This is a genomic window from Shewanella sp. 5_MG-2023, from assembly GCF_030547465.1.
Lineage (GTDB): Bacteria > Pseudomonadota > Gammaproteobacteria > Enterobacterales > Shewanellaceae > Shewanella.
Window position 1 is genome coordinate 1 of the sequence record NZ_JAUORC010000032.1, and the last position, 56,574, is coordinate 56,574.

At 39.3% G+C, this 56,574-nt stretch carries 35 protein-coding genes; 9 read left to right on the top strand and 26 right to left on the bottom strand.

Going from position 1 to position 56,574, the window contains the following annotated elements:
* Nucleotides 1-266: 266 nt before the first annotated feature.
* The 4 genes from Q4557_RS16950 to Q4557_RS16965 form a co-directional block, all read right to left on the bottom strand.
* A complete protein-coding gene (locus Q4557_RS16950; RefSeq protein ID WP_303414152.1) occupies nucleotides 267-1,034 on the bottom strand; it encodes a ThuA domain-containing protein in 768 nt (255 codons plus the stop codon).
* 47 nt (nucleotides 1,035-1,081) lie between these two features.
* Nucleotides 1,082-2,794: a GMC oxidoreductase gene (locus Q4557_RS16955; protein ID WP_303414154.1), complete on the bottom strand. Its 1,713-nt coding sequence runs from the start codon at nucleotides 2,792-2,794 to the stop codon at nucleotides 1,082-1,084.
* A 25-nt stretch (nucleotides 2,795-2,819) separates the two neighbouring features.
* Entirely contained in the window at nucleotides 2,820-3,353 is a 534-nt protein-coding gene (locus Q4557_RS16960; RefSeq protein WP_303414157.1) for a gluconate 2-dehydrogenase subunit 3 family protein, read from the bottom strand.
* Nucleotides 3,354-3,497: 144 nt separating this feature from the next.
* Entirely contained in the window at nucleotides 3,498-4,268 is a 771-nt protein-coding gene (locus Q4557_RS16965) for an IclR family transcriptional regulator (RefSeq protein WP_303414159.1), read from the bottom strand.
* Nucleotides 4,269-4,483: 215 nt separating this feature from the next.
* On the opposite strand from Q4557_RS16965, the gene Q4557_RS16970 reads away from it, so the two are divergent.
* On the top strand, nucleotides 4,484-5,239 hold the full coding sequence (locus Q4557_RS16970; protein ID WP_102519611.1) for a phytanoyl-CoA dioxygenase family protein: 756 nt from the start codon (nucleotides 4,484-4,486) through the stop codon (nucleotides 5,237-5,239).
* Nucleotides 5,240-5,711: 472 nt separating this feature from the next.
* On the opposite strand, the gene Q4557_RS16975 is transcribed toward Q4557_RS16970, so the two are convergent.
* Both Q4557_RS16975 and Q4557_RS16980 read right to left on the bottom strand, forming a co-directional pair.
* Complete coding sequence (locus Q4557_RS16975; protein WP_303414163.1) at nucleotides 5,712-6,521, bottom strand: alpha/beta hydrolase family protein; 810 nt, start codon at nucleotides 6,519-6,521, stop codon at nucleotides 5,712-5,714.
* A 48-nt stretch (nucleotides 6,522-6,569) separates the two neighbouring features.
* Complete coding sequence (locus Q4557_RS16980; RefSeq protein WP_303414164.1) at nucleotides 6,570-7,679, bottom strand: alcohol dehydrogenase catalytic domain-containing protein; 1,110 nt, start codon at nucleotides 7,677-7,679, stop codon at nucleotides 6,570-6,572.
* Between the two features lie 35 nt (nucleotides 7,680-7,714).
* Here Q4557_RS16980 and Q4557_RS16985 point away from each other — a divergent pair, with 35 nt between their 5' ends.
* The gene (locus tag Q4557_RS16985; RefSeq protein ID WP_303414166.1) at nucleotides 7,715-8,566 is read left to right on the top strand and encodes an AraC family transcriptional regulator; all 852 of its coding nucleotides are present in this window, start codon (nucleotides 7,715-7,717) and stop codon (nucleotides 8,564-8,566) included.
* Nucleotides 8,567-8,601: 35 nt separating this feature from the next.
* Here the strand turns inward: Q4557_RS16985 and Q4557_RS16990 are convergent, their stop codons facing one another.
* From Q4557_RS16990 to Q4557_RS17030, 9 genes are all read right to left on the bottom strand, one after another.
* Nucleotides 8,602-9,930: an NAD(P)/FAD-dependent oxidoreductase gene (locus tag Q4557_RS16990; protein WP_303414168.1), complete on the bottom strand. Its 1,329-nt coding sequence runs from the start codon at nucleotides 9,928-9,930 to the stop codon at nucleotides 8,602-8,604.
* A gap of 20 nt (nucleotides 9,931-9,950) precedes the next feature.
* Complete coding sequence (locus Q4557_RS16995; protein WP_102519607.1) at nucleotides 9,951-10,259, bottom strand: 2Fe-2S iron-sulfur cluster-binding protein; 309 nt, start codon at nucleotides 10,257-10,259, stop codon at nucleotides 9,951-9,953.
* Between the two features lie 245 nt (nucleotides 10,260-10,504).
* The gene (locus Q4557_RS17000; protein ID WP_303414170.1) at nucleotides 10,505-11,695 is read right to left on the bottom strand and encodes a cytochrome P450; all 1,191 of its coding nucleotides are present in this window, start codon (nucleotides 11,693-11,695) and stop codon (nucleotides 10,505-10,507) included.
* A gap of 198 nt (nucleotides 11,696-11,893) precedes the next feature.
* Nucleotides 11,894-14,245: a beta-galactosidase gene (locus Q4557_RS17005; RefSeq protein WP_303414172.1), complete on the bottom strand. Its 2,352-nt coding sequence runs from the start codon at nucleotides 14,243-14,245 to the stop codon at nucleotides 11,894-11,896.
* A gap of 103 nt (nucleotides 14,246-14,348) precedes the next feature.
* On the bottom strand, nucleotides 14,349-17,810 hold the full coding sequence (locus tag Q4557_RS17010; protein WP_303414174.1) for a TonB-dependent receptor: 3,462 nt from the start codon (nucleotides 17,808-17,810) through the stop codon (nucleotides 14,349-14,351).
* 521 nt (nucleotides 17,811-18,331) lie between these two features.
* On the bottom strand, nucleotides 18,332-20,701 hold the full coding sequence (locus tag Q4557_RS17015; RefSeq protein ID WP_303414176.1) for a hypothetical protein: 2,370 nt from the start codon (nucleotides 20,699-20,701) through the stop codon (nucleotides 18,332-18,334).
* A 117-nt stretch (nucleotides 20,702-20,818) separates the two neighbouring features.
* Nucleotides 20,819-21,931 carry a glycosyl hydrolase gene (locus Q4557_RS17020; protein WP_303414178.1) on the bottom strand — a complete coding sequence of 371 codons (1,113 nt, stop codon included), beginning with the start codon at nucleotides 21,929-21,931 and terminating at the stop codon, nucleotides 20,819-20,821.
* Between the two features lie 16 nt (nucleotides 21,932-21,947).
* Complete coding sequence (locus tag Q4557_RS17025) at nucleotides 21,948-22,907, bottom strand: sugar kinase (protein ID WP_303414180.1); 960 nt, start codon at nucleotides 22,905-22,907, stop codon at nucleotides 21,948-21,950.
* A complete protein-coding gene (locus Q4557_RS17030; protein ID WP_303414181.1) occupies nucleotides 22,904-24,514 on the bottom strand; it encodes an MFS transporter in 1,611 nt (536 codons plus the stop codon). The genes Q4557_RS17025 and Q4557_RS17030 overlap by 4 nt, the downstream gene beginning before the upstream one ends.
* A 660-nt stretch (nucleotides 24,515-25,174) precedes the next feature.
* Here Q4557_RS17030 and Q4557_RS17035 point away from each other — a divergent pair.
* The 4 genes from Q4557_RS17035 to Q4557_RS17050 all read left to right on the top strand — a co-directional run bounded on the left by Q4557_RS17035 (nucleotide 25,175) and on the right by Q4557_RS17050 (nucleotide 33,020).
* Nucleotides 25,175-27,532, top strand: a complete 2,358-nt coding sequence (locus Q4557_RS17035) for a beta-galactosidase (RefSeq protein ID WP_303414216.1) — start codon at nucleotides 25,175-25,177, stop codon at nucleotides 27,530-27,532.
* Between the two features lie 334 nt (nucleotides 27,533-27,866).
* A complete protein-coding gene (locus Q4557_RS17040) occupies nucleotides 27,867-28,484 on the top strand; it encodes a GntR family transcriptional regulator (protein ID WP_303414183.1) in 618 nt (205 codons plus the stop codon).
* Nucleotides 28,485-29,046: 562 nt separating this feature from the next.
* The gene (locus Q4557_RS17045) at nucleotides 29,047-31,476 is read left to right on the top strand and encodes an agarase (protein ID WP_303414185.1); all 2,430 of its coding nucleotides are present in this window, start codon (nucleotides 29,047-29,049) and stop codon (nucleotides 31,474-31,476) included.
* Between the two features lie 173 nt (nucleotides 31,477-31,649).
* Nucleotides 31,650-33,020, top strand: coding sequence for an RICIN domain-containing protein (locus Q4557_RS17050; protein WP_303414187.1), 1,371 nt, complete (start codon nucleotides 31,650-31,652; stop codon nucleotides 33,018-33,020).
* Between the two features lie 183 nt (nucleotides 33,021-33,203).
* On the opposite strand, the gene Q4557_RS17055 is transcribed toward Q4557_RS17050, so the two are convergent.
* From Q4557_RS17055 to Q4557_RS17090, 8 genes are all read right to left on the bottom strand, one after another.
* A complete protein-coding gene (locus Q4557_RS17055; RefSeq protein ID WP_303414189.1) occupies nucleotides 33,204-33,998 on the bottom strand; it encodes a SapC family protein in 795 nt (264 codons plus the stop codon).
* An 11-nt stretch (nucleotides 33,999-34,009) separates the two neighbouring features.
* Nucleotides 34,010-35,650 carry a tryptophan halogenase family protein gene (locus tag Q4557_RS17060; protein ID WP_303414191.1) on the bottom strand — a complete coding sequence of 547 codons (1,641 nt, stop codon included), beginning with the start codon at nucleotides 35,648-35,650 and terminating at the stop codon, nucleotides 34,010-34,012.
* Between the two features lie 105 nt (nucleotides 35,651-35,755).
* Complete coding sequence (locus Q4557_RS17065; protein ID WP_102519593.1) at nucleotides 35,756-38,539, bottom strand: TonB-dependent receptor; 2,784 nt, start codon at nucleotides 38,537-38,539, stop codon at nucleotides 35,756-35,758.
* A 301-nt stretch (nucleotides 38,540-38,840) separates the two neighbouring features.
* Complete coding sequence (locus tag Q4557_RS17070; RefSeq protein WP_303414193.1) at nucleotides 38,841-41,261, bottom strand: agarase; 2,421 nt, start codon at nucleotides 41,259-41,261, stop codon at nucleotides 38,841-38,843.
* Nucleotides 41,262-41,484: 223 nt separating this feature from the next.
* Nucleotides 41,485-42,936 (bottom strand): aldehyde dehydrogenase, encoded by a 1,452-nt coding sequence (aldA, locus tag Q4557_RS17075; protein WP_303414195.1) that lies wholly within the window; start codon nucleotides 42,934-42,936, stop codon nucleotides 41,485-41,487.
* 2 nt (nucleotides 42,937-42,938) lie between these two features.
* Nucleotides 42,939-43,703 carry an SDR family oxidoreductase gene (locus Q4557_RS17080; protein WP_303414197.1) on the bottom strand — a complete coding sequence of 255 codons (765 nt, stop codon included), beginning with the start codon at nucleotides 43,701-43,703 and terminating at the stop codon, nucleotides 42,939-42,941.
* Between the two features lie 27 nt (nucleotides 43,704-43,730).
* A complete protein-coding gene (locus tag Q4557_RS17085) occupies nucleotides 43,731-44,753 on the bottom strand; it encodes a zinc-binding dehydrogenase (protein ID WP_303414199.1) in 1,023 nt (340 codons plus the stop codon).
* A gap of 11 nt (nucleotides 44,754-44,764) precedes the next feature.
* Nucleotides 44,765-45,862: a mandelate racemase/muconate lactonizing enzyme family protein gene (locus Q4557_RS17090; protein ID WP_303414202.1), complete on the bottom strand. Its 1,098-nt coding sequence runs from the start codon at nucleotides 45,860-45,862 to the stop codon at nucleotides 44,765-44,767.
* A 233-nt stretch (nucleotides 45,863-46,095) separates the two neighbouring features.
* Here Q4557_RS17090 and Q4557_RS17095 point away from each other — a divergent pair, with 233 nt between their 5' ends.
* Nucleotides 46,096-48,093 carry a CRTAC1 family protein gene (locus Q4557_RS17095; protein ID WP_303414204.1) on the top strand — a complete coding sequence of 666 codons (1,998 nt, stop codon included), beginning with the start codon at nucleotides 46,096-46,098 and terminating at the stop codon, nucleotides 48,091-48,093.
* Between the two features lie 102 nt (nucleotides 48,094-48,195).
* Here the strand turns inward: Q4557_RS17095 and galK are convergent, their stop codons facing one another.
* Complete coding sequence (gene galK / locus Q4557_RS17100) at nucleotides 48,196-49,347, bottom strand: galactokinase (RefSeq protein ID WP_303414206.1); 1,152 nt, start codon at nucleotides 49,345-49,347, stop codon at nucleotides 48,196-48,198.
* 20 nt (nucleotides 49,348-49,367) lie between these two features.
* Entirely contained in the window at nucleotides 49,368-50,417 is a 1,050-nt protein-coding gene (locus Q4557_RS17105) for a UDP-glucose--hexose-1-phosphate uridylyltransferase (protein ID WP_303414208.1), read from the bottom strand.
* A gap of 297 nt (nucleotides 50,418-50,714) precedes the next feature.
* On the opposite strand from Q4557_RS17105, the gene Q4557_RS17110 reads away from it, so the two are divergent.
* A complete protein-coding gene (locus tag Q4557_RS17110; protein ID WP_303414210.1) occupies nucleotides 50,715-51,752 on the top strand; it encodes an SMP-30/gluconolactonase/LRE family protein in 1,038 nt (345 codons plus the stop codon).
* A gap of 1,229 nt (nucleotides 51,753-52,981) precedes the next feature.
* Entirely contained in the window at nucleotides 52,982-53,728 is a 747-nt protein-coding gene (locus tag Q4557_RS17115; protein ID WP_303414212.1) for a hypothetical protein, read from the top strand.
* A gap of 2,178 nt (nucleotides 53,729-55,906) precedes the next feature.
* On the opposite strand, the gene Q4557_RS17120 is transcribed toward Q4557_RS17115, so the two are convergent.
* Nucleotides 55,907-56,425, bottom strand: coding sequence for a GNAT family N-acetyltransferase (locus Q4557_RS17120; RefSeq protein WP_303414214.1), 519 nt, complete (start codon nucleotides 56,423-56,425; stop codon nucleotides 55,907-55,909).
* Nucleotides 56,426-56,574: the final 149 nt, after the last annotated feature.

Consider the following 56,574-nt stretch of genomic DNA (forward strand, 5'->3'; position numbering starts at 1 on the left):
GTATGCTTCCTAACGGATTGATTGATACTCTAAAGTCACAAATGAAACTGGTAAAAAAGCTCCACGAGACGGATTTGGTAGCCAAGCCAATAATCGATTCTAATATAAAGACCACATTTGCACATAAAAAGTGGAATGCCACATGAAAAAATATGTACATACTATTAGTCAATTATAGCGAAAGGTGGCTTGTGCAAGTAATAAACTACAAGTTGAAGATGACATATACTAACAATATTAAACATATAAAATACCAACAGGCTTCTTTAAAAACCTTTGCCAGTGGCAGCCCAATAAATACCACCATAAAGATGATTCAAGAAAATTGCGTCTTGGTAAGTCGCAGGTAAATGCCCTAATGCGGTATAAAATGAACGTCCACCATCAAACTCTTGATACCAAGACACCGGGTGAAAATCGCCCATACCACTGACCTTTACATTTCCCCATTGAGCCGCAGGCTCGTAAGTTGACTCATCAACGGTTAAAATATATTGCAAGTTTCTGGTGTAAGGCTCGCTAAAATGATAATACTCATCTGTCCATAAAAAGGAATTGGGTAAGAGAGAGCTTCCTGGAAAATCGGTTTTAACAACATCCACCTTACCGGTTTGAATGGCAGGATGGATAACAAACATTCTCCCCACTAGTTGTTTGTACCACAGCCATTGATATTCAGTGTCAGAAGCTGAATGTACCCCGACAAAACCTTTATCAGATTGAATAAACTGCTCCATCGCCTTTTGCTGCTCATCATTAAGTACATCACCCGTAGTATTTAAGAAAACAATTGCGTCAAAACGTTCTAAATTTTTAGGGTTAAATTGATTAGCATCTTCATGCCATTCATAATCAAAGTGATGCTTTTCAGCCAACACCTTCATGGCATTCACTCCCTCTAAAATACTTTGGTGATGCCACCCGGCTGTTTTAGTAAATAACAAGACGTTAAATTGCTTGGCTGATAATGTATGGTTATTCAAAAGCATCAAGCTAAAGCCAATAATTAACAAAAAATAACGAGATAAAACCATACTACTTCCCACCCTAAATAATTCTATTAACCTCTTGTTTTAATAGCTTAAAGCAACCCAGCCTTTAACTGTTTATCTGCATAATCAACAGCTCTAGCAGTCATCGCCATAAAAGTAATAGAAGGATTAACACAAGACGTTGATGAAAATGCAGCGCCATCGGTCACAAACAAATTGGCCACTTCATGACATTGATTCCATTTATTAAGATAAGAGGTTTTAGCCTCTACCCCCATACAACATCCGCCCATTTCATGAATTGCACCACCTGGCGGTGCATATCCTTCAAATCCTTTAATATCTTCAAGACCCGCCGCGGTTAAAATTTCAACTGCCGTAGCGGTCATATCATCTACCATGTTTATTTCATTTTGCTGGTAAGTCACGTCTGTTACCAATAAAGGCAAGCCCCACAGGTCAGTTTTAGTCGGATGCAAAGTCACGCGATTCTCATAGCGTGGCAAGACTTCACCAAAGCCCCACATACTGAAATACCAATTACCCGGCTGGCTGACTTTCGCTTTAAAGTCAGCACCGATCCCTTGACCATTCTTAGCCCATTGCCAACCACTGCGACTGGCACCGCCTTGAAAACCATAACCACGTAAAAAACCGTTTTTAGTCTGGTTATTGGTAGATTTAGTAATTGATAACGTATTTTCAAGGTTTCTAAACCGCGGTATATATACCCCTCCTGGACGGCGACCTTTATAATAATCGTCTAAATAACCAGGTATTTTGCCGCTGGCGCCACCGCCGCCACAATGATCCATAATGTAACGTCCCAGAATGTCATATCGATTACCAATACCATTGGGAAATGTAGTCGATTTAGAATTGAGTAGGATTTGAATTGAGCCTAAGGTAGAAGCACACATAAATACGACTTTCGCATTGATACTGTGCGATTTTCCTGTTTTATTATCAACATAACGAATCCCTGTTGCTCTACGGTCAACGTCATCATAGAGCACCTCTTGCACTTGAGCATTGGCGATAAGCGTTAGGTTTCCAGTCCGTTTTGCCGCAGGTAAGGCCGCCGAGTTAGAAGAGTAATAACCCCCAAAAGAACACCCTCTAGGGCACTCACTTCTGGCTTGGCACTGCCCTCTCCCTAAGTCGGTATGAATCTTACTTGCTTGGGTTAAATTAGCCATTCGTGCAGGAATAAATTTCCGTTCAGGAAAGGCTTCCTCAACCTTGGCTTTCATATCTCGTTCAACCACATTTAAAGGCTGAGGCGGTAAAAATTTACCATCTGGTAGTTGAGGCAAATTTTCATAGCTACCTGAGATACCAACAAAAGGCTCTATATAGTCATACCAAGGGGCGATATCACGGTATCGTATAGGCCAATCTACACCATAACCATCTTGCTTATTTGCTTTAAAGTCCTGTTCGCACCAACGGTAACTCTGTCTACCCCAAATTAATGATTTACCTCCGACAGTGGCACTTCGATACCAAATAAATGGTTGTTTTTGGATATAAGGATTTTCAAGATCATTAATTAAATGGTGCTTGGTAAAGTCACTATAGATGTATATATTTTTCTGTATGTGCTGCTGTAATTTAAACTCTTGCAACACTTCCCCCCGAAAAGGCATTTGCCAAGGTACTAACCCTTCCGTTTTATATTGACCATGTTCAATAGGTTCCCCCCGATCCAATACCAAAGTTTTATATCCTTTCTCACAAAACTCTTTTGCCGCAATTCCCCCAGACATTCCTGAGCCGACAACAATGACATCATAATTCATTAATTTTTCCTGATTTTGTCAGCAGTTAAAACCAAACGCCGCCAACTTGATTTAACTTAATTTCTTGATATGGCCCGGGAATGGGATCGAAGTTTAACGCCTGAGTAGCACCGATTTTTGAAGTGTAATAACCAATTACAATCAGTTGTTTAAGCTTACGATAGAATGTACTTTGCTCAGAACCTTGGTACATATCACCATCAATTGTTTCTATTAAGTTAACCTGTTGATTGGCTGACAGATCTAAGAAACTTGGATTAGCATTAAATAAATTATCAAACTGGCCAACAAATTTATTTTGTTCATCAGGGGTCATAAAATGATGAACGTAATAGTCAACATACAAGTGCGCATCGGCTTCGCTAGCGCTGGGTGTATCCGTATGAGGAATAATGATATCGCTTATTAACTTAATACATTCCAATTGCTTTTCAGTAAAACCTGCCTTCATTGTTTCACGATCAAACGCAGATGTAGCCGCAACAACCATTTTCTCGATTGAAACAACACTACAACCTAAAGCAACAGAAAGGTTGATTAAAAATTGTCGCCTATTCATACCAATACCATCCATGAAACACAGATAAGAATTCAGAAAGCGTTATCAGCTATCTAACAGCAACTCTTATAACCTAGTAAAATAATAATGTGATAATACCATAACGTTTAAATTGTTTATTGTCTACAATGTCGCAAGCGTGTTTTATTCCGCAATCAACCTAGTAATTTGACTGGCCGTTTTAAATAGTGATTCAAGCAGGTCATGCGAACGATTAACTTCATCAGTTTGCATTTCAAAAGTGGACATACTTAAAGCCGCAATGACTTTTGCATTTGGTTGGCCAATAAGTACGGAATAATCTTTTACTCCTGTCAGTAAACTGTTTGGCTGCACAATAAATCCAGATTGTCTTAAAGCTGCTAACTCTGTCGTTAAATAACTTCGTTCAGACGGGCCCCAGTGGCAAAATGTCGGATCATGCTCAATTAACATCGTCTGTACTTCTTCATTACTATTGGCTAGTAGTAATTTTCCCGCTGTTGATTGGCTAAGGCGAAACATTGCACCTTCTGCAATGCTTAAGTGAATAGCACTGGTGCTTCTAGCATAAACAATTACCATCGCTTGGCTTTGATACAGCATACTTAAATAACAAGACTGACCAGAACTTACAGCTAGATCTTCCATATAAGGTAACGCTGATTGTCGAACTCTATCCATAGGCGAAATGTTTCTAGAGAGATGATACAACTTTAGCGATAATTCATATCGACCTGTTGTGGGGTGGCGTTGAACGTAACCACGCTTTTCCAATCTAACAAGTACTCTATAAATCTCATTTGGGCCACGCCCAACACCCGCCGCTATCTCACTTTGGTTGCAAGGCATAGCATGACTAACCAAAAACTCAAGTATATCCAACCCTTTATCTAATGCCGGTACTGCATATTTTTGGCTTGTTTTATCTTTCACTTTGGCTCCTTTAATCACATATTCTAATATGAACAAAAAAATATTTTCAGCACTAAGAAATAACAATAAACAAATAAAACAGTGACTTAATAGAACCATAAATATTCATATATAAATGTCATATTTTTATATAAATTCTAGTTGAAATCTTCAACATCATCCATGATTATTGTTAACAATAATCATTAACCACAATCAGTTATGGACAATAGTATATGACAATCACCGCCGAACAAATTACGCAATTTAATCAAAATGGATATTTGATTATGAAAGGCTACTATTCGCAGGAAGAAATTTCTCGATTACAACAAGCCGCATTTAACGATGAGTCATTGTATAAGCGAGCATGGGATAAAAAAGATGCACAAGGCGCTATCAGTAAAGTGTGTTTATGGCAAAAAACCGGCGACGATTTTTACAGCATGTTTTCTCGCGGCCGACGCTTAGTGGATGTATGTCAAACGTTAATAGGTGAAGAGGTTTACCACACTAGTACAAAAATTATGATGAAGGAGCCCTTTGTGGGCGGCGCATGGGAATGGCATCAAGACTTTGGTTACTGGCACCGCGACAACTTCATGCTTTATCCCAAAGCGATCAGTTGCATGATTGCTATTAATAAGGCAACCCAAGAAAATGGTTGCTTACAGGTACTAAAAGGCTCACATCACTTAGGTCGTTTAGATCACAACAAAACCGGTGACCAAAAAGGCGCGGCAATGGAATTCGTAGAAGAAGCGATGAAATATCATCCTCTTGTCAATGTCGAACTTGAACCTGGAGATGTATTATTCTTCCACTGTAATTTATTACATAAATCCAACCAAAACCGTTCAGCACAACCTCGCTGGAGCATGATTAGCGCTTACAATGCTATCAGTAATCAATCGTTTATTGAAAACGAAGCAGTCTACTACCCATTAAACCGAGTAGAAGATGATGCCATTTTGAATTGGCAAGCCAGTTAATCCATTTGTAGCCTTTCAGATAAATTAATCCAAACCGCTTAAAACATTATTTGAGCGGTTTTAGCATAAGAAAAAACCAAGACTGCAAACCAGACGCTTACTCAACATGCCATTCCCATTAATGAACTGGCCCCTCACGGCAAAATTATTGGTCACGGAGAGTTTACATTCTAGGTGGATGCACATTGGGGCAAGCTTAACCCAGCCCAATACCCAGTCTAAAATGTCATGGATTTGCTATGGATGCCAAGGAGCGCCGCTTCATGTTGTTTCATAACAACATCAATAATATCTGGGTATATAGTCCGCAAGGTGAATTACTCAATACATAATTGAGTATTACTATCAGTTCAGGGTCCATCAATATGATGTAGGCTAACATCCAGCCCCTTGATTAAAGATCTCAAGGGTGACTGTTAGGTAAACTCGAGGGTAGCGGGTATGGAAACCTTAAGGGTGCCTGATATGAATTTCAAGCATTATTGCTTTTCTCTATATGGGCAAAAAATTCAAACGTCTTTACCACATGCTGATGCCAATACTCCCAACTATGTCCGCCATCAAATATTTCGAATGTATGGTCAATATTGGCCATAATAAGTTGCCTTACTAATCGGCTATTAGCAGTAAAAAGCGGGTCTTCTTTACCGCAATCTAACCTCAAAGGTGCTAATGTCGAGTGATTTTCATTTAATGTGGTGAATACATCTCCGCCATATATATCCGTGGTTTGTTGCAATGAATTTAATGTCTCACGGTCAACAAACTCAGTAAAATCTTCAATATTGGTAATTGATGAATGAGCCGATATACCACTAAACACTTTAGGATACTTCGCTCCTAGACGTAATGCGCCATACCCGCCCATTGATAAGCCACAAATATAAATTTTTGATTTATCAGAACACATAGGCAGAGTGTCAATAACAGCTGAAATGACATCTTCAACAATCCAAGCCTCATAATCCGCATGATTAAATGGTAAGTAACCACTGCCTTCATAGTGACCTCCGTCTGATGGCATCACCAGCACAAACTCACTCAAGCCTTTCTGCCCTAGGTTTGTATAGACCTGCTCTACTCCACCTAGCTGGCTCCACACCCAATGACTTCCATACACCCCATGTAACAGTATGATAATAGGGACATTGGTACTCTTTGTTGTTTGGCGATAAACACTAATATCACCTCGGCCATTCAGGTGGCTGCTATAAGCCGTAATCGTGACAAAATTATCACCGTAGAAATTAATGGGTGACACTTCTAAACGCTTGACAGTCATTAATCATTCCCTACATAAATAAATAATCCATTAACTAGATTGGCTAAGTTAATCATCAAACACGATAACGCCTTTGGCAATCCGTCCTGCCAACATGTCATCGAAACCTTGTTGTAATTCGGCTAATGAATAGGTTTTAGTGACCAACTCATCTAGCTTCATTTTACCTGCATCATACAATTGAATAATTTGACCAAAATCTAGCTTGGGATTGCACTGACCATACAGCGGATTAATGTAAATTTTGTCCCATTCAAACAACTCACAATCAAAATCAATTTTTTGCTCAATACCACTGACCTGTACAGCTACACCGGCACTTCTTATTAATGCTAATGGCGCTGAACCTAAAGCTGGAACAGCGGTACATTCAAAGCCATAATCTGCACCACGACCTTGTGTTAAGGCTTTAACTTGAGCAACCATTTCAGTCAAGTTAGGGTCATCTTTACTGGCCACTATAATATCAGTTGCACCAAATTGCTTGGCTTGTTGCAAGCGAGACTCTATTAAATCAATGGCGATGATTTTAGCCGCCCCCGCAATAGCAGCAGCTTGAATAACATTTAAACCCACTCCGCCACAGCCTAATACCGCAACAGTGGAACCCACTTTTACTTTTGCAGCATTAACCACTGAGCCATATCCGGTCATCACACCACAGCCAACAATACTGGCACTTGGAAACGGTATATTACTGTCAATTTTTATCACTGCGGCTGATTTGACTATGGTGTACTCACTCATGGTGCCTAAATGAAATGAGCGACTTAAACTATTACCATTATGTTGGCAACCTTGCTCATGGGCATGTCCGCATAAGCCATCACCCGTTACAGGACTATTAACCTCACAAATATGTAAGTTACCTTCTTGGCACTGAAAACATTCACCACATGGAATTGCCCAATTTAAAATTACCTTATCGCCAATAGCTAAGCCAGTTACATTGTCACCAAGCTCAACTACGGTGCCCGCACCCTCGTGGCCAATGATGAACTTTTTATTCCAAGTTTTAATAGAGTCCAAATCGGTATGGCAAATACCGGAGGCCTGTATTTTGATTTTTACTTCACCTGCCTTTGGCTTACCTAAGGTTACGGTGTCAAAAAAGAACCCCCCTTTACCGTCTGCAATTGCAGCCTTTGCCTTGTACATGTAAACTCCTAATTGTTAACAATAAGTATAAAGATATGAAAAAACCTACTATTTACTGCGAACCTTATTCCATAAAAGACGGTTACGACTTTGAAATTCATTACGTCAGTTATCTGCAACACGATAGCTACTCATGCTTTTTGCACTTTCATCAAGTGCATGAGTTCATTTTTTTTGAACAAATTGATGGCAGTTATTTCTATCATCAGGGAGAAAGCCTACTTGCTGATTTTGAAGCGGTGTTCACGCCATCCATGGAAAGCCATAACTTTGTACTAAACCCACGTCCTAAATCTTGGTATATAGTCCAATTTATGCCTGAGCTCCTCAATCACCCATCCATAAGTCAGTTTACTGAGATATTAAAAACCGGTTTGCATTTGCGTTTCTCCACAGAGGTACAACAGAAAATTCATCAATTACTAGGCTGGTTATTGACTGAGTTTAATGAAAATCCCCAAAGTCATACCTGCAAACAGTTGTTCAATAGCCTTGTGACCATAGTGTGCGAATATGGCAAAAGTAGCTTAACCAGTAAGCAAACTCCGCTAAATGTGTCGAACAGTTACCAAAAACTCGCTCCATTAATGGCTAAATTAACTCAACCCACGGGGGTAAATTTGTCATTAGAAGACGCAGCCAAACTATGTCACCTATCGCCGTCTTATTTTTCTAGAGTGTTTAAAAATCACTTTAGAGTGCCCTATTCCGACTATATGATCCGTCATAAACTGTATACTGCAGCACGTTTGTTAAGCCAAACGACCACATCAGTAACAGACATTTCTTATGAATTAGGCTTTTCAAGCTCGTCGTATTTCATCAAGCAATTCAAACATCATTTTAAAATCACCCCACATCAATACCGCAAACAATTAACCAGCTAATCGATTGCTCTATCGACTAATCAGCAGAGTAAATGTTAGTTAGAAACTGCTAAAAACAGGGTTTCTTTGGATAACGCATCCCGACTTTGCAATGCCGTCTTATCAACTAATAGATTTTGCTTTATCGCCTGCGTGCCTAACACATAAGCTTTGGCATAATTTACGGCCTCAACACACAGCAACTTATCTGCTTTAAAATACCAAACCGAAAACTGATCGACTGATTCTTGCTTCACAAGGAGCTCATCATAGCCGTCAGACAAGCCTACAATTTGCAATTTACAGTTATATTGATCTGACCAGAACCAAGGAACGGTTTGCTGAACAGGCTCATCTTGGGATAATTTCCCCGTTAAAAACTGCGCGGCAATTTTGGCCTGATCAACGGCATTTTGAACTGACTCAAGCCGAATCCATCTTTGATAAAGTGAGCTAAATTGCTGAGTGCAATCACCAATGGCAAAAATGTCTTCATTAGATGTTTGGCAAGCCTCATTCACTTTAATGCCCTGCTCAACCTCAACACCTGCATCAAGCGCTAATTGCGAATTTAGCCTAACGCCGACACCAACAATAATAAAATCGGCACAATATTCACTGCCGTCACCGCACACCACCACTTGTTTATGTTGGTACTGGTGAGAGGGCTGGTGAGGATATTGGTGACTGAGTTGCTTAACTTCAATAACGTCTTTACCTGTCAGTATTTCAGCACCTTTACTGAGATGTAATTCAGTTAAAAAGTCTGACATCACGGCTGACGTCACTCGCGATAATATCTTCGGCTGCTTTTCAATCACAGTCACTTTGGCACCCATTGCAATCAAGGATGCGGCGCTTTCAAGGCCAATATAACCACCGCCAATAATAACCACCTGCTTATCGCTGCTGTTATTTAGTGCCGCCTTAATGGCTGTCGTATCAGCAAAAGTGCGCATAGTAAAAATAGACCGATTAGTATTTGAAGTCTCAGCCACGTCCATCCCTGAAATAGGCGGAATAAAGGCCCGACAGCCGGTCGCAATGATTAATTTGTCATAATGAATATATTGACCATCATTGAGAGTCAGCTGCTTGGCTGAATGATTAACAACGGTCACCTCATAACCAAGCTTTAATTCAATATTGTTATCTTTGTAGGCTTTTTCAGCCTTCAATGGTGTCGACTTCAACTCTGCTGATTGCAATGTTTTTTTAGATAACGGTGGCCTGTGATACGGCAACTCGGGATCACGTTCTATTAAAGTTATGCAGCCAGTCCACCCTTGTTGACGTAGGTTAAATGCAAAATTAACCCCTGCATGACTGGCACCAATAATCACGACAGCGCCATTGTTAGAACGAAATTCTTCAGCTGATTGCATGTTTAACCCTTAAAGTGATCTTAGTTGGCGACAACAAAAGTCATTCCATCAATTTGTTCAGATACTTCAATTTGGCAACACAAACGACTATATTCAGTCACCTTGCCATCCAATTCCAACATATCAGCTTCCACTTCTTCTGCCGCCCCAACTCTGTCAAAGTCGGCTGGGTCTACATAAATATGGCATGTGGCACATGAACACACTCCGCCACAGTCACCATCAATACCTGCAACACCATTTGCCACCGCTAACTCCATTAAGGAGCCACTGTCGCCTTCCACTTCCACCGAGCCGTTGTTTTGAGTAACAAAGATGACTTTAGCCATTGTATAATTCCTTTATTGTTGGTTTTCGTTTTATTAAGTTATTAATTAACCTGAGCTGCGCATAACAACTTACTTTCTAGAGGCTGTTTTTACTGATAATGGCGTTACATTTGCTTGCAATAGACTAGCTATTGACGCACAAATTTGTCTTGCTCTAAGCAAAAATATCTCTAGAAATGTATTTTAAAATCAATCTAAAAATAAATAAGTGCGTTAGCTAATCTCCTATCCGTCGCACAGATTAGTTATTTCGCAGTCAGGCTGACCACTAGGTGGTTAAAGCCCACTTTGCGTGAAAACTCGCCTAACTGTTCAATGTTTTCATCAGCGCTAACAACGTTAATGTCAGCCACTGTATTTGCCAGTGTCAGCACCAGTTGCCTTAAAATTTGCCTTGCATGAGTCGCCCCTAAACAATTGTGGTGACTAAAACCGAAACTCACATGTGGATTCACTTTGCGGTCAAAGTCGACTGAGTTAGGGTTACTGAATACTGTTTCATCACGATTTGCAGAAGCCCAACACAATGAAACTCGGCTATCGGCTTTAATGGCATGCTCACAAACAGTAGTATCTTCAGTTGCTACACGACCCATTTGGGTTAACGGAGAAAAATAACGCAATAACTCTTCAACCGCTCGGTTAACAATGTCTGGTTCGCTAGCAATTCGCTGTAAGTCATTGATGTTTTCACTAAAGTAAGCAATGGTGTTAGTAATGGCATTAATCACCGTATCTCGACCACCAGCAAAGGTTAAAATCATCACACCTTTCACTTGTTCCTTAGTCAGTTTTTTACCGTCAACTTCCGCATTAAGCAGTACCGAATAAAGGTCTTCTGTGGCGGAATCATCGGGTCTTGGCTTAGCCATTGTTTTATCAATTTCAGCATCTATGTAGTCATATAAAACATTGGCTTTATCTGCATCTAAGTTACTGGATTCACTTCTAAATACATGTGTTCCCCAATCAATCCAAGTTTGCGCTTTATTCATTGAAGTATTTAGCAATAAAGTCAGTGCTTTAGATTGAAGCGGTAAGGCGAATTCAGCCACAATATCAACTGAAGCTTTTTCTAAAGCATGTGCAATAGTTTGATCTATTATTTGCTGTAATTTGGCTTGATAAACGGCAGCTAATGGACGTTTAAACCAAGGGTTAAGTAATTCACGAAAACCACTGTGCTCAGGAGGGTCAAGCTCAAATGGAATTTGACGAGTTTGTCTAATGGCAACTTCTGAAGGAATAACAATACGCCCGGGGGTTGCGCCAGACTGAAAAATAGTACTATCATGCGCCGCTTTTCGTAGTGCTTTTAAGCCTAAAATCATCTTTACCGGGTCATTTTGATCGTCCATCTGCCCCAAACCCGATGTTGATCGCTTGTCGGAAAACGCATCGTTAAACTGGCTAATACCTTTGATTTTGGCTGTCATTGCACACCTTTTTATGGCTAGATATAAAAATGTTAATACGAAGTAACATCCTAGCGTGGCAATGAGTAGTAAAATACACATATTAGGTGCAGAAATATCACTTTAATGCCATTTGGATACTTTAAGTGGCATTTGTCAGCCACAAAAAAAGGGCTAATGCTACCAAGCCATTAGCCCTATCACTTCAATCAGTAAAGGTTATTTAGTGTCTAGCCTCTGCTGATACATGGTTGAAGTCACCTCTTTAACCGCCTCAATTAATTGCGGATAAGGCGTATCTGTCACCGTCACAAACCCAATATTGGCATTCTCGCCGTCAAAGGCTCGCCCAGTTAGCGGTTCATCAACATATTGAAACCAATGTGCGCCAACCATATATGGTTTTTCTAACACGCTTTGCATGTAGTTTTTATACTTATTGGCTCTATCCTGTTGACCACTAGCATGCACAATACCTGGGTTAAACAGGCCTGAACCTTCAGTGCTGCCAATATGGAATTCACCAATAACCACCGGCAAATCAACCTGCTCTAAAAACTGCCAAAAGTGAGGTTGCATTCCTTCTTCATAAATATTGAAACTCAGTACATCAGAATATTTCAGTGAGGCCTTAATAATTTCATCTGGCATGCCCCAATTCGCCATTCTGGCCCCCATGTATAAATGATTAGGCATTTTCTCCGCTAGGGTGTTATGCACCACCTTAAAGTATTGCTCACCTAATAACTCCAGTAAACGCGATAAATCAGCTACTTGTGGTTCACTGTATTGGTTAAAGGTAACGCCTTGGTTGAGTGTGTCCCAATCGTTAAAGTTAGTTTGCCATGCGGTATTTAACTGCTCAACTTGGGCATACTTTTGCTGTAAAAATTCACTAAAGGCTTTTTTAGCAGGGCTTTCAGTTATGTTTTTAGACAAGGCATCTAAAATGACTCCATAGCGCGATTCAATTGAGCCTTCTCGCTCACCCCAGCTTTTTTCATTATCAATGAAAATGCCAGCACACCAAGGCGAGTCTTTTACAGAGTCTGAAATCTCATCAATGGTTATCTTAGCTCGACGGGCAAACTCCGGGTCAAAGGGATCTGGCATTAAGCCCCAATGATTTACTGAGCCAGATAGGGTTTTAAAATCACCAATAATCCAACCATTGGCAAAATATGGCGCTTGTTTAGCGCTATAGAAAGCTGGGTCTACCCAGTTACCAAATGAAGTAAAGCCCCAGTCTTTCATTCGAGATAATGTTACTTCATGCCATTTGGTTAAGTATGCACCATCAGGTTGATTACCGTATTTACGCTGTAAATTCGCCTGATAAAAACTAAAGGTTTCTCCATAAGGCATTGCGCCTTTGTGGGTTGAACGGCGGTAGCTGTAATGCTTAGCGAGGGGATCTGAATATTCCGGCAACCACTCAAACATATTGTGCCGTAAAGATGACGCCACATATCGACTGTCTTTTATGGCTTGTGGGATTTGCACCGTTCCCATTGAGTCTTCAGGGGTGGTTTCATTCGGGTCACGATAACGCACAGCATCATCTTTATAATCAATTCCCGTTAATGTCGACATATTGGCCATTCTCACATTAGCAGGGCCATGTGAAAAAAACACATGACCTTGTGGGTCAACCATCCACCACTTACCATCAACTTTTTCAGTTCTAAAAAAACCTGTGGCTTTTAACTTAGGCCCTTTAGTGTATCCACCATATATCGAGCGATTAGGCATACCTGATGATGCGTTAAGTTGAGCCAACTCCTCGGCGGTTTGCAGTGCTAATTGCTCATCGGAGGTAATTTTTAGCGGGTAATCAATAAGGGCATTTTGACCATATTGATCCACAATCTTATTAAGCCATTGCGGATCGGGCTCTGGATTCGCCCTTATGCGAATATCTTTAATTTCAATTGAGCGGTTTTCTAACAGGCCAATAGTAAAAAAATTCAATGCAGCAATTTGAGTTAAATCTACGTTATCGGCACGCCATGAACGCCAAACCATTAATGAATCGTCGGTTTTCCAAGGCATAGCATCGCCCCAAAAACCAGCTTCAGTAACAGCTTCTCTACCATCTAGCGGGAAAAATACCGTGCCTTTATAATGAGGTGCAATACTGATTGAGCGGCTTTGGTACTCACCTTGCTGATTTTCAACGGATAAATAAAAATGCACTGATTTATCTTGAGGGTTAGCCACATCAAATGCCAAGTTATATCGACTTAGTGACGATAAGTCCCATGGCTGTTCAGGTTTGATGCTGACGGTTGAAATATTATGTTGAGCTAAAAAACCAATTTGTAGTTGGTTTTTTAGCAACTGAAATTTTGCAGAACGGCTTTGTAGCCAAGTTTGCTGATCAGCAGAAGCGAAATCGACTAAAGTCATTAAACTTGTGGTCTGTTCGCGCACTAAACTAGTGGATTCGATTGATGGTGCAGAATTATCGGTTGAGTTTTTTTGTGATTCAGGTGAAGCGACAGGCTGACAACCCGCCAGTGTTAATACACTTAGCAATAAGGCATTAGGATAAACGCAAGTCAGTTTCATATTACACTCCTTGTCATGGATTAATGACACAGTAAATATGGGCAATTGATGTTAATTTAATTAAAAAAGGGCCACTGTTGTGACCCTATTAAAGACGATTAGATTAGAAGTTCATTCGCGCATTTAAACGGAATGTTCGACCCGTTTGATATTGATAGACCGTACGAGAATCGGTAGCATTACCATCTATTGGGCTGCCTTCATCCAGTACTTCTCCATTCACATTTAAGAAACGGCTAGTATAATATTGACGAATACCTTCATCCGTTAAGTTAACTGCCTGGAATGAGAAAGTAACATAATCATTCAGTTTATAACTTGCTGAGAAATCAAGTGTTTGCCGACCTTCTTCCCACAAAGAACCCGACTCCCAAGAACGTTTAGCTAGCTGATCTGTATTACCTCGGTAGGATAAACGCAACTGATGACCATTTTTCTCCCAAAATGCAGTTAAGTTATAACTATGCTCAGGTGTATAGGCAACTTGTAACTCAGGTAGTTGAACAGTGTCATCTATTGACGATACTTCTTGGTCATATTTACTGTCTTGATAGGTATAATTAGTTTGAATACCTAAACCTGAAAGCCAACCGGGTAGCATGTCAAAAGTTTGAATATACTGCAGTTCAACCCCTTTAATGTTCGCACCTTTACCATTTTTGATACGAGTTGTTTTGAACTGAGCACACATTTGCTCCAAGTCACCTGAATACATCCAATCTTCATGGAATTCATCATTACCCTGGAAGCGTTTAGGCATACATTGTTCAAGACTGTCTTGGCCTGCTACCAATACTAAATCATCAGGATTATAACCTTCGCCTTCTGTTAAGCCGACATCTCGTAGGTCATCCATATAAGTCACAACAGTTTCAGATTCTTCGAAATTAGTCATGTCTTTATAGAATAGGCCTGCAGACAACATACCTGCTTCGTTAAAGTACCATTCGTACGATAAATCTAAGTTAATTGATTCTAATGGGTCTAATTTAGGTGTTGTGAGGGTAATGGTGTTATTACGATTGTAACCGCCCCACTGGGTTTCACGCACTTTAAAACCAGGACGTAATGAATCAATTTGTGGGCGTGCCATCGTCTTAGATGCTGCAAAACGTAGTACCGAATCGTCAGTAAGCAGATAATTCAAGTTTAGACTGGGTAAGAAAACGTCATAATCATGAGTACCAGTTACAGCAAAGCTACGCTTACTTCTATCTTCAGTTGCAACAAGCTGACCATTTTCGTCAAGTTGTCTATCACCATAACCATAGAATTTTTCAGTAGATATATCACTGTGACGCCATAACCACCAACCACTTTCGTTTGGATTACCACGTACAGCATTAGCATCAAAACAAGCACCTTCATCTGGTCGAGCAATATCATCAGTTAAATCGTTAGTACCATTAGTATCGTAACCATTGCCATCAACACGAGCCCAACGAGTTTCTGCGTTCCAATCAGTACCGTAAAATGGAATACCACTACATTCAGGCAGACTTGAATCACGTAATTCAGCCAATTTGAAAGGGTCCATTAACCGGCCAACGTTACCAGGATCATAAGCAAATTGAACACCTGAGTAACCTGATGTTTCTACTTCTGTTTTAACATAACGAACACCAAGATCACCGGTTAACCGGCCGTCGACTAAATCAAAATTTGCTTTTAGATATGTAGCAAAGTTATCAAGTTCAGCTGAACGAGTATTTGAATTATCAGGCTCGAAACCAACAGAAGGAGAACCTAAAGCAACATCAAATGCTTTAAATGCTGAAAAGGTTGTCCAACCATCCGTAATCGCATCGCGCCCATAGCCATTACTGTCCATGAAGTCATCTACAGGAAAGCTTTCTCCAGTAGCAAAAAGATCACCACTTAACGAATTCAAACCATCATTTAAAACCGTAGGAGCTCCTGTATAAGGGTTATTAATAACTACACCTTCGCCGACACTATTAAATGCATTTTGCTGGTTATCTACGTATTTTTCACGGTTAGAGTACTTAGCACCAAACTCAATACTTGATAATGGTCCAGCGTCGACTATCCAGTCAAAATCGACGAAAGCTGATTTTTGTTCATCTTCAACGGCAACAACTGAGCGATTTAAAAAAGTTAAATGCTGGGCATTGAGCTCATCAACGTTAAAGCCTGTTGTGCCGTAGTTATCCCAAACATTTAATGGATCGCCAAATTCGTTATTCTCGCCATAATCAATCAGACCAGCCCCCCCCACTAAAGTACATGGGCCATTAGTACAGTCATAACCGACTGGCTCAATATCAGTTTCTGGAACATTTTTTAATAACCAGCGGTTAATATTGCTAAAGTTTTGCATCGCAATATAAACTTGGTTTTCAGGAATACGTTCAGACTTTGAGTAACCTAGACCGGCATTTAAAATAAGATTGTCAGTAATATCATGTCTAACATCGAATGAGATAACGGTGTTTTCTTCATCATATTTGTTTTCAGACTGGCTTAAACCACCATCACCAAATCGGTTTAAGTATTTAGTAAATGTATTGGTTTTTAAATCAATGGTATGCCAATCTTGCTGTGGATCCGTCCACTGTGATGGGCCGCCACCTAAACCAGGGTCAATCCCTTCAATCATATTACCTTGTTGACCACTACGAACTTGAACGCCATGCATTGAACTTTCAAAAGACTGTTTGGTGTAATTGGTATTGAGATTAAACTCTGTTGAATCAGTTGGTGTCCACTGTAATCCCAAATTAAAGTTCATACGGTCTACATCATTATTATACAACTCATACCGTGAATTCTTATTCGTGATGCCCCACACATCTTCAACAAGATTCCCTTCTGTATCAGAAGCTAAATGAGAAAATTCAGATACCCAATTATCAGCACTATATTGATCTTTACGGTAAGAGTTAGTTTCTTTTACAGCGGTAAAAATCACCCCAAAAGTATCATCAAACATTTTTTCGGATATCGTACCTGAAACCTTATAGTTTTCGTCATCTAATAAATCGTTATAGCGGCCTTCAACCGTTACCGTTCTAATTTGATAATTTAAATCTAATGGTTTGTTAGTTATCAGGTTAATGTTTGCACCTAATGCACCTTCTTCATGATCAGCACTGGGTGTTTTAACCACTTCAATTTTAGATAAAATATCAGATGAGTACTGCGATAAATTAACACTTTGACTGAAATCAGTCGAACCGAGTTGGACGCCATTCATACTGACATTATTTTGTTGTGAATTAGCACCACGTACCGTAATACGAGAACCTTCTCCATCAACTGACTGAACAGTAACACCAGTAACTCGTGATAAAGCATCTGCAATGTTTTGATCGGTTGATTTACCAATATCTTCAGAGTTAATAGAATCCGTTAAGTTTTCTGAAAAACGTTTGTCATTAATCGATTTTTTTAAACTGCTTTTTAGACCTTTAACCTGAATCACTTCAATTTCATCAGTATTTGGTTTTTGATCATTTTCTTCTGCGATAACTTGCATAGACATTGCTGTTAGCAAGGCAAGATACACAGTACTGTATTTATATTTGGTCGATTTAATTGGCATGTTACTCCCCCAAGAGCGTTTATGTTTCTGCCGAAGCAAGCTGTACAAGTTAAATTTATGTTACAGCCCAGTTTCAAACACTACTAACTCACCGAACTAATGTCAACATGATTTTGTTAACAATATTCAATTTATTTTTTATTATTTTTTAAAATTTCCGCTTAAGCCAACCACTTTTAAATTAAATTAAAATTGGGTTTACCCAAACTTAAGATTATGATTTATATCGATACTTATTGTAGTTGGCAGAATTTTAACAGATGAACCACTGTTGCGATATTGTTAATTGACTTGCGAGTGAAAATATAATTTTCGTTAACCTTCATGAGTTAATAATAGAAAAACAATCCCCCAACTTATTATCTGAGTGGCGTAATTGTTAAGAATTAAATTAACTAAAATCAAAGGAAAATCCTCGATGTAAATATCGAGGATGACAGGGTTGTTATGATTCCGACAATGCTAAACATTCAGACGATGTATTAATATTGTCCGGCAAGCTTTTGATATGAAATCTGCTTTTAGGCATGTTCAAATTTATGAATATAAGGCCAACCTGGGAATTGCTTACCTTTGCTTGGGTTTGTATTCCACTCCCAACATTCAAACTCAAATTGTTGAGCGTTATGGTCAACCTTTACAATACCGTAGCCTTCGCTTTTCAATGAGCGGTCTGCCAAAAAGTTACTCCATGAGTTATTGGTTTGTTGCTTAAAATCATCATAAGTCACTTTCGGGTTAACTACAGCCAACACGCGCATTTTATTACCAAAGATGTCAGTAAAATTGCCGGTATTAGGGTCATTATTAAATTGGTTTTCCAGCTTACCCAAGCCTTCAAACCAACGCTGCCAGAATGCGGCGGCGGCTGGGCCAGCAAAAAACAGCGGTCCATCATCAAAGGTTTCAAGTCCTTGTTTGGCCATCATTGGTAAATGTTGGTCGCCACAAATCACTACTGCACCGGCATCTTTAATCAGCTTAACTGCACGGGTTCTGCCATCTGGTGGATAGCCGTTTGAGTCATAATCTAATAGCGGCTCTAAGTTACTCTTGGTTTGAGGCGATCCCCAAATAGAAGAGGCAATACAAACCTTAGGCAAACCTTTGTCCATATCGGCCCATGCGCGTAAGAACTGCTCTTGACGATGACCTAACAACTCTCCCTGTGCGTGTAATGGATTGATCTTAATATTACGTCTTGATTTGAACTTTCTATCTTCTACCAACGCAAAGCTCACGCCACCATAAACAAAGGCACCATAAGTAACCGGAATATCATGATCTATTGGTGTAGGGTCATACGCATCTGGATTATGGCCATGCTGCATACGGTAAACCATTTTAACTAGCGCTTTGGTTTCCATATAGCCGCCGTCTTCTTCAGTGCGTTTATCACCCTCTAGTACCACAGGATCTCTACCGCCAACTCCCCACAAATTGCCTTGTAATACATCGTGGTCATCGGCTAGCAATATTGACGGTTTATTACGAATTGAATCTCTAAAGGTCCAGTACCATAAGTACCAGCGATACAACATATCTAAATGAGAGTCGGGTCTGCCTCGCCATACTTGAGTGGGCGTTGCTTCATAATATTGGTCACCACAAAAAACATACATATCGGGTTCATGACTATCACAATTATCGACTAACTCCGTATGCGGGAATAAAATGTTTTCACGACTAAAACGACCTAATAGCTTTTCTTGCTTTAAGCGCGTTTTGTAGTGTTCAATATCTAATGACAAGTTGGTTGCCACTAAACAAGAATATAATGCAATCGACAGCGGCTTAGACTGACCCGGGTCTTTCAATATTTGACCTTGGTATAGCACTGCTGCCTTGCCGTTTTCATGGCTAACTACACGGTAATCATATTGTTGTGTGTTATCCCAATTTTCTACTCTAAATTGAATCACATAACCCGGTTCAATTTGTGAATAACTAGATAGCCAATCGCTAGTTGATGATTGTCGATATTCTAGTGTAACGTTGCGATATTCATTATCAGCAACAGGCATAAATTGGGCGCTTAGCTTTAATACCGATTTATTCAGGCTATGCATACACCCAATAACCGGCCCTAATCCTCTATCATCAAATTGAGACAGTTTTTCACCACCAGACTGAATATCTTCAAACGACCATCTTGCGCCGCTTTGTTTAGATGGCATTGATGACAACAACATGACTCCGCCAAGTAACTCAGAACTAGGCACTCCAGTACGAACAATAAAGCCTAATTCTTTGTTGGTTTTACTGTCTATGGCTACCAGACGTACATCAAAGTTATTATTTGAGACTGGATCGATATGGCAATCTAGAATAATTTCACAATCATGAAGTAGACCGATGTTAACGGTATTGGTTCTAACCACTTTTTCGAATGCCAGTGGTTTATTGGTGTCAGAAAAGTCTCTAAAACTTAACTCACCTTTATCATTAATGACCGCCATAAAGCCGCCATTTTTTCCAGAAGCGCGTTGAATTAGCGCACTAGCACGGTAATCAAGCTGGTCTGCACCTGCCCCTATTAAAAAGCCACAAAAACCCGCTTTTGTTGGGGTTAAATTACTGACTTTGGCTTTAATACGTGCAGGCTTTGGCGCGTCATTGAGTTGCCGAGTTAAAATAGACACCGTACGCATTTCAAAACCACGTTCACCACGAATACATTCAATTTTTCCTGCATTCAAACGCCAATCTTGTAAACGGTTACCCCAAAAAGCTTTCCCAAGCCAAGGGCGTTGAACATTGCTTGGCAATAATTCAATGGGCGCAGTTTGCGTTAATGAGGGTCTATTAGCAGCCGCTCTTGCAGCTTGTGTAGGAAACAGCATGCTTCCTGCTGCTAGCGCTGACAGTTTTATAAAACTTCGTCTATCCATAACAACCTCATTTTTATCGTTTTTATCGTTTTTATCGTTTTTATCGTTTTTATTTAGAAATTTACATAACTTGCATCGTTAGGCAAGCATCCATAAGTCCGAGTAACTAAATAGCGTTTAATTACTATTTTGAAATGTGCCAGCATCCAAGATTTGTCTTTTAATCTGAAAACGGCAAATATAATTCCAGTTCCAACTGGCATCGTATTTATGACACAGTCCCCAAGATAGCCCTGGCTTTTTAGCATTTGGACCATTGAGGTCTAGTTGTGGGTTAATGAGTGCAGGATCTCTGAATAGACCGATGGCTTCAGGTGCACCTTTAATATGTGCTTTAATATCAAAATTAATGCCATCTGGCGCAAACTGAATAGTATTTTTTTCTGGGCCATCTGTTGTTAATAATGATGCGATACCGCCTTCAAAATTCCACACCACCACTTCATGACCACTATTTGAGATAGGATTGTATTCAGATTTGCGATAAGGTCCTTCAATTGTGTCTGCTACGGCAACACCATGTTTGATTTCTCGGCCACCAAAGTTCATTCCCTCGCCCATGGTTTCCCCCTTGTAATACAGGTAAAACTTTTCATCAAAAAACACTAAACAAGGGTCATGCACTTTGTGACTGTCAAAACTGCCCTTTGACTTCACTTGAAAACGGTTATCTTCATCACCAAGCCATTCACCATCTTTACTTGGGCTTAAAATAGCTTGAGGTGATTTAGCCCAAGGGCCGTATGGTGAATCGGCACTGGCCAATGCAATTTCTTCATATTGGCGGTTGGTATAAGGAGTTTGTACCGTTTGATAAACTAAATAGTAACGGCCTTGATGGCTGAAGACTTCTGGAGTGAATACAGCTCGGTCATCATAAGCACCTGGTTCACCACATTGAATTGCAGGTCCTTGCTCTTGCCAAGTTTCACCATCTTCTGATGTTGCATGCCATACTTCGGTTAAGTCCCATGGAAATACTTTATCTTCAAGATTGTCAGAGCCAAAACCTACGGTTTCACCTTCTCCTTTGGTGTACCAACAATGATATAAGCCATCGACCAGTAACACTGAAGATGGATCACGGCGGATCACTCCTTCTTCAAAGGCAAAATCCCCTTTCAATGGCGACACATCAAACTCAACCATCCAATCTGAGTTTTTATTATCATATCCACGTTCAATTGCACGGCGACTCGCTAAACTAAGTTTTGGTTGCTTATCATTCATAACGTTTCCAAAATGTTTATTGTTTAATTAAAGCGTTGTAATGTGTTTTGGGTAAAATAGCACCTTTAAATTGCACAACTTCACTCGCAATAAAACAAGCCTTGATAATGGCTTGCTCAATATCAAAGCCAACGGCTCTTGCCGCTAAATAAGTGCCTGCAAATGAATCTCCAGCGGCTGTTGAATCAACTTGTACTGGTGCTGCTTTAAATGGAATATGAGTCACCATTTCACCAGCTGAATATCCATAGGTCCCCTGTTTTCCAGCTTTTACTATGACTTCTTGCACCCCGAGACCAGTACAAAATTGACTAATTTGTTCTGCTGAATCTTGCTGAAATAAATGACTATGTTCTTCAATACCCGGGAGCGCAATATCACATCCACGATAAGCTTCTGTTAACCAATGGGTCGCATGGTCAACATCACACCACATGGCTTGGCGATAATTAGGGTCAAATGCTACTTTAACGCCCTGCTGACGTAATGTTGCCAAACTCGTCATCAGCTTAGCTTTATCTACATCAGATAAAATGGCTAATGAAATGCCACTGTAAAAAATTAACTCTGCACTGCTTAAATGGTTAACAATTTCATCCACGCTCTTTTCATGCAGCATTTGTGTGGCAGCAGAGTGTTTACGCCAATAACTGAAACTTCGTTCACCATTTTCATCAACATTAATACTGTAAACACCAATAGTGGCACCGTTAAGTTGAAAAGCTTTGCTGCTATCAACCCCCTCTGAATGCCACTTAGTCATCATATCTTGACTCATTGGGTCATGACCAATAGCGGTAAAAAATTCGCATGTTAACTGAGGGGCAAAGCGTTTTGCGTAAACCAGTGCATTGTAGGTATCTCCTGCGTATCCTCTAATAAACTGATTATCTCCATGAGGGATCAATTCCATCATACATTCGCCAATGGCAACAATACTCTTCAACGCTACTCCATTTTTGCTTGAACTACTCATAACTCAATAGCCGCCTTTTTCGGGATAGCTTTTTTAAAACTTTTACTGCTTAAATAGGCCTCTATTTCTTCAATGGTTTTATTTTTAGTTTCAGGCATGATTTTGTACAACATGACAAAGCCAATCACCCCAAAACAGGCATACATTAAGAAAGTAAGATCTGCACCAAAATTGTTTAACTGCCAAGGAAAGAATTGTTGAACAAAATAACTGACGATACTGGCAATAAACGCAAATACTGGAATAGCAATCCCGCGAATATGGGTTGGAAATATTTCAGAAAATAACACCCACATGATAGGTCCAATTGAGAAATGAAAAGCTGCAATAAAGCCAATAATGCCGCTGATGATCAAAGTTGCATCGATAGTTACCGCACTTTGCAACAATATACTTTCATGCACTTTTGCTTCAGATAAACCTATTAAACCTTCTAGTGCATCTTTAAAGTCAACGTCGTTGTCAAAACTGACATTAGCCAAACTACTAATATCAGCAATATTTAGACTTTGATGTAGTTGTTGAATCACTTCAGGAGAAAGCAAATATACCGCGTTAGCAAACCCTAAGTAACAAGCGAATAAACTAACAGTGGCTAATCCAAGTCCATAAATCACTAACGGCCTGCGGCCGACTTTATCAATTAATAAAATGGCAATGACTGTAAAAACAATACTGACTAACCCTAAAATCGTGGCTTGAAAAAAGGCTGCATCTGTACCAATGCCTAACTGTTCAAACACGGTTGGAGCATAAAACATAATGGCATTAATGCCGGTGGTTTGCTGCACGACTGCGATAGTGAACGCAATTAGCATTGCCATGCGAATATTCGGTTCAAATAACCCTTTCATCGAGGCAATAAACGACTCATTCTTTACATGGCTGGCCAAACTTTTGCGAATATCATTTAACTCTGCCTCACACTCAGTCGTTTTATTAAAACCATTTAAAATAACTGCAGCTTTATCAACTTTATCTTTCATCATTAACCATCGCGGGCTATGCGGAATACCTGTTAACAATAAAAACCACACAACAGCGGGAATAATTTCTACTCCTAACATCCACCGCCAAATATTTTTATCGTTGATCCCCATCAATTGACTAAGCTCTGAATCTGAGCCTAAAAGCGCCAATAAGCCGTAATTTGCAAAATAAGCTAAAGAAAGTCCAACAACGATATTAATTTGAATCATGGAAACTAACTTTCCACGTAATCTAGAAGGGGCAATTTCACCAATATACATTGCTGCAACCGATAAAGAAGTAAATGCCAATCCTCCAATAAATCTGGCAAATACAAGCGCTTCAAAACTAGTAGCCATTACTGATGCAATAGCCGAAAAGATATAAGTAAAAGAAATCAGTAATAAAGTTAACCTTCGACCAAATCGATCACACAAGTGCCCAGTAATCATTAACGCGAACAACACCCCAAAACCAGGTGCGCTTACAACCGTTCCTACTTCAAGTTCAGATAAGCCAAATTCTGTGGTCACAAATTTAATTGTGCCAGAGATCAGAGCAGCGTCTAGACCAAAAATAAATCCACCTAGCGCCACGACTAAGGCACAATAAAGTACATTGTATTTTCTTCGACTCATGTGATTACTTCCATATTATTGTTTTTATCAGCTTTAAACTGACTAATGTGAGTTAACAGCGTTAACAATCAAGAATCTGATAGCAAATTGGTTAATTAAAGTGTATTTAGCTTTATGACTCTGCATTTACTCTGACACCTGTACAGGGCAGCTCATATAACTTGACTTAAGAGCGCAAGCAACAACCTAATCACAAAGTGCCAACAACACATTATCATCAAGCACAACACACACGCAAGCATTGTTAACAATTTACTATATTTAATTTATCACTTTCTCACTCGCAACAAAAAATACCATCAAAAAAATGCAATAAAAACAGATCAATATAGAATGCACATTGATAATTCCATGCTTAAAATAGTGCTAATCATTTCAATCTTTGATAGTAAATTTGATTATTAAATGATTGCAATAGCAAAAAATAGGATGTAGATTGTTAACAAAATTGCAGCGTGAGAATAACATTTATCTGGTTCTGTACAAGATTGTGGTGGATATACAGCAAATAGACAGATAGCGTAATTGACTTAGCCGAATGCACATAAAAAACAGTTCATATAACAGAACCAAGAGATTATAACGATGGTAAATACAGGCAATATAAGTGGTACACATTTGATGATAAATGGCCAACAACAATCGAGAAATAAACCGCCAATGAACACCAAAAGTAAGCTTTTATTAGTATCAGCAATATTAAGCTGTCTATATGGTTGTCAAAATGAACTAGATAATAGCGGTACGGAAAAAAGCACTAGAGAACAAGTTAATTCCACTAGTAATAAAGAAGATGCATTATTACAAACACTCTATAGCTTCAGCCATAATTCTGACTTAACAGAAGTGAAACTCAACAATGCACAATCAAGTTTGAATGCTGATGGTCTTAATATCGAATTTAAATCTGCAGAAACAGGCAACGCAAGCGTGGTTTTTGAACCCAAAGAACCGTGGGATTGGAGTAATCTAGAAGACTTTAATATTGCATTTTCCATGGCAAATAAGGGCAAGCACAGTGTCCAAATTTATTTAGATATGACCGATATTGATGGTGCAACTTATACCCGCAGTTTAAGTGTACCTATTAGTTCAACACCTGAAACCTACTACGCAAAAATGTCAGGCCACGATTTAGGGACTCCTGAAGGAGATGAAAAAGTAGAACTAAACTTTCATTCTGGTCTACGTTCAAACCCCGATACCTGGGAAAGTAACGAACATCAATTCACTTCTTTATGGGGTAAAAAGAACTTAAACCTTAAAGGTATCGCGAAAATAAGCTTATCTGTAAAAGGTGTTATTTTTGACAAAAGCCTAATAATTCAAAATATAAAAGTTCGCCAGAACCCTGATTTTAATCAACTATTCTTGACAGATATAGTTGATAAATATGGACAAAACGCCAAGATAGATTTTGCAGGTAAAGTCCATAACGACCAAGAGTTGATTAGTCAACGTGATGCCGAACTCGCCGGTTTAAGCGGTCAACTTCAACCCGAACGCAGTAAATTTAACGGGTGGCTTAATGGCCCTAAACTGGAAGCGACAGGTTTTTTTAGAGCAGAAAAAGTTAATGATAAATGGTCTTTGGTTGATCCAGAAGGCTACCTATATTTCGCCACTGGCATAGATATCATTCGATTATCAAATTCATCAACCATGACAGGTTATGACTTCGAACAACAATATATTGTTCAACGCGCTAAAGATGATGTCACCCCTGAAGATTCACAAAAACTTAATCGAGTTTCAGACAAAGCCATTGCTAGCCGTTTTAAAGCATCTGATGTTCGAGCTGGCATGTTTACTTGGTTACCTGATTACGATGAACCACTAGGCAAACACTTTGGTTATCGTAGAAGCGCCCATTCAGGGCCATTAAAACACGGTGAAACCTATAGCTTTTATGCCGCAAACCTTGAGCGTAAGTATGGTCAGCAAGGGCAAGACTATATGCAATCATGGCGTGATGTAACGGTAAACCGTATGCTTGATTGGGGATTCACCTCTTTAGGTAATTGGACTGATCCAAGTTATTACGATAACAACAAAATGCCTTATTTTGCGAATGGGTGGATTATTGGTGACTACAAAACGGTATCCAGTGGCAATGACTTCTGGGCACCTTTACCCGATGTTTTTGACCCTAAATTCAAACAACGCGCCTTTGCCACTGCACAAGTGGTTGCTGAAGAAGTTCGTAATAACCCCTGGTGTGTTGGGGTATTTATTGACAATGAAATGAGCTTTGGTCGCTCAGAAACCACTGAAAGTCGTTACGGTATTGTGATACATACCTTAAAACGTGACGCAGGAGAAGTGCCTACCAAAGCTGAGTTCAGCCGTCTGATGAAACTAAAATATGGTAACATAGATGCATTAAATAAGGCTTGGGAGAAACAAATACCTAGTTGGAAAGCATTTGATGAAGGCATTGACTCATCAATCAATAACAAGCAGCAACAGGCTGATTACGCAGACTTATTGAGCGCTTATGCAGAAAAATACTTCAGTTCTGTAAATGATGCCTTAGCTAAGCACATGCCAAACCACATGTACTTAGGTTCCCGATTCCCTGATTGGGGGATGCCAATAGAAGTGGTTAAAGCGTCAGCTAAATTTGTCGACGTTATTAGCTTTAACTCTTATAAAGAAGGTTTAAACCCTAAATTCTGGTCATTTTTATATGAAATCGACATGCCAAGCATTGTGGGAGAGTTCCACATTGGCGCTAAAGATTCAGGCCTGTATCACCCAGGGTTAATTCACGCAGCAAACCAACAAGATCGTGCAAAAATGTATCAAGATTATATGAAATCAGTCATTGAAAACCCTTACTTTATTGGCGCACATTGGTTTCAATATATCGACTCGCCTATTACAGGCCGCGCCTATGACGGTGAGAATTATAACGTTGGCTTCGTCACAGTGACCGATACTCCTTATCCCTATATGGTTGAAGCAGCTAAACAATTACACAGTGAAATGTATCAACAACGATTTGGTAAACAGTAGCTTTTTATTGAGGCAGACTTTTCCCCAGAGTACGTCTCAATTTTTATCCAACCATAAATTGGTTGATTAATATCTGGTTAGGTCTCCAGATTAGCCCTAAGCACAAAATTGCGACATAAACAGTAGGTTGTTCAGTCACTGTCTATTGTCAACAATTTTACGTGTTTAGGGTGTTTTTTTATAAAAACGAGTACACTCGAAATTTTTTAACCATATAAATTAATGCCTTAAGCAAAAAACTACTGTATATTTTTAACAATATTACATTTGACAATTGTATTACATAATCTAAATGTCTAGAATGTATACATATTATGAACACATTGGGACTCTTATGGCGACGTCAAAACCAACAAAAATCCTTTCGGTAAAAGATCAAATAGCAGACCAACTTCGCTCAGATATTATATCTGGGGATTTAGCTCCCAATACTAAATTAAACGAACAAGAGTTGGCTAAACGCTTTGGGTTGTCACGTGGACCCATTCGAGATGTTATTTTACAGCTTTCTAAAGAAGGCTTGTTGATTTCTAAAAACAACTGCGGTGCGTCGGTAAATAGTGTTTTAGAACCAAAATTACAAAAGTTAATGATTAACTTACGCCGAAACATAGAGGTTTATGCAATAGAAAGTCTGAAAAATAACCCTCTGACAGAAGAAGACTTTAACCAACTTGAGTCTATTTTGAATGATTTACAAAGTGCCTTTGATTGTGAAGATTTCACCGAAGTCACTAAAACTGATATTTCATTTCACAACTATTTGATCCATAAAGCCGGTGGTGAAGATTTGGTCAATATTTGGTACCCATATGTTATGCGCATGCGACTGAACTATAAGCGCATCACAACAGGTTCTGAATGTGTAAATGAACACAGAGGCATTTTACAGGCATTACGCGATGACGACATCAGCAGCGCAGTTAAGGCGATCAAAGCGAATATCAAGTAACTCGCTCACCCATTTCTATCTAACAAAAGGACAGTTTGCCACTGTCCTTTTTTAATACGCTGAATTCAGTCGGTTCACAGGCTAGCATTCATTTCATAAATTAAATTATTAAGGGTTTAACTTGCTCGCGACCACTATTATGTTTTAACACTATTCATTTACAGTGTGACCTTCCTCGCTTTCAATCGACTAAAATGTTTGCTCACCGGATTCACTATTAACTTCAATGATCGTTGCAATATATAGATCCAAATAAGTACTTTAATTACAAACCAACAAATATAACTCACATGAATTATATTCAACACCTATAAATAAAATATAATTTAAAGTTATTTTACAACAGCTTACATATGCTATGAATTACTTTAAAGTTTACCCGCCGACAAAATAGAGGGTATTGTTAACAATTCACCAAAAACAATGTAATGTATCTGTGTAATCTTTGGGATATTCATGTTTGTATCTAGTTCACAATCTATGATTTACATAATTAAGAATTAGATGGTTGTCTGCGTAGTCGTTAATCCCTTATTTTTTAATAACAATTGAAGTGAGCACTATGAGACAAGACAATAAGCATTACTCCAACTATTCATTTATATATAAATCCTTCGCTATATTGGTATTAAGTTCAAGTTTAATGGCCTGTACTGGCTCCTCAGACGAGCCTGCAAGCCCACCAACATCCACACCACCGGCAGCTACACCACCGGTAACCCCAGACATAACACCAGTTGAATTTAGCTTTATCAACCAAACAGATGTAGCACTTAACAGCCTCATCACGTCTAATACTGTTTCCATAACAGGTATTGATACTGACGTCGATATTACTATTAGCAAAGGAAAATATTCCATTAATGGTGCTCAATTCACTGACGCACAAGGCAAAGTAAAAGCCAATGACACAGTGACAATAGAGCTATTATCTGCAGAAACATCTAGCACAGATGTGCTCACAGAACTGACCGTGGGTACATTTACCACTTCGTTTATTGTAACCACCACAGGCGAAATAGAGCCTGAAAATGTAAAACTTTTCTTCAACCTCGATACTACGCATTCCGTTAACGGTGTTAATCAATTTTCGCGAGAAAAGTTTATCACCATTCATGCCTCACATACTGAAAACGATTGGTATAACGTAGGTACCAATGAATCTGCCGATCTTATTACTGAATTTGTTGAAGACTACGATGTGTATTTTGGCCGTGATACTGGTGGTATGCGTTATCAACTCAGTCTATTGGCAGAATCAACAACCAACAGCGGCTTTGTTGACCCGCAAATGGCCACCAACAATGGCGGAAATAGGAGATGGAATTATAGTACGGCAACCGATGTAAGATCTGAAACCCAACGCAAACATGAACACCGTAATAAAAATATGGTCGTTGCTGCGCAACAACACCCTTATTGGCCTGATGGCAAAGACACAGGGCAAGGTTGGTCATTTTCACAAAAGGACAGCGCCACAGAGCCCTTTGGCACCGCTACCGGTGATTATATGGGGCAATTTGTAGCCAAATACTTTAACAAAAATGATGGCATTGATGTCTACGGACAACCTAAGCCCAAATACATTGAAGTGATGAATGAGCCACTATACGACTTAGTTGATTATGCAGAAGAGCCAACCACAGTCACTAAAGTATTTGAATTTCACAGTAACGTCGCAAAAGCCATTAAAGCTGTAAAAGTCGATGACGTATTCGCTAACGATAATGTGCTGATTGGCGGTTATACCGTTGCGTTTCCTGATTTTGATAAACAAAATTTTGAGCGTTGGGAATTAAGGGATAAAGCCTTTATTGATATTGCTGGCGCAGAAATGGATTTTATTTCACTACACCTATATGACTTCCCTGCTTTTCAAAACAGAGAAGAGTTAAGAACGGGCAGTAATATTGAAGCAACTTTCGATATGCTTGAGCAATATATGGCGATGTCTTTAGGACAAGTTAAACCTTTTATCATTTCTGAGTATGGCGCACAAATGCATTCACTGTTTAACCAACCTTGGTTACCACAGCGTGACTGGAATCATTTAAAAGCGATTAATGGGCAATTGATGTCGTTTTTAGAGCGTCCAAACCAAATTGAAATGGCGATTCCGTTTATCCCAGTTAAAGCTGAATGGGGACGCTTAAGTGAAACGGTCCCCTATTACACTCGGTTAATGCGTCAAAAGAAAGAGGCGTCAGGTCAAACTGGTGATGAATACGTTTATACCGAAATGGTGAAGTTTTACCAATTATGGTCAGAAGTTAACGGAACTCGAGTTGATAGCTTTGCTACTGATGCTGATTTTCAGTTAGATGCATACATTAATACCAATGATGCGGGCAATAGCGATGCTTACCTTATTATCAATAGTTTGGAACAAACATCACAGCTAGTTGATTTATCACTACTGGGTTTTGATGAAACATCCATCAGCGCAATTAGTATTAAACAGCTATCTCATGACAATCAAACCCCTGTGTTAACTGAAACTGAACCGCAGTTACTCGCCGATATTGCATCACTCACTATCGGCGCAGAAGCCACAGCAATTATTAAACTCTCATTTAATAAGCTCATCACTCAAGGGCATAATCAAAATGAAACCAAATACTACGCAGATACTTATAAGCAAAGTATTGTTGCCGATAATCCGCTAACTTTTAACCTTAATAATGTTGTTATTGCCGACAATGGTGAAGCGACATTACGTATAGGATTAGGACGCGAACACGGTAAATCACTACAACCGATAGTTAGCGTCAATGGCAATCCCGTTGCAATTAAAACCGATTACCGTGGCTACGATCAATATGCTAATGGTTCTGGTCGTCTGCAATTTTTCGGATTAATCGAAATTCCTATTAACAACAGCTATGTAAGCCAAAACAATCAAGTAGAGATTACTTTTGATGACGATGGCGGCTTTGTTACCTCTGTTTCAATGCAATATTTTGAGCAATCAAAAAAACTCATTCGCGAATAAAACACAACAAACTAAACGCTATTTTAGGTGCAGTGAAAACTGCACCTAAACTCATCTTACGATGGTGATATTACCTCGTTACCGCAGAGGTGAGATCTATTCCTGTTGGGACAGGAATAATCTTAAGAACCAAACTTTACCCATATTAATGATTCACTAAGGAAAGGAAATTTATGAAACATTATTTAAATTTTATATGCGCAACAGCGTTAATAAGCACGAGTGTTTTATCCAGTTCAATTTATGCAGCTGATTGGGATGAAATTCCACTGCCCACTGTAGCTGGCAATGGTCTCGTTTGGCAATTGAATGAGCAGTACTCCGATTCCTTTAACTATAACGGTAAAACATCGACATTTTACAGTAAATGGAATGACACGTACTTCAATGCATGGGAAGGACCAGGACTAACACGTTGGAACAGCGCAGAGTCTTGGGTAGCTGATGGTAATTTGATTATTAGCGCATCGCGCAGAGCCCCTGACTTGGTGAATGCAGGTGTTATTAGCTCAAAAACTAAAGTTAAGTACCCTATTTTCTTAGAAGCCAATATTAAGGTGAGTAACCTGGAGTTATCATCAAACTTTTGGCTACTGAGTGACAATGATGAGCGTGAAATTGATATTCTAGAAGTATATGGCGGAGCACGTGAAACCTGGTTTGCACAAAATATGTCGACAAACTTCCATGTCTTTTTACGCAATAGTGATAACAGCATACGTAGTGACTTCAACGACCAAACCCATAATACACCAACTTGGGGAAACTATTGGCGTGAAGGATTTCATCGCTTTGGCGCTTATTGGAAAAGCCCAACTGACGTCACCTTTTATATCGATGGTCAAGAAACCCCACAAGGTTCATGGGACGAAGTTGTCATGAAAGATAAAGACTACACTGGCGCGATTATGGATAAAAACCAGTATACAATGGACGAGGAGATGTTCATTATTCTCGATACTGAAGATCATTCATGGCGCAGTGAAGCTGGCAATATTGCAACTGATGCAGATTTAGCTGACGCCAATAAAAACAAAATGTATGTAGATTGGATCCGCGTCTATCAGCCTGTTAGTGATGGTACATCAGGTAATAATCCTGGCGGTGACATCAATCCTAATACTCAATATCAAGTCGTCGCAAAACATAGTAATAAATGTATCGATGTTGTGGATAGTAAAAAATCAAACGGCAGTACTTACCAACAAACAGCTTGTAATAACAACAATAGTGACCAACAATTTAGTTTTACTGAATTATCCAATGGTTTCTATTCTATTAAGGCTAAAGTGAGTAACCTTTGTTTAGATTTATCAGCGGGTTCAACCGCTAATGGCGCCAAAATACAGCAATGGGTTTGTAACAGTAGTAATCAAAACCAAATGTGGGATCTCATCGACAAAGGCAATGGCCAATATGAAATCCGCAATAAGGTCAGTAATAAATGTTTGGATATAGCGGGTAAACTAACATCTGATGGTGCAAGCCTTACCCAATGGTATTGTTATGATGGCGATAACCAACGCTTTTCATTAAAACAATAGTTTCTAAAGTAACCTATCCTAAAAAATGTGCACCCAATGTTTACTATAAAAATGCAGTTTGGGTGTTTATTACATTAAACCATCAACTCTAAGGACTTGTTGTGGAGCATCAAGCATAAAAATACCCCGATAAAATCGAGGTACTCCGATTTAAGCGCTTAAAACGTAAATTTACCTTAAAAATTATGCATGATTTGCGCTATTCCGTAATGTGATTAAATGTTGAATTTGTCCCATTGATGCCATCATTAAATGACAAGCCTGCAGATAACCATTTTGATGAAATTGCTCTAATAAGGCATCACTAAGGCAAGCAAGTTTTTTTTCATTGATTACATACAAACCGTCAAAGTTAACCTTTTGGGTAGCTAAAGTTGAGTCCACTCCTTGCTGTGAAGCCGATGGACTAGCTGCTGTTAATTTTGTATTGATAGTTACCCCCAATTGAATAGCTTCAATTAAATCGTTATCTGCAAGTGTTTGAATAAATTTCTCAGTGCGTAATATACCTTGAGAAAGGCCAAAGACCATCTTACTCATTGCCGTTAAATAGTCTGTTGGTTGTTGGTTTTCATCAAATAATGCGTGGGCATTATCTGCGGTATCGCCTTCAATAACCCTCTTACTATTCATATCAATAGTTAATACCGTATTATCAGCACTAGCAGGCAATGAGCTTTCGCCAATGAGTCCGACCATAAAAGGCTGTCGACGAATATGAAGGGGGATATAGTGACTGCTCCAGCCATCTGCTGTTAAAAATAGGTTCTCTCCGGGTTCAAAGCCCAATAATGCATGCAAGCCAAATTGACCCGTTTGATTATCCTTTAGTAAACAGCAAGGGTATTCCAAAATCAGGCTACGTAACTCATCTGCTATGACAGGCACAAAGTGAATATTTTCGCCAAATTGATTACCATGGCCACTGCACACTTTAGTATTTTTATGGATGTTACTATCAACAATGATATTGTTCACGGTTGCTCCTTTTATACTCGTTGTAAACCGTATTGATTGATTAACTTTAATAGTTCTCGATTTGACATTAAATGAGCGCTTAATTGTGAGGTGTCAGATGCGACTTTTTGAAACAATAATGCAGCATCTTTTTGTGCTGTATCAGCTAAACCCCGATGCGACGCTTTAGTTTTAAACCCCATCCCATAAAGAACATATTGATAACTGGCAGCAGGAAAGACTTCTGTAGCATGGATAAAGTCATTATCACTTGGAATATGGTACTTCCATAAGCTCAGCAATGTTTTAAGGCTTTGTGGAATAGTGTCTGGGTGGCGATTATCTATCCAGAATTGGCTATCATCACGCTGAGTCAACATATAATGCAGCTTTAGAAAATCTATGATCCTCTCCCAGCGGTATGTAAAGGTTTGATTAAATCGCTTCGCTACAATATCCATACATGCACGATTAGCAGGTAACTGCTGGGCTATCATGTTGGCAGAGATCTCTACTAACAACAGTGCTGATGCTTCTAATGGTTCTAAAAACCCTGCAGATAACCCCACCGCGACACAATTGCGATGCCAAAATTGCTCTCGATAGCCTGGATTAATCGGTATTTTACGAAATGTTAATTCATCAATATTGCTTACTGAAGGCGCAAGATATTGTTTAAGCTCAGCAATTGCCGTTTGCTCTGAAATATACTTACTGGAATAAACATGGCCTACCCCTCGGCGACTTGATAAACCTATGTCCCAAATCCAGCCTGCGGTTTGCGCTGTTGAAATGGTTTGTGAGGCAATGGGGCTTTGCTCGTTTTCATAGGGCACTTGAACGGCAATAGCATTATCAACGAATAATATGTCTTTACAGCTTTTAAATGGTACTTGGTAATGCTCCCCAAGCAGCAGTGATTTAAAGCCACTGCAATCTATAAACAACTCACCATATACATCACCAGATTTCGCCGTCGTCACACATTGAATATCCCCACTATCATCATTATTAATTGCAATAACATCATCGACAATATGGTTAACATTCAGTTGGCTAATACAGTGTTGTTTTAAAAACTTAGAAAAACGACCTGCATCTAAGTGATAAGCATAATTAGCAACAGCATCGTACTCTGCTGTAGTGATTAATTTAGGGGCTAATCCGGCTTGGCATATTGCTTCTTGAGGGCTTAAACACATTGAAAATGACAAAGCTTGATTAGGTACCCATTCCGCATTAGCCTGATGATATGGAAATTGAATATTGAACCAATGTGCGGCCAGATTATCATGCTCACCACCTTCGGGAAGCATTAAAGGATGATAGTAGTAATCATCTTGCTTTCCGGTGACCCATTGGCAAAATTTAGCTCCTTGCTTAAAGGACACATGACATTGGCGGATAAAATCGGTTTCTCTAATTCCCATATTTTTTAGCGTTCGGCGCATGGTAGGCCAAGTACCCTCACCCACGCCAATGGGCGCCACATTAGCTGACTCAACCAATGTGATACTAAAGTTTTTTTCATGCTGCTTGTTTAGCTTTGCCGCTAACGTGCCAGCTGTTATCCAGCCAGCAGTTCCCCCACCTACAATAACGATATTCTCGATAGTTTTATTCTGCTGCTGATGCTGTTCGTCGATTGGATTGTTCGCTAAGGATTTAGACATGATTTACTCCAATTCTCGTTTTGTCATTTAAAATCTACTACAAGCTAAAAAGGCTGCTGCAAAAAGCAGCAGCCAGAGGCTCAATTAGCTAGGTACTCACCAAGATTAAAACTTGGCACTTATACCAAATGTAAAGCGAGGCCCGTATTGCTCTGCAGACAACAATTGCTCTTCAAAGCGGCCGAATCGACGTACCGTTTCATCGGTTAAATTAAGGCCATCTACAGATACAGTGAACGTGTCGTTGATATCGTAGGACACACTCATATCAAGTTGACCATAAGCTTCAGTAAACGTAGGTTCATTACCAAGCGCTAGCAAGAACTCATCACGCCAGTTATAAGCGATACGGGCTTGAAAGCTATCATTTTCATAAAATGCCACCAAGTTTCCTGAATCGCTTAAACCGGTCAGTGCAATAGTTTGATCGAAGTTATAAGGGTCAAAGGACTCATCACTGTTTACGATTGTGTAGTTAGCCACGGCACCGAAGCCACTATCCCAAAACATGTATTGTGCATTTAACTCCCAGCCATCAACCTCACGGTTTTGTAGATTGTCAGGCGTAGCAACTTCCCAGGTAATCACAGGATCTGTCGCAACGCCTAAACATGCAGGATTTGGTATATCAGCAGCATCAGGGCACCCTGCACGAGGGTTGACACTTGGGTCTGTTAATGGCTGACCTTTAACATCATTAATCGAGCGGTTTTCAGTACCGGCACCGATGAAGTTTTCAACATACTTTTTAAAGTAACCAGCAGAAGCAAAGCTACCATCATCGAAGTACCACTCTAATGACAAATCAAAGTTATCCGATGTGATAGGTAAAAGGTTTGGGTTACCCTGAGATGCGTTAAATGGTCCACCCGGACGTGCATTAACATTGGTTGCCGGGAACATGGCGCTAACACCAGCGCGTGATAATGTGCGGCTATAAGAAAAACGCGTTACTAGCTCATCAGTGACCGTCATATTGAAATCAAAATTAGGTAAAATTCGAGTATAGCTACCGCTTAATTCATCTGCTGTTGGGACATCATCATAAACAGGACGCAATTCTTGATCATGTCGATAATTCATCGCAACAATACCATTTTGAACCGAATAAGCAGACACATCGGTATCTTCGTAACGCACACCTACATTCATTTTGACTGGCATGTCATTAAACTCGGTATCAAAATCAAATGACAAATAAGCCGCTAACGTTTCTTCATTGACGCCATTGGTTTTAATATTCGGCTCGGCGAACTTGCCTTCATTTTTGACAATATCGATGAATTGATTAACATCATATTGTGAAATCAACGGGAATAATTTATCCGCACCCGAGAATTGATCTGCAGTATCGCCAAGAGGCTTAAAGCTAAGATCGAGATCATCAAGTGGCACATCAACAAATGAGAATACTTCACTTAAACGTGTATCAATGGAGTAGTCAGTATTCATAATACCGAAATTGATTTTAGTTAATGCACTGTCAGATGATGCGTTTTCCCAAGTTCCTGAAAAACGATATTGCTTAACATTGTTTTCCATTGAGTAGCCACGTTTTTGATATAAATCAGAAACGATATTGTCTTTGTTATAAGCCCCACCTGGTAAGTTTGAGTCATCAACAATAATTTCGGGAATATCGCCAATAAAATTAGCGCCAATTAAGCCAACTGAGCCAGATGGATTTTTTAAATTAGCTAATGTCTCTGCGGTTTGACCATCAGGATTAGACTCTGAAGTTGAATCATGAATATCAAGCTCAAAACTTAAGGTATCCGTTGCTTGCCATTCAATGTTCAGGCCCAGTGAATCATTTTCTTTTTCTTCGTAATATTCCCACGCCCAAAAGTTTAACTCATCGTCTTGATCCCGAGGATTCCACAAGGTGCCATTAGCATCGGCAGATCCACTTGGATTATCGAACCAAAACGCTGAACGGTTGGTCACACTGGTTTGTTCAAAGCGAGAGATAGTGTAATCAAGTGTGGCAACAACTGAATCAATTGGCTGGATTTGTAAAACAGCTTGAGCATTTTGACGCGTTCTTTCGGTATCCAGTTGCTCTGTTTTAGCCGTCCACGGCGTCCAAATTGCTTGCTCTGGGTTTCTATCAGTATCAATGGCCGATAAATCTACATTGTCACGGCTACGGTTTCTAACCCAACCATCTGTCCCTACTAAATCGGTATGACTATTTCGTTCTGCGTGAGAGGCTGATAATAAGAAACCGACTTTATCATCAGCAAAGGTTTGGCTGATCATGCCTGAAACTTCTGGCGTGACTGAATCTCCTTCTTCAACGCTGGTATCGTAAATACCTTTGGCACTAACAAACGCCTTAAAACCATCATAGTCAAATGGACGCGCTGTAGCGATATCAATAGTCGCGCCAATACCACCTGAGGTGATGTGTGCTTTACCGGTTTTGTAAACGTTTACACCAGAAACACTTTCAGCAGCAATCTCACGAAAATTAAAACTACGTGAAACCCCTGCTGATTGCAGCGCAGATGAATTTGGCATTTGACGACCATTTAAGGTTACTAGGTTAAATTCAGGCCCAAAACCACGAACAGATACCTTGTTACCTTCGTTATTTGCACGGTCAATAGAAACACCAGCAATACGTTGCAGCGACTCTGCTAAATTAGTGTCAGGTAATTTACCTATATCTTCAGCACTGATTGCATCGACCACACCATCAGAATAACGCTTAGTTTGAGCTGATTTAGTCAGAGAACTTCGAATACCCTTAACTTGAATAACTTCCACTGCGGTTTCTGCACTATTGCCATCAACGCTGTCAACTTCCTCAGCTTGTGCCCCAACACTTGCTGCTATCAACATCGCACAATAAACAGAATTAAATCTGAAATTTTTATTTTTCATCATGAAAAACCTTCTTGTTATCGGATTTTAAGCCTTAATCCGACCGCATGCATTAGCGCACACTTGTGACCGAATTGTTAACAATCTAGCTATTTATTAACCACCCTGTCAATAGTTTTTTGAAGTTTGTTTATTGTTGACAATTTTTAATGCTTTTTAATGACGCTCAAAAATGCGTAGATAAGTGTTTTTATATCTATGAAAAAAAGAGATAAATAGCCATCTTTATCCGTAATAAGCACTGGTATTGGTATAGTTAGGATTGAAAATGTCAGTAGTATTTAACTTAGGGCGTACTGGGCTAATTTACGTCTTTTACTGACTTTATTTCTTCACTAAAACGCTTTTTATACAGAGTGCTATTAACAACTTTCGCGGCATCTACCAATTCGGTATAAGGTTTATCTGTCACCGAAACAAAACCGACATTATAGTTTTCGCCATCATAAGCTCTGCCGGTTAAAGGCGAATCAATATATTGAAACCAATGCGCACCGACAAAGTATCGATTCTCGATGACACTTTTCATATACTCTTGATACATCAGGCCCCTATCAGCTTGAGATTGTGCAGGCACTAGGCCTGGGTGTAACAAACCTGAGTCGAGTGAACCATTATGAAACTCACCAATAATGCTTGGCCGATTAACTTCCTCTAAGAAGGCCCAAAAGCCTTTATCTATGCCTTCGTTATAATAGTTATAGCTCATCACATCAGCATATTGAGCCGCTGCCGCGCGGATCTCGGGCGTCATACCCCAACTGGCAAATCTCGCCCCCATATATAAATGGTTGGGCATATATTGCTTCAAGGTCGAACTAACTATTTTAAAATATTGTTCAGCATATAAGGTAAGTAACATCGATAAATCAGCGCTAACAGCATCGTTGATATTATTTAAACTCACGCCTTTTATGAGTTCATCCCAAGTGAACTTTTGCTCCCACGCCTTGTTTAAGGAGTCAATCGTTAAATACTTGCTCTTTAATGCATCAACAAACGCCGCTTTTGCTGGGCTGTCTTCAGTTGAACGACTTAGGGTGTTGATCACAATTCCATACTGGCTTTGTGTACTGCCCATCACGCCCCAACTTTTTTCGTTATCAATAAATACCCCAATACACCAAGGGTTGTTATCGACTTCTAAGGCTATTTGCGCAATAGTGGCTCTAGCACGTACGGCAAAAACTGGGTCAAAAGGATCTGGTAGTGGGCTCCAATAATCATTACCACTGCTGACAGTTTTGAAGTCACCTATAATCCAACCATTCGCAAAATATGGTAAGCGATTCATTTGGTAATACCCAGGGTCTACCCAGTTTCCAAATGAGGTAAAACCCCAGCTGTGCATACGATTAATAGTATTATCTTTCCATTTTTCAAATAATTTTTCCGGGTCATTTTCGGCAAATTTACGCTGTAAGTTTGCCCGATAAAAACTAAAGGTTTCTCCAGAAGGAATCGGCCCAGTATGAACACTACGACGATAACCAAAGTTCTGCCCCAATGGTTTATCATAACTTGGTAACCATCTAAACATATCACTGCGTAGTGCTGACACGCGTTTGCGACTAGCTAAGGCTTGATGGTCAACCTGGTTCAATCCTAGTGAGTCTTCAGGTGTTAAGTCAGTGGCTAACTTAATATTTATCAGCGCGGGATCAAAATCATAGCCGGTAATAGTTGAGGTATTAGCCATCCGAATATTGGCAATACCATTCGAAAAAAACAAATAGCCTTCTGGGTCAATTAAGGTCCATTTACCTTGATACTTATCCACTCTAAAATAGCCTGTTGCAGCTAGTTTGGGGCCATTTATCCAGCCGTTAAATTGACTTCTATCGGCCAGTCTTGAGGCTTTTTCAAGTAAGGCGATTTCTTTGGCACTACGTTGCTGTAATTGTTCAACAGAGTTCACTTTACCGTTGAAATCTTGTTTAGCGTTTTGGCCAAACTTATCCACCAAGCCGACTAAATAATCACTTATTACCGCTTTAGGCGTTATTAAGCGCACATTATCAAATGAAAGATGCTTATCAACTAACGAGCCGCCAACCTGAAACTCAACAGCGGTTATATGATGTAAATCTAAGTCTTTTTTACCACCCCGCCATTCAATTTGTTGGTAATCTGTGAGCCAATATTTAGGGTTTGAACGAATACCGGTGTTTTGCTCTAACTCATCACCACTTAACACGATGTAATAGGTTTTGGAGGAAGACGCCGAAATAACCGTGCTGCGTGATTGATGATTGTTTTGGTCAAATGTTTTTACATAGAGTGGCGTTGACGCATCTGCATGGTTGGTAATATCTACCGCAATCGCAACATCTTGAAAACCACTAACATCCCATGGATTGGAAGCCTTTAACGTAATATTGGCTTTATAATTAACTTCAGATTGAAAGTTAACTTCAAGTGCATTATTGCTGCCGCTATTCACTATGGAAAACAGAGCATTTTTTCCAATGATGTTTTGTAATTGGTCAGCAGTTTCAAAGTCGAACAGCGTACGTTCAAAATTGACATTATCCGCCTTAGATACCGTATCTTTGGCTATCTCAGACATATTAGCTGGTGTGGTTTTTGCTGGAGTATGGCTATTGCAGCCCAATAATGTCGCGAGGCTCCCTAGTAAAAGCAAGCCACACACGGCACGAGCTCTATTTGAAATGTTATTTGAAACCTTTATTGGAACATTATTTAAAAATAGTTCAGGCATATTGCCTCCTGCAATTATAGTCAGCAAAACGACTACGCTGATAATGGTTAATTAACGCCTTAAAATTTCACTTCATGCCTGGAGAATACTAAATCACAGTAGCAACAATTGATTACACTGGCTTGCCACTGCAAAATGGTTACTGATGGAAGACAACAGGATGAATTAACTTAAAAATTGAAGCCTTGAGGAGAACCCTCAAGGCTTGATAACAAATATCACTTTATTCAGCTTCGTTCATATAAACGGTTTTCTTTTCTACGTATTGCTCTAGACCATACTTACCGTCTTCACCGCCCATACCACTCATTTTCCAACCGTTATGGAAACCTTGGTGCTGTTCACCTAAGCCTCGGTTAACGTACACTTCACCCACTTCCATTTCAGCAATTGACTGATGGATATAAGCTAAGTTTTTGGTGTATAAATATGCTGACAAGCCGTATTCACTGTCGTTAGTGTAAGCAATCGCTTCATCAATTGAACTGATTTTGATGATAGGTAAAACTGGCCCAAATGTTTCTTCATGAACCAGAATATTGTCTTGCTTAACATCGGTGATCACCGTTGGTTCGTACCAATGCCCGCCTTCAAAACCTGCGACATTAGCCACTTTCCCGCCAGTAGCTAAGGTTGCTCCTTGTTCAAGGCTTTTTTGAACCAATGCATCAATATTATTGATTTCATTAGCATTTACTTTAGGCCCCATGTCTGTTACGGGGTCCATTGGATCACCCACTTTAAGGGCTTTAACTTTCGGTAAAAACTTGTCCATAAAAGCGCTATAAATGTTTTCATGAACATATAAACGCTCGGCACAGGTACATACCTGACCACAGTTAGCAAAACGCGCAGTAATAGCATCATCTACGGCTTTATCAAGGTCAGCATCTTCCATCACAATAAAGGGTGCTTTTCCGCCGAGCTCTAACATCACTGGCGTTAAATGCTTTCCTGCGGCTTGATAAATAATTTGTCCTGCACGTGTGCTGCCCGTCATGGTGATTAACTGAGTAATTTCACTTTCACATAAGTGCTGTCCAACAACTGAGCCTGTGCCGTTTACAATATTCAGCACACCAGCAGGAATACCAGCCTCGTTGGCTATACGCCCAAGCTCTAAAGTGGCTAATGGTGTTTCTTGAGTCGGTTTAATAACGATACTGTTGCCAGTCACCAACGCAGGACCAATTTTTCGGCCTGCCAATGCTAATGGAAAATTCCATGCAGTAATGGCAACAACCACACCTTTCGGCACTTTGTGGATGTAAATTTTTTCGTTTTCATGGTCAGATGGCAGAATGTCACCTTGTAGCGTTAACGCATTATCACAGGCATATTCTACAAATGTGGCCGTAACATTTACTTCCATCTTTGCGACGTCTAACAGCTTGCCTTGTTCTTTCACTAACAATTCGGCTAAATCATCTAAATTGTCGCGAATACCCGCTGCAAATTTACGTAATATGGTTGCTCGTGCTCTTGGCGTCAGTTTTGCCCATGCTTTTTGAGCACTTTGTGCCACTTCTAACGCATCTTGTGCATCAGCAACACAGCCTTCTGGAATTTCACCCACTAAGTTGCCTGTGCTGGGTGAAAATACTTTAATGACACCCTCAGCTTTTGAGGGTACATATTCACCATTGAGAAAGTTGACGTTGTTTCTGACTTGCATGGCTATCTCCCCATCCATCCGCCATCAACCAGTAACACACTACCATTCATGTAGTCTGAAGCGGCTGAAGCTAAAAATACTGTTGGCCCTTTAAAGTCATCGGGAGTGCCCCATCGGCCTTGTGGAATACGCTCCAAAATTGATGCTGCACGTACTGGGTCATTACGCAGTGCTTCGGTATTATCTGTAGCAATATACCCTGGAGCAATCGCGTTAACATTGACCCCTTTCCCTGCCCACTCATTGGCTAATGCTTTGGTTAATTGACCAATAGCCCCTTTACTGGCTGCATAACCTGGTACAGTAATACCACCTTGAAAGGTCAAAAGCGACGCGGTAAATATCACTTTACCAGAGCCACGCTCAACCATTTTTTTACCCAATTCACGGCTTATAATAAATTGCGAGTTTAAGTTAATGTCGATAATTTTGTCCCAATATTCATCGCGGTGCTCTGCTGCTGGTTCGCGTAAAATTGACCCCGCATTATTCACTAGAATATCTATAACGTCATGTTTTGCATTCACTTGATCAATAAAAGCATAAACACTTTTACGATCAGAAAAGTCACATTGAAAAGCAGAGAATTTACGGCCTAATGCGGTCACCGTTTTCTCAATTTCAGAGCCGCTTGCCGCTAAACTCGCAGAGACACCAATAATATCTGCACCTGCTTCAGCTAATGCTTCTGCCATTGCTTTACCAATCCCACGGCTACACCCCGTAACTAGTGCAACTTTACCTGTTAAATCAAATTTGTTTTGCATAACCATTCCTAAATTACAGCGCGATAATTATTGTTGTTCACATGATACTAATGCTTTCATGCCTATAGGATTATTGTCCATACTAGCAAATGCATCGCCAATATCAGATAACTTACTGATTGAAGTGATAAAAGGTTTTAAGTCCACTTTACCCGATGCCACTAGGTCTACTGCCATTTCAAAATCAGCATGTTCATAAACTCGTGCGCCGAGTAACTCTAATTCTTTCCAGAAAAATTGGAACAAATCTACTTGAGGCTTTTGAGAGTGAATGGCCACCATACATATCCGCCCACGAACAGCAGCGACTTGCACCATGGCATCAACTGCAGGTTGTACTCCTGACACCTCAAATACCGCATCAGCGCCTTTTTGAGCAGACCATTGTTTCACAAACTTAACAATGTCATCGGTAATAGGGTCAATGGTTTCAATACCGTATTGTGCCGCAAACTTTCGACGGTTTTCATTAGGCTCAGAAATTAACACATGTGCCCCCATAGACTTAGCGACTAAGGCAACTAACTGACCAATGGGGCCACCACCTAAAACAACAACATGTTCGCCTGCAGTAACTCGGGCACGACTGATATCATGGCAAGCCACCGCTAAAGGCTCAATTAATGCGCCTTGTTGTAAATCAACATTAGTAGGTAATTTATGTAAGGTACGTGCTTTTACTGTCCATGAATTTTGGAATGCACCTGGAGTATCAATACCCATAAACTTCAGGTTATGACAAACATGAGTATGTCCTGCATGACACGCTGGGCAATCACCGCAGTAATCAAGTGGACGAACCACAACGCGTTCACCTACAGAAAAACCACTGACATTTGTGCCCACTTCAGCAACTGTGCCTGAAATTTCATGACCAATGGTATGTGGAGGATTAACACGCGCATCCATCACACCATGGTAAATATGCATATCTGTACCGCAAATACCTACAAAACCGACATTAATTCGTACTTCATCGTCTTTTGGTGCTATAGGTGAAGTTTCAATAATGCTAAATTTTTTATTACCAATATACTGTGCCGCTTGCATATTTTTGTACCTTATGACTGAAGAATTAAATAGGGATTAAGTAGGGTTTGGTCAAATTCAACGCCAGTGCCAATAAGATCCGGCACACAAGCTTTCCCGTTTTCAATTTGAAGAGGACGGGTTGTGTATTGATCAATAGGGAATGAGTGAACTTCTAAATAACCGGCATTTGGCTGGGATGCTAATAACGAAACATGTAGTTCATGCATACCATGGCTACATACGGGTAAGTTATTGGCATACGCCAATTGAGCCACCTTTAACCAACCGGTAATGCCGCCTATATTAGAAGCGTCAGGTTGTAAAAAACCTAATTTCGACTGAGCGATAGCGTAAGTAAACTCATGAATAGTGTGCAAATTTTCACCCATAGCTAGGGGGATATTAGTCGCATCAGCAATTTTAGCGTAACCAAGATAATCATCTGGAATGGTAGGCTCTTCAAACCATTTAATATCGCAATGTTCTATGGCTCGTGAGAAGCGAACGGCTTGTTCCTGGGTTAACGAATAATTGGCATCTACCATAAAGATGACATCTGGACCAATCAGCTTTCTAACCGCCTCGACTCGACGTACATCTTCTTTATAATCGGTTTTACCCACTTTAATTTTTACGGCTTTAAAACCACGGTCGATATAGCTTTGAATATTGGCGAGTAACTTTTGCTCGGTAAAATTCAGATCGATTCCGCCGGCATAACAATCCACCTGTTGACTAACACCACCAGCAACTTTCCATAAGGGTTGATTAATTCGTTTACATTTAATATCCCATAAGGCGATATCAACAGCTGAAATTGCAAAACTGAGCAATCCACCACGGCCAACATAATGAAAGTGCCATTGTAGTTGGTCCCAAATTCGGTATATTTCAGAACTGTCTTGTCCTAACAGTAATGGCTTTATTTCATCATTAAGCAATGAAAATATTGCCCGTCCACCTTTACCACCCGTATAGGTATAGCCCACACCTTCAATACCATCGGCGGTTCGAATACGCATAAGAATGAGTTCAAAGTGGGTATGATCACCATGCTTAGCGTCTGAAAGAACCTCAGCTAACGGCACTTGATAGTACTCAACATTTATCGCTTCAATTTTTGTCATTTCATTAGTCATATGTAGACTCACCACCAAATATGATTTACGGTTCACGGTTTATTGTTAACAATTTACACAAATGCGTTTATAATGTAAAGCATAAGTTAATGTTTACCATTAACTGTTAACGCGCCTTTAAACTGTTCATCTGCTTATCTTTGTTATTTGCTAGGTAATAGTTAACGGTTTACTAACAATGCATCTTTGTTTATTGTCAACAAATATCAGTGAGGATACCTATGATTAAAAAGCGGATTAATAAACCCATTATTACCCTGAGACTTTTTACCGTTTCGGCTATTGTAGCCATGAATATTCAGTATGTTTTGGCAGCTCAACCTACCGCGGTTTTGTTTACAGAAATCACAGAACAAAGTCAGCTAAGTTCATTTCCTGCTTGGAAATATGGCGGGCCTGCAACGGCTGACTTAAATAGAGATGGTAGTTATGACTTACTGCTAACAAATCACGACCAATGGCCTACTCAGTTATTTTATGGCGGCAATAAAGGGGTATATACCAATGGGCCACATTTGCTTGGTCAAGCTGATGTTCATGGTATTTCCGCTGCAGATTATGACCAAGATGGTGAAGTGGACATTATCATTACGTTAGGTGGTGGTAATGGAACTCAACCTAAACCACCACGCTTATTCAAACAGCAACAAGGTAAATTTATTGATGTAACACAACAAAGCGGACTTGCAAATATGGGCGCAAGAGGACGCTCTGCCAGATGGTTAGATGTTGATAATGATGGTGATTTAGATCTAATTCAAATTAACGCAGAAAAAATGATTACTGAAGATGTACCCCGTAATTTGTTATTTATGAATCAAGGCAATGGCCAATTTAAATATCATTCAAGCCCTTTACTTGAAGACATTGATGCCGAGAAAATTTTAATAAGCCAATTAAATGATGATCAATATCCAGATTTAATTACCTTTAATGCTTATTCACCACTGCAAATTTGGTTAGGAAAAGCCAACGGCCAATATGAAAATGCCACAAAACACTATTTACCTGCTCACTTGCAAGATGTTGGTTTTGTCACTGCGGTAGCCCAAACTGATATAGACAACGACGGCGACACAGACTTATATTTAGCAAGGGGCAAATCTTACTATCAAATAGCAAATAACGCGCTTTCTTTTGACTTAAATATCAACCGCTTAGATATTCGCGATGAAGGTAATAAAAGCCAAGACGGCATTAGTTTTACCAGCCAAGGTCCTATTTCATTAGCAGACTTTTATCATTTTCCACGAGGGCCAAAGCTTATCAAGTTACCTGTGTTTATTGGCCAACATCATGCGCGTATTGACCCACCTACAAAATCTATTACCTTGACCCCAGAATTAGCCAAAGGCAAACCGACCATAGCCGAGTCAGGCTGGTACATCCATTATGTGGGGAAAATTGAACAAGGGGAAAATAAAGGACAACATCAATGGCGGTTAGATTGGAAGTTAAAAGACAATCTTGCTTGGGATATTAGAGCGTCTATTATTGGAGTCACCTCGATTCAACCTGATTGGCAGCCACAAGCATTAGGGGTAGACGACATATTACTGGTTAATGATAACGGCCGCTTTACAGACGCATCATCTAGGCTTCCCGCTCAGTCTAAGGATAATAATTGGGGAGTGATCAGTGCAGACTTTGACAATAACAGTTACACAGACTTTTTTGTTTATCGATTTGGCGAATTGAATAAACGAGTTGAAGATATATTACTGCTTAATCATCAAGGTCAATTTACTCAAGTTGAAAAGCACAGAGCAACAGCATTAGGTACGCAAGCCCATGGCGATATGGGTACGGCATTTGATATTGATCAAGACGGATTTGTCGACATTATTAGTGGTGATGATGATAACGGCCAATGGCACGTGTTTAAAAACCTAGGCGGTAAAGCACAAGTTGCCAGCAATAAAGCCAACTTTATTAATGTGAATGTAGGTTACAGTGCTACAGGTATTGACCCATTAGGCGCAAAAATAGTAATTGAATATCATCACAAACACACTACTCAAGCAAAAGATAAATTATACAAACAGGTCTTTACTGTGGGCTCTATAAGTGCTGCACATTCACAAAGTTTGATGAACATAGCCCACTTTGGTTTGGGTGAAACCGATAAGGTAAAAACAATCACAGTAACGTGGCGGGATAACAGCCAGTTACAACAACATAACGTTGCCGCAGGCCAATGGGTCAAAATTGGAAACTAATCAGCTAGACCGCAGGAAAAATTAGCAAAAAATCGCCCGATAGCTTACTGGCTATCGGGCGATTTATTAATAGCTAAAAAACCATAACAAACCAAGATGAAACTAAAGTTGTTGCGCGCCTTGCTCTGCAGTACAAATGAATATTGATGCGGTTAAATTACTGCGTTGAGTATATTGTGCATTTACCGCCTTAACGACTTGTTCAATCAAGCTTTCGGGCACTATCGAAACGACACAACCGCCGAAGCCGCCACCCGTCATTCTAACACCACCTAATTCACCTACGGCGGTTTTCATAATGTCCACTAATGCATCTATTTCAGAAGTAGTAATGTCAAAGTCATCGCGCATTGACGCGTGCGACTCAGCCATTAAGCGCTGGAGTAAAGGCATGTTACTTTGACGAATCGCTTCTGCTGCATCTATAGTACGTTGGTTTTCAGTAATAATATGTCGTGCGCGTTTAGCGGTTATAGTGGCAAGACCTGGCTTACGCTGTTCAAATTGACTAATACTGACATCACGTAACGCTTTTACCCCAAAAAATGCAGCGGCCTGTTCACATTGCTGACGTCGAGTATTGTACTCGCTGTCAACTAAGCCACGTTTCTGATTAGAGTTAATAATTAAAATTCGCCAATTATCAGGGATCAATACCGACTGGGTTTCAAGTGAACGACAATCAATGAGCAAAGCATGGTCTTTTTCTGCCTGCGCAGAAATCAACTGATCCATAATACCGCAATTACAACCAACAAACTGATTTTCAGCTTGCTGGGCATTTAAAGCAATATCTTGCGCTGTTAACGGTAAATCAAATAACGACTTAAAAGTTAATCCAATAACCACCTCTAATGCAGCAGATGAACTTAAACCCGCCCCTTGTGGCACATTGCCGCTCACCACAATATCTGCACCATTAAAGGTTAAGCCTCTTAAGCGCAAATGCTTCACCACACCGCGAATATAATTAGCCCAGGTTTGTGGTGATTGACTAATATCGTCATCAATTAAAAACTCATCTTCGGCATTATCATAATCAACTGATATCACTCGTACTCGATTATCTTCACGGGGACTCGCGGCCACTACAGTGGCAAAATTAATGGCACTTGGTAAAACAAAACCATCGTTATAGTCAGTATGTTCACCAATCAAGTTCACTCTTCCTGGTGCTTGGAAAACATGGCTAGCTTGATATCCAAACACCTGTGAGAAAGTTTGTTTTACTATATTTATTAATTCATTATTCATGGTTAACCTGCAAATTATAACTAGTTAGATTTATAATGAACCGCAGACACGCTTCTTAATCGTTCTGCAGCCTGTTCTGGTGTAAGATCGCGTTGCGACTCAGCCATCATTTCATATCCCACCATAAACTTACGCACCGTCGCCGAGCGTAATAAAGGCGGACAAAAACTGCCATGCAAGGTCCATTCTGGATGATCTTTTCCATCAAATGGTGCACCATGCCACCCCATTGAATAAGGAAACGAGCAATTAAATAAGTTGTCATAATGAATGGTAATTTGTTTAACAATATCCGCTAGACTAACTTGCTTCTCTGGGGATAATTCAGTCATTCTTTGTATAGAGAAACGGGGTAATAACAGGGTTTCAAACGGCCATGCCGCCCAATATGGCACCACCACAACCCAGTCATTGTTACTAACCACAACACGCGTTTTTTCTGCTAATTCACGTTCAACATAATCAGCAAGCAGATTGCTGCTATGATCGGAATAATACTGATTAAACGCGTTTTGCTTTTTTTGCGCCAAAGTCGGTAATTGATTTTGTGCCCATACTTGACCATGTGGATGCGGGTTAGAGCATCCCATCACAGCCCCTTTGTTTTCAAACACTTGCACCCATTGATAATGCTTACCCAACTCTTCAGTTTGATGCTTCCATGCTTCAACGACATGAGTTAACTCTTTGATAGATAATTGGGGTAATGTTTTACTGTGATCAGGTGAAAAACAAATCACCCTGCTAACACCTTGCTCGGTTTTCAGTTTAAATAGAGGATCATTTTGCTCAAACTTGACGGTATCTTTTTTTAAGGCTGCAAAGTCATTTTCAAATACGAATGTTTTAGTATATTTAGGATTAACTTCACCATTAATTCGTACATTACCCGCACACAAATAACATCCTGATTCATAGGCTGCTTTATCCTGCTCATCCACTTTTTCAACTTGGCCCTGCCAGGGTCTTTTGGCACGATGTGGAGACACAAGCACCCATTCATCAGTCATAGGGTTGTAGCGTCGATGAGGGTGCTCCGTTGGATCAAATAAGCTATTTTCTTGCTGCATGATGACCTTCTATAAAATTATCAATTAAAATAAAGCATTTAAAATAAGCGATTAATAAAGCAGCAAAAAATAGGTACTTGTCCTTATTCCCTGCCATGAATAATTAACCAATACATTTCCGCATCGGCTAATTCAATTCACTATTCAAATGTGATCATATTGTGATAAGTTATCACAGACCACACAAATTGTTAACAATTAACTTAATGCAATTAATGCTGCTCACAAAATAGTGAATATCGTAAAAAACACAGCATCACCATAAAAAATAACAAAAGTTAAAATAGGAGAGTTTAGATGGGTAAAGGGACGTTTATCTTAATAAGCAGCTTACTTTTAATGGCTGGCAGTTCAAATTCAAGCACCATTTCAGCCAATAAAGCGCATATTAACACACTAGAACAAAAGCCATTTTCTAAAAGTAAAGCATCAAAAATACAGTCTGATATTTATACAATTTACTCAAACGAAGCATTAAGTGTTTTAGATACCAGCCAACCAATTAACGTATTAGCCAATGGGTTTGAATGGGTTGAAGGACCAGTGTGGTCAGTCAGAAATAACGGGTTACTCTTTTCAGATATTCCAAAAAATATTGTATATCTGTATCATCACCAACATGGGTTAACTGAGTATTTAGAGAACAGCGGGTTTTCTAATGGACTAGTTATTAGCCAAGACAAAGCCTTAATATTAATGCAGTCTCGCAGTCGCCAAATTGCAAAAATGCGCAGTTCATTAAACATGCCGCGTAGTGAATACGAGGTTTTAGCCGATTCTTTTCAAGGTAAACGCCTGAATAGTCCTAATGACGGCGTGTTAGCCAGTAACGGTAGCTTATTATTTACCGATCCACCTTATGGTTTAGTAGGCAAACTAAATGACCCAGCCAAAGAGCTGAGTTTTCAAGGCGTGTACAAGTTAGATAAAAATAAACAGCTAACACTAATCGACGATAGTATCCTCTACCCTAACGGCATAGCCCTTTCAGCCGATCAACGCACATTATATGTTGCGGCATCTGATCCCAGCAAACCGACATGGTATCAGTACCAACTTGATGAAAACTTGCTGGTTATGAATAAAAAGGTGTTTTATGAGTTATCTGCTGTTAGAGATGACTCACACGGTTTACCGGACGGCCTAAAAATACACCAAAGCGGAATTATCTTTGCTACAGGGCCAAAAGGCATATTTTTATTTAACCCGTCAGGAAAATTACTGGCCCGTATAAATTTACCCAGTATTGCTGCCAATGTCGCCTTTAATGAAGACTACTCAATGCTTTATATAACAGCCCATCATCAATTATTAGCAATCAAACTTAATCAATAACCACAGTTTATTAACGCTAAAACTTAGCTGATCGCCAGCAACAGAACTTCATAAAGCCCAGTTCTGTTGCTGGCTTAATCGATTACGCCCTGCGTTTCTTAAACACATACCTGCCCGACCCCAAAACGATTTTAAATACCACACTCAACGCACTTTATTTAGGAACGCTCTCTTTACCGGCTGTAAAGATCACATTTGGTGTTAATACCAGTTCAAACCAAAGCTATTATGTCTAATGCAGGCTTACCAGTTGCCTGTCCGGTCAGGGGCATTCCATAAGTTGGGTTTGCAATTAATCGACGGCCATCCTTCGTGCAATACCAATAAGGTCTGTCGCAGAGTTATTTAAAGCTTTATTCATCGCTGGCGAACTACGAAGACTACCTTTGACTAGAAGTGGAGCACGCACCAGTTTTCTAACTTTTCCATATAGTACATAAAATAAGCCTCACGTTTACAAGCGTTTGTCTCTCAATGCTAGGTGGTATTTTTAGAGCGCATTATCGCATAAGGATTAGGCTAAGCAGATACGTGTGTAGTACACGTTATTGGGGGCTCTGCTAATGTAAAAAGCAGGTACATTGTCTGAGTCAATCCTGTTGGAAAGCCTCTCTAACGCCAAAAAAAAACCGTTGATAATCAACGGCTTTTTTTCATATTTAATATGGCGGAGGGATAGCTTGCTTGTAATAAAGAGGAACCCTAGTTCAAATGCTACAAATATAAAAAAGCCTTATCATTTCTGATCAAGCTTACTCGTTCAATATGGCAAAGGGATAGTGCTCTTATAAACAGGAACCCTGGGTTCAAATGCTACAAATACAAAAAAGCCTTATCATTTCTGATAAGGCTTTCTCATTTAATATGGCAGAGAGATAGGGATTTGAAGCCAAGGCTTCCGTATTAAATTTAAAGTTAGTCGTTTAGTTTCAATTACTTGCAATGAAATAATGTAAATGAAAGCTGCAATTGCTAACTAAGATTGACTATATTTCTGAATGGTAATAAAGTCAACATTCTTAATGATTAAACATGGTAATTCCGTGCATAGAATTCTTTAAATTAGTCAAGCTACTAACTCATTTATGGACATTTCCGAGTTACGATGAACAAGTGCAGCTGAATTTTCTGATAACTTATGCTATGCCAAACACACCAATTAACTACAAAGTAGTGGCCAGTTTTGCTAAACCACTACACCTATTGCAATACGTACTGTAGAGTACTTGATGAAAAAGTCAGGTAAATGCGCCTTACCGGAATATGTTAAGTCAGCGAAATTAAATGAGCATTTTAGTATTGAAAGCCTAGGTTCTAAAAACAATCTAGAGGAAATTATCGAGTTTCACTGCAAGATGGTAAAAGACAGGTGGAGTGCTGAAAAAGTCTATCGATATAAACCCAAACTCATTACTTCAAATAAGAAGTATGAATTTATTGATATTGAACCACAAAATAATAATAACGAACTTAGCTTGATCTGTAACTATAAGATTCACAACATTTCAAAGTTAAACAATCAACATCGAATTCAAGTTTTAACGTACTGTGAAGAGTTGGTAAAGCATCAAATTAAACAGTACTCAACTCTAGATTTTAGTGACTATACTGACATGCCAATTCCACCACCTGACAAAATGCTTGCAACTAGGTATGACGGGTACTTACCATATCTTATTAGACTATTTTGCATACAGCATATGCCTGAATACAAAGAGCTAGAAGGCTTAGAGTATGAAAAAAAATTCCATACCTTTAATACTTTTATCAAAGAAAAATTATACGAAAGGTTCACATTTTTACAAGATGAATTTTATGTTTGGTGTTCAAAAGAACATGAAACGAGTAGTGAATGCTCTGAAGCGTTAGATGTTTATATCGCAACAGTTTTAGTGAAGAGATTTAAAGCTAATATTAAGAAAGCACAACTATTAATCAATAGCTATGAAGAAAAGTACTTTCGCTGTGAGCACTAGTAACCTAATCGTGATAAATTTTACGCTTATTGCTTTCTCTGAGTTAAGTCATTGCTATAACGAACTTTAGGGGAAAGTGAGTCAACTTATCATCGAAACTAGCTAAAACTCCAAGGGGGAGTATTAAGTTATCGGCATGACAATCAACCGATTTCATCGTGAGGGAGAACTAGATTAATTAGTTTAACTAATGTTAGGCTTTGAGTGCCTCTTGCTTAAGGAGTTAAAAATCAATCAAATAGAGCGATACATAATAGAATTCATCACAATTCATCACGAAGTAGTGAAAAATATGACTAATACGAGAAGAGTTAGTTGTTTACTATTTCAGCATTATGAGTTGTGTTCGCCTTTCCAGCATTTAGTTCATGAACTACTACCGTTAGATCCATGATTAAAATGCTCACTACATGCAAGTTCATGAACTTTATGATCATTTATTAATTTAAATATAAATTTAATTTGTATATAAACAATACCTTGGAACTTTATTGCTACTATGAAGCAGTCATCAAAGTCATATAAGTTAAATAGCTTATGCCTTTAAGGATTCGAAAGTTCGTACTGAGCCCTGCCACTTAGATCGAGATTTTACGGCGCAATGAGATTTTTATTTGCCCTTGTGATGTCTGCGACTTAGATCGGGATCTTACGGCGCCATGAGCTTTTTCAATACCCTTATACCAATAACTATGCGCTACTTGGGATAACTACAGTTGAATTGAGTCCGGTTTTTAGAGTTTACTCTGTATGCTTTAGTTGCAGATTAATGCTTTGATTTACTACGTAGGTATACATAATTATTATTCTGACATTCTCATTGGTGTAATTTGTAAACTCGAATACCTATACTTAATAATTATCGCTTACTCTAAATTGATGAAAAATATGAGATTATCATTAATTGGTTAACATTAGCCAAGCTAACTCAAATGAATAAACGCTCGTTAATTAGGCGTCGCTACGTGAAATCTGAGCCTATGGCTAAGGCAATGGCCTATATAATTTAAACTGAGACACATAAATTTACCGTTAATGACTTAACACTACTGATTTTCTATAGTTAGTTTCCAGGTACAGCAAAACTGTTAATTACACTAAACAGATAATTTGTTAGCTAATTTTTCAAGTTATATCAATTTTATGCATTACTAATGTGAAAGTCTAAAATAACTACAATTTTTACTTTGAAATTAATGTTTAAAATTATCATACCAAATGCATTACACAAGCATTTAGCCTCAATAATTAATGGGGAAATATTACAATTTTTGTGTGGGTCTTAGCTATGAATTATTCAAACCGTTCTCGCTGTATAGCACTGATATTATTGATTTTTATTGCTATATGGGGTCTTATAGGCTTTGTTAATAGTGATAATAAACACTAAAAATTATTCATTTTTGTTTAATAAATGGATAGAAAATGCTCTGAGTAAAGTGGTATCCGTCAATAGACTACAAGTTGATAGAATAACCTTAAACCTTGAAATCATTTAATGCTGATAACGTTTTAAATGCTATTAAAAACTTTAATCTATTGATTTAGTTATTTATTTAAGTCATAAAAGATAGTCTTTAATATTTAAAATATTTTCTAGGAATAGTATTAAAATGCAGTCATTTGGAATCCATTTACTAACCAACTACTTCGCAGTGTGATGCGAATTAATCGTAGAAATAATGTGTTCTAACTATAAACAAGCTCATTGAAAGGTGGTTTACCCATCGCTAAAAACTATTATATTTATGAGTTTTATTTGTAATATCGACGTTTATTGCTCATCATATTTTATAGTATCAATACTTTTTATCGGTCTAACTCCCCTCACCATTTCAGATTATAATTAGCAAAGTGCCCTAGCCTATACAACTAAATAAAAGAAAAAATATGTCTCATTTAAATTTTGTATGGCTCTTTTAGAGCAAGAAGTTGCTAGTCCCCTAACCCATTCCTGGACAAAAGCTTGTCAGTGCTTAAGCTCTAAATCTTGCGTTTCACATTATCATTAGTAATGAGTATCTTAAGAAAGCGGGTTTATGTTCACTAAGAGATGGATGGATCGCAGTTCATTATCCTAACCAGAAAGTAAGTTAGGTGTTCTAAATGAACCGCCCTGTGCGGAGCCGCATGCAGGGTGGTGTGGGGGCTGGAGGTTAGATACCTCCGGCTACCCGATTAGGCAGCTATTGCACACAGTTTCAATTTCATGGGCTGAACAGATAATGCTGAACCTTCACGAAGAGCTTCTAATGCACCGTAAGGCTCAAAGCCATAGGCTTCATATAACTTTACTGCATTTTTATTAATGGTTGTTACCGCTAATGAAACATAATCTAAATTAAGTTCATTTGACCACGCTATGATGTTTTTAAGCAATAAACCACCTACACCTTGACCACGAACATTCGGAGAAACCCACATTTGATAAATATGAGCGGTTTTATCTTGAGGATTATGAAGTAACCCCCAAGCTAGACCAACTGCAACTCCATTAAGCTCTGCAACAAGTGGCAGAGCAGGTTTGGCCATATTATCTAGGTCAAGACGAGAAACCCATTCATCACGAGAAAAGGAAAACTCTTTTTCATAGCTACTACCAAAAGAGTCTGGAGAGTCTTGAAGGGAAAGAAGACGAAGCTCTCTGTATGTTGACCAATCATCTTTATTTAAGGCTCTAATGTTGAAACTACTCACCTAGCTTTCCTTTGCTGCCTAACGCTTCAAATATGGGGCGCACGTTGTTTGTGCGTCCCTGCCATAATTTGTTTGTGTACGCCCAGCATGGGCATGAACTAATGAGGTGAAAGTCCTCTGTAGGAAGGTCACCGTTTATTAACATGCTG

What these genes read in the sequence shown, in the direction of transcription:
- Q4557_RS17050 (WP_303414187.1), top strand. Translation starts at nt 31,650, where the DNA reads ATGAAACATTATTTAAATTTTATATGCGCAACAGCGTTAATAAGCACG.
- Q4557_RS17105 (WP_303414208.1), bottom strand. Translation starts at nt 50,417, where the DNA reads ATGCAGCAAGAAAATAGCTTATTTGATCCAACGGAGCACCCTCATCGA.
- Q4557_RS17035 (WP_303414216.1), top strand. Translation starts at nt 25,175, where the DNA reads ATGAACACCAAAAGTAAGCTTTTATTAGTATCAGCAATATTAAGCTGT.
- Q4557_RS17020 (WP_303414178.1), bottom strand. Translation starts at nt 21,931, where the DNA reads ATGAATGATAAGCAACCAAAACTTAGTTTAGCGAGTCGCCGTGCAATT.
- Q4557_RS17025 (WP_303414180.1), bottom strand. Translation starts at nt 22,907, where the DNA reads ATGAGTAGTTCAAGCAAAAATGGAGTAGCGTTGAAGAGTATTGTTGCC.
- Q4557_RS16970 (WP_102519611.1), top strand. Translation starts at nt 4,484, where the DNA reads ATGACAATCACCGCCGAACAAATTACGCAATTTAATCAAAATGGATAT.
- Q4557_RS17110 (WP_303414210.1), top strand. Translation starts at nt 50,715, where the DNA reads ATGGGTAAAGGGACGTTTATCTTAATAAGCAGCTTACTTTTAATGGCT.
- Q4557_RS16955 (WP_303414154.1), bottom strand. Translation starts at nt 2,794, where the DNA reads ATGAATTATGATGTCATTGTTGTCGGCTCAGGAATGTCTGGGGGAATT.
- Q4557_RS16995 (WP_102519607.1), bottom strand. Translation starts at nt 10,259, where the DNA reads ATGGCTAAAGTCATCTTTGTTACTCAAAACAACGGCTCGGTGGAAGTG.
- Q4557_RS17045 (WP_303414185.1), top strand. Translation starts at nt 29,047, where the DNA reads ATGAGACAAGACAATAAGCATTACTCCAACTATTCATTTATATATAAA.
- Q4557_RS17090 (WP_303414202.1), bottom strand. Translation starts at nt 45,862, where the DNA reads ATGACAAAAATTGAAGCGATAAATGTTGAGTACTATCAAGTGCCGTTA.
- Q4557_RS17000 (WP_303414170.1), bottom strand. Translation starts at nt 11,695, where the DNA reads ATGACAGCCAAAATCAAAGGTATTAGCCAGTTTAACGATGCGTTTTCC.
- Q4557_RS17065 (WP_102519593.1), bottom strand. Translation starts at nt 38,539, where the DNA reads ATGAAAAATAAAAATTTCAGATTTAATTCTGTTTATTGTGCGATGTTG.
- Q4557_RS16985 (WP_303414166.1), top strand. Translation starts at nt 7,715, where the DNA reads ATGAAAAAACCTACTATTTACTGCGAACCTTATTCCATAAAAGACGGT.
- Q4557_RS16980 (WP_303414164.1), bottom strand. Translation starts at nt 7,679, where the DNA reads ATGTACAAGGCAAAGGCTGCAATTGCAGACGGTAAAGGGGGGTTCTTT.
- Q4557_RS17095 (WP_303414204.1), top strand. Translation starts at nt 46,096, where the DNA reads ATGATTAAAAAGCGGATTAATAAACCCATTATTACCCTGAGACTTTTT.
- Q4557_RS17015 (WP_303414176.1), bottom strand. Translation starts at nt 20,701, where the DNA reads ATGGATAGACGAAGTTTTATAAAACTGTCAGCGCTAGCAGCAGGAAGC.
- Q4557_RS17010 (WP_303414174.1), bottom strand. Translation starts at nt 17,810, where the DNA reads ATGCCAATTAAATCGACCAAATATAAATACAGTACTGTGTATCTTGCC.
- Q4557_RS16975 (WP_303414163.1), bottom strand. Translation starts at nt 6,521, where the DNA reads ATGACTGTCAAGCGTTTAGAAGTGTCACCCATTAATTTCTACGGTGAT.
- Q4557_RS17085 (WP_303414199.1), bottom strand. Translation starts at nt 44,753, where the DNA reads ATGCAAGCGGCACAGTATATTGGTAATAAAAAATTTAGCATTATTGAA.
- Q4557_RS17005 (WP_303414172.1), bottom strand. Translation starts at nt 14,245, where the DNA reads ATGAAACTGACTTGCGTTTATCCTAATGCCTTATTGCTAAGTGTATTA.
- Q4557_RS17115 (WP_303414212.1), top strand. Translation starts at nt 52,982, where the DNA reads ATGAAAAAGTCAGGTAAATGCGCCTTACCGGAATATGTTAAGTCAGCG.
- Q4557_RS17060 (WP_303414191.1), bottom strand. Translation starts at nt 35,650, where the DNA reads ATGTCTAAATCCTTAGCGAACAATCCAATCGACGAACAGCATCAGCAG.
- Q4557_RS16960 (WP_303414157.1), bottom strand. Translation starts at nt 3,353, where the DNA reads ATGAATAGGCGACAATTTTTAATCAACCTTTCTGTTGCTTTAGGTTGT.
- Q4557_RS17080 (WP_303414197.1), bottom strand. Translation starts at nt 43,703, where the DNA reads ATGCAAAACAAATTTGATTTAACAGGTAAAGTTGCACTAGTTACGGGG.
- galK (WP_303414206.1), bottom strand. Translation starts at nt 49,347, where the DNA reads ATGAATAATGAATTAATAAATATAGTAAAACAAACTTTCTCACAGGTG.
- Q4557_RS17030 (WP_303414181.1), bottom strand. Translation starts at nt 24,514, where the DNA reads ATGAGTCGAAGAAAATACAATGTACTTTATTGTGCCTTAGTCGTGGCG.
- aldA (WP_303414195.1), bottom strand. Translation starts at nt 42,936, where the DNA reads ATGCAAGTCAGAAACAACGTCAACTTTCTCAATGGTGAATATGTACCC.
- Q4557_RS17040 (WP_303414183.1), top strand. Translation starts at nt 27,867, where the DNA reads ATGGCGACGTCAAAACCAACAAAAATCCTTTCGGTAAAAGATCAAATA.
- Q4557_RS17070 (WP_303414193.1), bottom strand. Translation starts at nt 41,261, where the DNA reads ATGCCTGAACTATTTTTAAATAATGTTCCAATAAAGGTTTCAAATAAC.
- Q4557_RS16950 (WP_303414152.1), bottom strand. Translation starts at nt 1,034, where the DNA reads ATGGTTTTATCTCGTTATTTTTTGTTAATTATTGGCTTTAGCTTGATG.
- Q4557_RS16990 (WP_303414168.1), bottom strand. Translation starts at nt 9,930, where the DNA reads ATGCAATCAGCTGAAGAATTTCGTTCTAACAATGGCGCTGTCGTGATT.